The following is a 57,671-nucleotide window of genomic DNA, read 5'->3' on the forward strand; positions in this document are numbered from 1 at the left end:
CAGCCCGACCATCGCCGCGCTGGCGACCATTCTGATTATTTTTTCCACCAGCCTGTTACTGGCGCTCGAGTGGCTGCGTGGGCGAAATGCAGCGCGGGCAGTCAAGGTCTGAGTATCTGCTGATGACAGATTTTATTTGAAACGCATCACAATTAACATTTTCCTGACGCTAATCTAAGATTGCTCCCATTCCCTATGCATCAGCATATCTTCATACTCGTAGCCCTCGATAAGAAGATGCGCTCGACGCGGGGAATCAATGAAACACCAGCTAATGGTGCTTGTGTGCGCGCTAGCCTTAACGGCCTGCGCGGACCACGGCGCGCGTGACCGGCTTGGCGTTCAAGACGCCACCTTATTGCATAGCGGATTCGGCGTCACTCAGGACGAAGCCGCGGGCGCGGTCAACTCACAATGGATCAGCACCTATGCGCCGGTCGTAAGCAGCGGCACGGCGTTGGCACTACTGCAGACGCGGCTCGACCGTTTGCCGGGCGATAAGAACGGCTATTTTCAAGCCAAGGCACAATGCTGGATCAATGCCGCTCAACAGGCGCGGCAAGCCGACGATCACTGGGGCTTTGTCGAAGAAGCGATTGGCCAGGCAGCCATGATCACGATGAGCCTCGAGAACGGTGCACCGTTATCGGCTGTCAATCCCGCGCTGCGTACCGTGTCCACGGTGCGCCCCGATCTTTGGAAGATCGTCAATACCATCAAGTCGGATCCCGCTGTTGCGCAATGTCCGCAGGCGCTGCCGCCGCTTGCTTGTGCCGAAGTCGAGCTGATGCAAAGCGGGCATGACGCATGGCGACGCAGTTTCTCCAACGCCGAGAAACGCCTGCCTGAAGTGCAGGACAACTTGCGTCAGTCGGCGGAAACTGCGCTGCAATGCAAGCAGGCTGTACAAACGCCGACGTCCGCTCCGGCGCCCGCACGTGGTCCTGCCTCCGCCTCAGCTGCGAATTCGCCGCGGACGATCGCGTTAAAGACCGATTCTCTTTTCCGTTTCAACGGCGGTGACGCCGCCGCGATATTGCCCGCCGGCAAACGACAGTTGAACGACGTGGCAATGCGTTTGAAGAAGATTCCTGCCATGTGTGAGTTGAAGGTCACCGGCTACGCTGACCGCCTCGGCGACAAGTTTTACAACATCGGTTTGTCCATGCAGCGCGCGCTCACGGTCGAGCGGTACTTGCGAGCGCGCGGCGTGAGCTTGCCGATGAGCGCGCAAGGCAGAGGCAGCGAGAATCCGTTGGTGGACTGCCGGCAAACGAAGCGAGATGTGTTGATGCGATGCCTCGCGCCGAATCGACGCGTCGAGATTGAACTCGTCGCGGTGGCCCCGTAGTGTGCCCTCGGGTGGAAAGCTAGCAAGCGTGCCGCACAGATCGATGCGTCTTCGACCTTGACGCTGCCAACGATCAATGTCGCAAAGCGTGTATTCAGGAGGATTAAGAAAAGTGTCAACTATTCTGGTTATCGACGACCATCCTGCGTTTCGCATGGTCATCAAAATGCAGCTCGTGCAATTGCTTGGCGTTGAAGAGGTGATCGAGGCCGATAACGGCCAGAGCGCTGTCGAGATGGCCCGCATACACACGCCAGAGCTCGCCATATTGGATCTCGACATTCCGCGCATCAGCGGACTCGATGTGATTCCCCGACTCAAGCTCGTTCATCCGCCGATTCGCGTGATGGTGCTGTCGAGTCACGATCCGGCGACGTTCGCGCCGCGCGCGATGCGCTCGGGCGTGCATGGTTTCGTCGGCAAGTCGCAGGAAATGAAGGAGATCATGCGCGGGGTAGAGGCGGTGCTGGCAGGCTATACCGTGTTCCCGGTGACGACTAATGGCGGCGGTATGGCGTTCGCTGCTGGGGAGGGAGGTGAAGAAGCCAGGATCGGGCTGCTGTCGGATAAGGAGCTCGTGATTCTGCAGATGCTTTCGAAAGGCATGTCGAATAAGGCGATTGGGGATGCCTTGTTTATCAGCAATAAAACCGTCAGCAGCCACAAGACGCGCATCATGCACAAGCTCGGTGTCAAATCGCTCGTTGAGCTCATCGATCTGGCGAGGCGCTGCCGGATTGCCTCCGTGCAATGAAGGCCGCTGACGCGATGGACCACACCGTGTTTTCCGCCGACGCTCATTTGCTCTGGCAGAAAGCGCTGGATCTGGCGTGTGGTGACCATGCCACCGCCGGACGTTTGCTCGAGATGATTTCGCAGACCAATCGTACGACGCTCGACTCGTTGTGTGAAGGTTCCGAGGTAGCTTGCTGGGATAGCGTGGGTAGCGCGGCGCATCGGATCGCCGGATCGGCGCGCATGCTTGAATGCCACGACTTGATTGCGTTGCTGATACAACTGGAAACGGCTGCGCGTGCGCACGATATCGCAGCGGCGACGGCGGTTCTGCCGTGCGTGATCGATGCGATCGAGGAGCTCGACGTGTCGATTGCGAAGGCGCTGGGCAACGGTGACCAGATCGGACCCGCGAGCGCTTTATCGCAGACTTACGGTCAATCCGTGCCGCCGGAACCGACTAGAATAAAGCGTCCGCGACCGCCGTTCGACGCCGCTTGCACCGATGCCGTACGCGCCGAAGACGAGACATCCTGATACCACCGGTATCGAGCGATGACCTTCGGGACATAGTTCATCGTCTCCGCATATGGTGGTATCTGTCCACCGTACTTTTGCACGGCACCCTCACCGGCGTTATAGGCGGCCAGCGCGAGCGGAAGTCCGCCGAACTGGCGCATGAGTCCTTTCAGATAGCGTGCGCCCGCTTCGATGTTCTGGCGCGGATCGAACAGATCGGACGCGCCATGCCGCGCGCCCGTGCCGGGCATCAACTGCATGAGGCCTGTTGCGCCCTTAGGGGACACGGCTTGCGGATTGCCACCGGATTCCACATCGATGACCGCCATCAGGAGCGCACTGTCTACATCAGCAACATGGGCCGCTTCGTTGATGATTGGCGACAGAGCCATCACACGCGATGCGACCGCCGCGGACGTTTGCCGTACTCCGTCGTTGAATGCCGATCTGCCTGGCTGGATCACGACAGACTGTCTGCCGGCGTCGTCGGATGCAGCAAGGGACTCCGCTGACGCCGCGCGCGTGGGCTCCAGGGCGACGTCACTATCGCTTGTCATTCCACCAATCATCATGACAACGCCAGGCGAACGACGTTCGTGCGCGGTCGCGGCGTCGGCAGCCTGAGCGACGAGCGGCACGCATGCGCTTGCGGCAATCAGACCGCCAAGCAGCGCTCGCTTCGTCATGGCGCCTCGCAATGCAGACAGCCAATCATTAACGCGCTGCGCCATCAGTTGCCTGTCGGATTCGGCGAGTCGTTCAACGCTGACACCCTGAGCGGCGACTGCATGCGGACCATCGCCTCCGAATCGAGCGAGATCGGCCAACGGCCTGTCGCAATGCCGTCCACGAGCTTGGTTTTGCAGAGATAGTCACCATTTTGGGGATCACCGTACGGATCTGGATTTTTCCCGGCCGGCTCGCGACTCAAAATACCTCCCGTACCGATCGCGCCGATCACGTTAGCGGCGTAGTAGATCACTTTGTTCACTAGCGGCACGTACATGTTGTAGCAGTAGTGCACATGAATTTTCAGCAGGTTGGCGTCCTGGATGTTCATGTGCGACGTTGCATTGGGCGGCACGGAGGAGTCGCGATACATCAGCGAATCGTTGGGGATCTCCAGATAGGTCGCTGCCTGATCCGCGTAATAGCGGGGTTGCGCATAGTCCAGAATGGCGGCCGAGGTCGGATTGAGGACGATGATGCTGCTGAACGTGGCGGCATCGGCTTTTGCGCTCACAAGCGCTGCGGCGACGCCCTCAGCGTCTGCCTGATGCGCGTAAAGCGGCGCGAGCCCGCGTGCGAGACCGCTTCGCATCGATCGCATGGAGCCGTGGTTGACCGCGCCTTCACGCGCGGCTTCCAGAACGGCCACGTCCAACGTCGACTTCGCCTGATAGAGCAGCACGAACTGGAGAATGCCGAAACAGACGAACAGCAGCACCGGCGCGATGATGATGAACTCCGCCATCGACTGACCCGACTGTCGCGTCTTCCGCGGGAGGTCGATCAGTCTCGCGCGCCGTTTCCGGATCCGCCGCAATTTGCAATGTGAATAGTTCACGAGGTCGCCTCGAAAACAAGTGAGTCACCGACAGCCAGTCCATGCAAACGCGCCGCGCAGGCTGCCATCTCCAAGGTATGCGCCGCGCGCAGACTGAACACCATGCGCCGTCTGGGCACGTTGTGATGAATGGCAACGACGCGCTGGCGCCGGTCGAGAAACAGCACGTCGATGGCAAAGCGCATGCCGAACGTGTGAACCGATCCGCAACGCCGCAAAAGCAGCGCTTCCCCTGAGGCGAGCGAGTCGTGGCCCAGCAAACCACGCATGCGCTCCTGCGCGGTCTCCGTGATCGACACGTCGACGCCGATGTCGCATCCGCGAACGTGAAGGCATGCTGGCTTCACAGCAAACCTTCCTGCACGAATTTCATCGCGATCGGAAATCCCAGCACGATGAAAGTGATCGGAAAGATGAACACCAGCAGCGGGAACACCAGTTTCACCGGGGCTTCCATGGCTTGTTTCTCCGCGCGCTGAAAGCGTTCGGACCGCCGCTGTTCCGACTGAAATCGCAATGACTTCGCGAGCCCCGAACCCATCCGCTCGGCCTGCACAACGGTGCCGACCAGATTCGTTACTTCCTTGATGCGCAACCGGTCGTCCAAACGGTGCAACGCTTCCATGCGATTCAATCCGGACTTGAGGTCGCGCAGCACGTGCTCCAATTCCCAGCGCAACGGGCCTTCGGGTCCTTTTTCAACAGCCTTCTGAATCGCGCCATTGATGTTCAGGCCGGCTTCGACGGCGAGCGTCAGGAAGTCGAGGTAGATCGGCAGATGCTTGAGAATGCGCGCGACACGGCGGCGTCGCACATCGCGCGTCCAGATGCGTGGGTAGAAGTAACCGAGTACAGCGGCGCCAATCAGCCCCAGCAGTGAAAACATGCCGAGCAGCAGCATGAGCAGAAGCGCCACCAGCGAAGCCAGCGCTGATCCAATGATCGACAACGCGATGAACTGACGCGCATTCATCAGGAACGTGAGCGACGTCAGGCGCAATTGCAGATCGGTTTTCTCGACCAGCTTCGGGCTGAATCTGTCGCCGAAATGATGGACGACGAAATTGACGAGCGGCCACAGCAGCCGCAACGACTTCGGCAGCGGATCGAGGAAGACGCGATTCTCTTGCGGCACCGCGCCAGTCAGGCCGCTGATCGATTTATACCCGACGCCGAGAATGACGATCAGGCCGACGCTGATCGCAAAAGCAATGAATAGCAGCATAGTTCACACGTCGATGTTGGTGATTTTGGTGATCGAGAGATAGCCGAGAAACTCCATCACGCCGATCACGGCCAGTGTGGCCCAGCCGATCGGCTCGTTGAAAAGCGGCGCCATCGCCTTGGGTTCCATGAAGCGCAGCACCAGCATCAGAAAGAGCGGCAGACAGGTCATCACGATGCCCTGCATGCGGCCCTGCGATGTCAGCGCCCGGATCTTGCCTTCCATCTGCAGTTTCTCGCGCAGGGTCGCCGCGACGGACTCCAGCGCTTCAGCGAGGTTGCCGCCCACCTCACGCGCGATCGTGACGGCCGCGGTCATCATCAGAAAATCGGGGATCGGGATGCGCTTCTCGACGTTGCGCATGGCAATATCCAGGTCGATGCCGAGACGGATTTCCCGCATCAACAGATCGAATTCCTGCGAAATCGGCGGGGTCGTTTCGTGCACCACGGCTTCGAGGGCGATCGGGAAGCTCGCGCCGGCGCGCAGTGCGCCTGACATCATCATCAGCGCATCGGGTAGTTGTTTCTCGAGCGTTTCAATGCGTTTTTGACGCATCCGCTTGAAGTATTTTTTGGGCAGTATCATCGCGATCGGCACGGAGACGAGTGCGATGAGGACGCTGTGAGTCATTAGGAAAACGATGATCGGCAGGCCGATCATCACGACCATGCTCCACGCGGCGGCCCTTTGCCGACTCACGAAGACGAAAGCATCGGCGAGCGACGATTCGATTTCGCCGGCCATTTGTCGCGAGCCCGCTCTGAGCGTGGATGTGCCCATGCGCGAAAGCAGGAAAATCAGCACGAGGCTGCCGAGGAACATCGACGCGAGAATGATGGGAAGACTCATGATCGACCTCTCACTTGCCACGCGTGAAGATTTCGGTATTCACCGGAATACGCCGACGAATCAATTCTTGATAGAAGTCGGGGATATACGCAGTGGGTACGAACTTGCCCTGAATCTTGCCGTTCTCGCCGAAACCTTCTTCCTTGAAGACGAAAACATCTTGCAGCGTGATGACGCCCGACTCCATGCCGCTGACTTCGGTAACGTGCGTGACGCGGCGCGAGCCGCAGGAGAAACGCGACTGCTGCACGATGAGGTCGACCGCTGAGCAGATCTGTTCACGGATCGCCTGCACTGGCAAGTCGAGTCCGGCCATCAACGTCATGACTTCGAGACGCGCGATACAGTCGCGCGGCGTGTTGGCGTGAGCGGTGGTGAGCGAGCCGTCGTGACCGGTGTTCATGGCCTGCAACATGTCCAGCGCTTCGCCGCCCCGGCACTCGCCGATCACGATCCGATCGGGGCGCATCCGCAAGCAGTTCTTCACCAGATCGCGGATGTGAATCGCACCCTTTCCTTCCATGTTCGCGGGTCGCGCTTCGAGCGAGACGAGGTTAGGCTGCGACAGTTGCAGTTCCGCTGCGTCTTCCACGGTCACAATGCGCTCGTCGTCGGGAATGTAGCTCGACAACACGTTGAGCAAGGTGGTCTTGCCCGATCCCGTGCCGCCGGAAATGATGATGTTGGCGCCTTGCTCAACTGCGGTGTGCAGGAATTCGAGCATATCCGGCGACATGGAGCCGAACTTGAGCAGATCCTCGCCGGCCAGTTTGCGCTTGGAGAACTTTCGGATGGTGATGCTCGGGCCTTTCAGCGCGAGCGGCGGAATCACGGCATTCACTCGCGATCCATCAGCGAGGCGTGCATCGACCATCGGCGAGCTTTCGTCGATGCGGCGGCCGATCGGCGCGACGATACGTTCGATCGCGCCGAGCACCGCGCGGTCGTCGGTGAAGATCACTGGGGAACGCTTCAACTGTCCGTGCTGCTCGATGAAGATCTCGTTATGGCAGTTGACCATGATTTCGGATACGGTCGGGTCAGCGATCAGTTCTTCGAGCGGTCCCAGTCCGATGATTTCGTCGAACACGCTTTTCTTCAGCGTCTCGAGCGGAATGTCCGTGGCGCGGAAGCTGGGGTCGTGGTTCAGGATGTCGTCGAGCGCGGCGCTGACAGTCTTGTGCAACTCGTCCTCTTCCATGCGAGCTACATTCAGTCGCCGTAGGTCGAGCGCGGCAATCACTTTCATGTGAGCCTGCTTGCGCAGTTCGATGCCGAGTGGGCTGTTGATTGGCGCAACCGGCAATTGCGGGGCAGCCGTTTGTTTCGTGCGCGCCGGTTGTATTCGCAGAGGGGCTCCGCCCGGCGATTTGTTCTGAGCAGCCTGATCTTCGTGTGTCGTCGCGGGCGCTTGCTGGACGGCGAACGGCGACGCTTGTGCGGCGGTATGCCCAAGCGAGGAGTCCGCTGATGCCGATGTCGGAGAAGTCGCCGTGAAAGCGGGTTCGACATGAGCCCACGGATGAGCCTCAGCGGAATGTGCGGCTTGGGGCGCAACGTGCGAGTTTTGAGGCGCCGCGTTAGGCATCGGCGGCGCGTGATGCGCCGGCTGCGCCGCAGCAGCGGCGCGAACGATCTTGATCGTCGCCATGCCGATTTCGATCTGGTCAGCCTCAGTCAGCGGTCCGTAGCGCGTGATCGCTGAACCGTTGACGAGTGTCGCCGCAATCCCGCCCTGATCTTCGATGTAGTACGCGCTATGTTCTCTCACGATGCGCGCCTGCAGCTTGCCGATCAGCATCCCCTTGACGATGATGTCGCAGCTTGCGTCCTTGCCAATCGTGCAGCCACGTTCGACCTGAAGGGTGCGTATGGGCGTGTTACGCACATGGACTTGAAGATTGAGCATGGTGTTCCTCCGCTAGACGCGATCAGTTGGCCGGGTTGCCGAGCACGCCAACTTGCTCCGGCGGCAACTTGCCATCCGAAGCCGGGTGCGCCGAATCACGCGGGGTAGGTGGCACTGCCGGCGGTTGTTGCGCAGCGGTGAGCATGCGCAGCGCGTCCGCCACACCTGCCGGTGGTTGCGAGGAGAGGGGCTGAACGGGGGGCGTGGTTGCCGGGCGAGGTTGCTCAGGAGCGGGCGTCGGAACCGGCGTTGCTTGCGCTGCGGCCGATGCCTGCACGCGAGGCTGAACCGGAACCGGGACGGGAATCGGAGGGGGCGCTTGAGTCTGCGCGCTATCCGCAACCGGCGCAGGCGCCTGCTGCGGGATCGGCGCACTCAGCGGCGTGCTGCGAATGGGCGTGGGAAGCAGCGCGGGCGTGGATTCGATTGGCTGTCGCGGCGCTGTCCTACGCGTGGCCTTCTCCTGATCTGCGATGAGCGGTTCAGGATTGCCATACTCCTTATGGAAGCCTTGGTCCATTCGATCGGCGCGTGCGAGCAAATCGGTATTCGGCGCCAGTTCCGGATCGGAAATGACCGGCGTCACAAAAATGATCAGATCGCTTTTCTTGGCGCGAAAGGCGTCCGATCGAAATAGTTGGCCGATGATGGGGATCTGGCTGAGAAACGGTATGCCATTGGAATCGTTGGCTGCGTCCGCGCTGACCAGGCCGGAAATGGCGAGCGTTTCGCCGGCGCGCATCGAAATGTCTGAACTTGTGTTGCGGGTCAGGAAGCCCGGCATGCCGGCAAACGTCACAGTGGGGTCGATCTGGCTGATCTCGGTGGTCAGATGCGCGGAGATGATGTTGTTCGCGTCGACGACGGGCACGATGCTGAGCTTGATGCCGTAGTCTTTGTACTCGACGTTCGTGGTGCCGAGCGCGCCCGATTGTGGAATCGGCACTTGGCCGCCCGCCAGGAAGCTCGCGGTACCGCCGCTCTTCGTATTCAGTTCCGGCGCTGCGAGCACGTACGCATCACCATTGTCGACGGCGAAATTGATTTGCGAGGTGATGTTCGTGGCGATGCCCGCGAGAAAGTAGCTCGTGCCCGCGGTGACCGCCTTGGCGGCGCCCGTTGCGACGCTGGCAGCGCCGCCGATCTGCGGGCCTTTGAAGGCGCTGTCCCACGAAATGCCGAGACTTCTCTGCGCATTGCGTGTGACTTCCATGATCTGAACCTTGAAATGGACCGTCTTTCTGAGTGCTTCCCCTTCGTCGACCGTAGTGGTGTCGATCACGTTCTTCATGTCTTGCGTGGCCGATTTGATGATCGCCACCATGTCGCGATGTACGACGCCGGATAAGACGATGTTCGAACCGATCCCGTCGATGCGCAGCCCCGATACCGACTTCAACACCTCCCGCAGTTGTTCCAGCGATGCGCTGACCTCGGCTTTGGCGATGCGCACGGTGCTTTGCAGCGCGATGCCCTTTTCATTCCACACGACGAGAGACGTGATGCCGTCCTGTTCGCCGAGCAACATCAGGCTACCGTCCACCACATTCGCTGTGAGCAGTTTCCCGTTGCCGATAGCGATACGCTTGATCGTGCCTGGAATGTGCAGGATACGCACTTCGCCACGGAACATTTCGAGAACACGCACGCCTGCTGATGCACTATCCGATGCCGGTAAGTGTGCGGTTTGAGCGAACGCGACCGGCGCGGCCTCGCAAAGCAACATGCCGATGAGGACCGACCGCAGAACCCCGCGGCGCAACGGTGCCGCATTGTGTTTGACTTTCATGGTGTGAAACCTGTGCTCAGTGCTTTAGTTCTGCTTCGACGCGCTGGGCGTAACGGCCTTCTGCAGTTGTTGGGCGATCGCGTTGGCCTGCTCGTAGAGACTCGGCTGGCGCTGCGGCGAGGCGGGCGTGGGTTGAGCCGCTGCAGGCGGCGCGGTGTCGGCGCCCGGCGCTTCTTGCGAAGAACCCGACTGCGTGCCTTGGGGCGTAATCACGCTGGTGCTGTTCGTTCCACCGCCAGCAATTACTTCGACGACCTGAGGCGCCGGCCCGTTGCCAAGGGTTGTTGTTCGGTGCGACGGGTCCATGAACACGTCGCTTTCCTGGACTAGCGACGGGCCGTCCTTACCTTTGTCGTCCGAGTTGCGCAGGATGAGGCGCAAACCGCCAATCTTTTGTGCAAGGGCGATACGTCCGACGTCGTCGACCGGTACTTCCAGAGTGATGGTGGTGTAGCCCGTGCCTTCCTGGCGGCTCATGGCGCTGCTATTGGCGTTTGCCTGATCCCACTGGGCGGCCTCGCCGGCGTCACGCGGGCGCATGTCCTGCCCGGTCGCCAGAACCAGTATGTCCGGCATGATTAGTTGCGCGACTTTCTTGTCGTCGGAAGCGTGATCTTCGTGGAATACCTTGCCGAGCCAATACACGTCGACGCGGTTGCCCGGGCGGAGCATCAAGGCTGTCGAGTTGACCGTGTCGATTTCCACCGTGACGGCGCGTTTGCCGGCCGGCAGGATGTCCGAAAAATCGCGGCCGCTCAGGGCATCGATGTCGCTAGCACGCAGGGGCAAACCGCGGCGTACCGGCTTGACGAGGCGTGACTGGCGATATTTTTCGAAGTTCTCCACGCGGATCATGTCGTCGTAGACCAGATCGGCTTGGATCGGGCGCGAGACGAAGTCGCTGCTCGACAGCGGCGTGCCGACCGGGACGTCCTGTGCGGGCACGACGACCTCCACGTCGGCACGCCCGTGGTTCGCCGCAATGTCGGCCTTGAGTTTTTTCTCGCGGTCGCTGAGATATTTGTAGAGGAGGAACGTCAGCCCGCCTGCGACCAATACGGCGAGGAACAGGAGTACCCAGGAGTTCGCGAGAAGCGAACGGAGATTAATTTTTTTAAGCATGACCAATCGACCGTTGCGGGTCAGGGAAGCGAGAGGGTGAAGCTGTAGGCGCTAAAAAACGATTTGAAACTGGAGACGAGGGCTGTGAAGGGCGCCACGGTGTCACCTGCCGCCATTAGCAGAACCCCAATAAGCGCGGTCGTGACGACGAGGTACTCCGCATAGGCTTGGCCACACTGCCGGCTGCGCCGCGCCGCGAAGAAAGTGAAACGTCCCGGTTGTTGCATTTCAACGGTTCCTCGTTGCATTGATGACCGCGACGGTTCTTCCATCGTTGTCTGAAAAACTCACGTCCACACTGTCTCTACCGTGTTGCATCGCGAATGCCGTGCCTTGGGCGGTTGGTTTGCCTGCGGATTGGTAGTCCGGTTGACGGCCCACACTCATCCATCCCTGCGCGACAAGACTGTTGCGATATCGCTGCGCATTCCAGCGCGCGTCGCCGGACATGCCGAGCAGCCAGGTGCGTCCGGTTTGGCCCGGATCGTGGCTCTCGACATCTGAGAGAACCTTGCTGCCTTCCGGCAGCGGCACTGCGGAATCAGGAATGCGGTGGCCAACTTCACTGTTGCCAAGCCGGATGACGCTCATCAGCCCGCGTGTCCGGGCACGCTCCGGTTGTGGCGGGATGTTGAGCACGTAGAGGCACTGGTCGTCGAGTGCGCTAAGCATCAGTCCGGAAGAGTCGGTACGTCCTTTTGCCGGTACGTCTTCGTTGGTCCAGAAGTCGCGGAATGCCTTTGACACATCGCCTGTCGTTCCCGCGAACTCCATGCCGACCACCGAGGTGGGCACGCCATTCACGATCATGTCGCGACCGAAGGCCTGGACGCTTTGCGGTGGAACCGGCGTTTTGTTGCATGCGGTGCCGGCCACGGCGGACCCGGTGATCAACACGCAAATGAGGCAGCCGCCGCGCACGAACTCGTAAGCAGATTTCATTGGTTCAAGCGAGTTGGCGGCACGACGTCTTGCCGAATACGGCCGAATTCAAGCGTCGAAATTTCAGGCGCGTATTTTTGCAAGCTCCTATATCCGGTCGATGGCACCAACGTGGCGTTGGCAGCCGGCACCGCCTGGCTGAACAGGGCTTTGTTGCTATCGGAGCCGTCCGGCACCCAGCTGTCGGTCGTCAGCACGTTGGTATCCGAGAAGGTCAATCCGCTGAATGCAGGCAGTTGATCGTCTTTCGGCCAGAGTCGCTTGAGCACATCATTGTTCTGGGCGACAGAAATGCTGAGCGTGCCGGACCGCAGTGAGCGCGTCGGCAAATTCAGATGGGCGAGATACTGATTGCCGGTGGCGGTCGGCACGGCCCACTGGGCGAGCGCCGAACTGGTCTGGCCGCTGGCGAGATCGGCCGCGACGCCCGTGCCGACCGCAACGTCGCCCGCCGACGCGAGCAAGGGATTGCCACCATAGTCGTTCCACATTGCCGGCTGGGATGCGGATAGTTGATTCTGCGTGCGGTCTGCGCTGGTGACCGGCGAACCGTCGCCTGCCAGGATGCGTTGCATCACTTCGCCTTTGAGTTCGGTGTCCAGTTTGCTTGTGCCTAACGCAGCACTGCCGTATGCGCTGGACCAGCCTTCCGTGGTCGTTGGATCACTGACGAGGTTCTTCGTGGCATCGCCATCCGTCCACACGGTGCGTTCCCATGCGAGGTAGCGCGAGCCCATCAACGTACGGTTACGGATGTCGTTGAACTTGCCGAGCATGACGATGGCGAGGAGCAGCACGCTCATGACCATGGTCATGGAAATGAGAAATTCCACCATCGCCTGGCCGGTTTGCCGGACGTTTGCCGTGTCGATTCGTTTCATTGCTTTTGTACCTGCGATGCTGCCGAGATCTGGCTTGCTTGAGCCGCTTCGCGTTCGCCGTCGCTGACCGGTGCGAGCCTGGGTTGCCAGTACGGGCTGAACAGGCTTGGGTATTCGGTGGCGTGGTCCTCGCGTGCCCACTGGTTGGCGTTGACCAGGCCGCCAAGGATCGATCCGCTGAAGGTCGTTTCATCAGGGCGCACGAAATAAGCGTTGGCGCTCGATAGCGCGCGCATTGCGCCGCCGGCTGCGTTGTCGTTGACTTGCATGCGTCCACCGCCTTTGAGGCCCACGGTCTTCACAAGCGTGTTGGCATTGCGGGTGACTTCGATAGTGATGCGCGGCGCTTCGCTGGCGAGTTGCACGCCACTGACTTCCTGATAGGGGAGCAGTCCACCGTTAGCGGGATCGAGCGAGGCGCCGGGGCCGAGCGAAAACTGTTGCGCCATCGCTTCCGGCACTTGCCATCCCGGTGTGGGACTGCCCGTATAGCCGAAGTTGAAGTATCCACCGTAGCCTTCCCAGTCTTGCCATGCGGCGAAGGGGGGATGGCTCATAAAACTGTTGATGTTTCCGTTTGCACTACCGCCGGACCCGGCAATGCCACCAAATGTTCCGAGACAACTTACCCGTACTTGCGCGGTACTGGCGTCGATAGACTGCCAGCCGGACTTGTCATTGCGTAACTGGGTGCCACCAGCGTGTGTGACGTTTACGGTAAACGAGCTGTTCGCGCCACATATGCCGTTGGCTGTGTCGTTCATCTGCTGGAAGTTGGGCGCGACGCTGCGGCTGGAGTCGCGATTCTTGACGAATCCGTCGAGTGTGCTTTGGGCCGTGACCACATCGGCAAAGTCGTCAGTCCCGGTCGTGCCTGCGGGAATGACGGTAGCCGTGTAGGAGTTCCATGTAGCGAGTTGCGCGGCATTGCGCGGACTGATGAAGTATCCGCTGGTGACGCGCGTGTCGGCTTGATTGAGCTGCGCGATGGCGTCGGCTGTGTCGGGGACGGCGGTGAACACCGCTACATGGTAGTTCGCCTGCGCAACGCTCAGTGCGCGATTGAGCGAACCGATGCTTCTGGTCACGGTAGGCAGCAGTGTGTCCAGCGCGGCGCGTACCGGCCCAATGTCGGCTTTGCCGATCTTTTTGGGTGTACTCCATTGAGCCGGATGATCCGCCAGACCGTTGATCGTATTGTCGAGATCCGACGGCGAGTAAGTCGCGTCGAGTTCGTCGATCCAGGATTTCAGTGCGACCACCTGCGCGGCGGTGACCTGATTGGCGACCATCGCCCGGTTCGTATAAGCCGAGAAGTTGTAGTCGCGCGCCTGCAGCACTGCGGCGCTGTATGCGGCGGCGTCGGCAGTGTTCTGAAGTTTGATTTTGGCGCTCGTCATCTGGAACGAGTTGAACGCCACATACAGGCCGATGCAGCCGGCCAGCAGAAAGATCAGTGCAGGGACCAGCGCCTGCCCGCTAGCGCCGGCGACCCTGGCCCTGCCCTTGCGGGCAGAGGGTTTCATCATGGATATCGCTAATCTGAAGAGATTAGTTGCCCGTGTTGTTGCTGTCGTTATACGTGCCCATGTTCTTCGTGTGGTTGGCGTTGCTCGTCGCCGTGTTCGCGTTCGACTGTGCCGTCGAGATGTTGGCCGCCGCATCTTTGCCGGACATTTCTATGGCAAGGCCAGACGTTTGGTTGCGCAGCGTTTGACCGAACAGCGAATACACGCCGATTGCCGAGACAGCGATCAGGGCGACGATGATGATGTATTCCGTCATGCCTTGGCCGAGCTGCTTATTTTTTCGGCGAATTTGTGTAAGTTTCATGATGTCTTTAGCAAAAGAATTGATGTGAAAGGAGGCGGGCTAGACACGGCTGTGTAAGTTTCGTCGTCGTGGACGGAAAGCAAATGAGAAAACTCCCTGTTCAAAACGCATCGGCAACAGTGTCGGAGGCGAAGTATAGGAATGCAGAGGTCTTACAAGGCGTCGAAATTTCCCAATTTCCGGGGCGTAATTACCCATGCTGCATGCGCATGAGACCTGGAGTGGTTTATCCAGGCATCATGAAAACTGACGTATTGATATACCTATTGGCTGAAGTCGAGCGCGCAACCGACAACAGTCATAGCTCATACCGCGGCATTTCGGCGATCGCCCTGTTCGTCCCGCTTTCGCCCCGACGCACTCATTCGAACGGCTGTGACTTCTCCAGCGTCTATACGGAAAATTCCCACGTGCTTTTCCCGTTTCCTGATTTTTAGGGATAAGGCTGCCGGTTAGATTTGCGTTGCGTGAAAAACTTTGGATCGAGCTTTCAAGGTGCCGGCCTTTTTTTTGCGGGAAGCGTGTGCGCACGATTTTCTCAAATCTAACAGCAAGCGGGGCTTGCCCTCTATTTAGGGAATTTATGAATAAGTCGTATATCAGCGTGTGGAACGACGCATCCGGAACGTGGGTGGCTGCGCCCGAGACTGCCAGGACACATAGCAGTGCGGGAACTGCTTCGTCATCCTGCACGGTTTCGTTCGACGCGATTTATCGGCCAGCAACCCCGCTGAAGGCCATGTTCATGCCGATTGCCATGGCAATCGGCGCGACGATGTTGCCGGGTATGGCAGTTGCCCAGTCGGCTACCGTAGGGTACGGCGGTCTTGAGTTATGCACTGGGACAATTGGATCGGCAGGGTCTTCGCTGGGGCCGTATTCGAGTTCCGCTGGCGCGTTGAACTGCAACGGTGCAGATGGTAGCGGCGGTATGTCGTTTTCGTTGAACAACGCGGCAACCGCCAGCGGCGCCGAGGGCTACAACACCGGCAACATAACGGCCCGAATCGCTGGCTATCAAGATGGCCACATCGAGATCCAGGGCATGGGTGGCATCGACATGCTCAACGGCGTCAACATGACCGGTAATAAGATTACCAGCCTGGCAGCAGGCGACTGGTCGTTGACAAGTACGGACGCGGTGAACGGTTCGCAGCTGTATCAGTACACTCGCTATTTCCAGGCGAACTCCCCTTCGAGCGATCCGTCTACGAGTGCCTTGGCAAAGGGGGCTAACTCGGTCGCTTCCGGGCCTTCCTCGATAGCGATTGGTGACAATGCAAGTGCGTACGGTGCGAATGCTGTTGCTCTGGCGCCCCGGTCGGTAGCGCTGGGCGCGGGCTCGGTTGCCAGCCGCAGCGACTCTGTGTCGGTCGGCTATCTGTCGGCGGATGGCACGTCGCAATACACGCGGCAGATCACCAACGTGACAGCAGGCGCTGCGGGCACCGACGCCGTCAACGTCAACCAACTGAACGCCGCGATCGCAGGCGCCAGCGGCGGGGGCAGCGGCAGTGTTGCCGCCAACGCTGTGACGTACGACAGCTCTGCTTCCACGCTGATTACGCTCAAGGGTTCGACCGGTACGAAGATCACGAATCTGACGGGCGGCGATATCTCGTCGGACTGGAGTACGGATGCCGTGAACGGTTCGCAGTTGTACCAGACGAACCGGAACGTAACGAACGTCGCCAATAACGTCGCGAACATATCAGGCAACCTTGCCAATGTGACGAATATCGTCAACAACATCGTCAACAACGGTATCGCGGGCTCGCCCCTCGTGGTGACGTACGATTCGTCGGCGCGCGACACCGTGACGCTCGGCGGCGTGAGCAGCATGAAACAGGTCAAGCTGACCAACGTGGCCGCCGGCGATATCTCGTCGGCCGCTAGCACTGACGCGGTCAACGGTGGGCAGCTGTACACGACTAACCAGAATTTGGATAGTCTGGCAAACCAGGTCGGCGACGTTGTTGTGAACATGTACAGCCGCGGCGTCAAGTATTTCCACGCCAATTCGACGCTCGCCGACTCCTCGGCGATCGGTACGGATTCGGTGGCGATCGGTGGCATGGCCATTGCAAATGGAAACAACTCGGTGGCTCTGGGTTCGAACTCGGTGGCAAGCCGTGCGAATGCAGTGTCGGTGGGTGCAGTCGGTTCGGAACGCCAGATCATCAACGTGGCGGTAGGTACGTCGAATACTGATGCGGTCAACCTGGGCCAGATGAATACGGCTATCGCAAATGCCTCCATCGGCGGCGGTGGTTCACCCGACGCGGTGATCTACGACTCGTCGGCACATAACAAGTTGACGCTGGGTGGGACAACCTCGACGGTGCCGGTTGGTCTAACGAACGTGGCCGCAGGTCAAATCACGTCGAACAGTAAGGACGCGGTTAACGGCTCGCAGTTGGACAGCACTGCAAGCAGCGTGGCGAACGCATTGGGCGGCGGTTCCAGTGTGAGCGCGAGCGGCGCCGTCACGAACCCGACTTACGTGCTGCAAGGAAGTACGTACAACGATGTTGGCTCGGCCCTCGGCGGGATGAACACAGCGATCAACGGGCTGAACAACGACGTGGCCAATACGTCGAAGTACATCAAGGTAGTTTCGGCCTCTTCCGCAGCAATCGCAACGGGTGGCGAAGCAGTCGCCGTCGGCGGAGGAGCGTACTCGAGCGGAGCCAATTCCGTAGCGATCGGTTCGGGTTCGCGCTCGATGTTCGCCAATTCGGTGGCGCTCGGCTCAAACTCGCGCGTGATCGCAGCGAATACCGTTTCTGTCGGCGATGTCGGTTCGGAGCGTCGCATCACGAACGTGGCCAACGGTGTCTCGGGGACTGACGTCGCAACGTTCGCTCAGTTGAACGCGCTGCAGACCTCGGTTGCGCAACAGCTTGCGGCACAATCGGGCGGCGCGAAATCAATGCTGATGGGTGCGTCGCTGCTGGGCGCAACGCCGGTTACCTCCTATATTTCGGTGAGTTCGAACGTTACGGCGGGCACTCAAACGAGCACCGACAATGCGCAGGACGCAATGGCGATAGGTCCGACGGCGATGGCGCTGGGTCAAGGTTCTCTGGCCGTCGGTGCAGGCTCGGGTACGGCTTTGGCAGGTTCGACCGCAGTCGGTTCAGGTGCTGCGGCTCTGGCATTGAACACGACAGTGATTGGCGCCGGCGCGAACACCAGTAGCATTGCTACCAACGCTGTTGCAATCGGCTACAACGCGGCCGCGCAAGGCGCGAATGCTTTGTCGCTTGGTACCTCCGCTGTGTCGAATGCCTCGAACTCCGTTGCGTTGGGCGGCAACGCAGTCGTAACAACGGCAGCCGCGAACTCGATGGCTTTCGGTGCCGGTGCAACTGTTAGCCAGTCCAACTCCGTGGCGTTGGGCGCCAATTCGGTGGCGGATCGCGCGAACACCATTTCGGTCGGCAGCAGCACGGCACAACGCCAGGTTGTCAACATGGCGGCCGGTACACAAGGTACTGACGCGGTAAACGTTACCCAATTGACCGGTGTGACTAACCTGATCGGCGGCGGCGCCGGCGTGAACGCTGACGGCACGATCAGGAGGCCGTCCTTTGCAGTCTCCGGTCAGACATACACGGACGTCGGTTCGGCCATCGCGGCTGTGGCATCCGTTGGTTCGGCGAACTCGGTGCAATACGACTCGTCGTCTCACACGAAGGTGACACTGGGCGGCACGGGCACGACCGTGCCGGTCACGCTGACGAACGTGGCAAACGGCGTGGCGAGCAGCGACGCAGTGAACGTGGCGCAGTTGCAGGCAATGGGCGGCACGATCAACAGCAGCGGTGTGGTGACGAACGCATTCGTGGCGTATGACGACACGACGAAGAACACGATCACGCTGCAGGGCACGAGCGGTTCGACGAAGATCACGGGTCTGACGGCGGGTACGCTGTCGGCGACGAGTCTTGACGCGGTCAACGGCACGCAGTTGTACCAGACGAACGCGAGCGTCGCGAACGTGGCAGGCAACGTGACGAACGTGACCAACACGGTTAACAACATCGTCAACGGTGGCGGCATCAAGTATTTCCACACGAATTCGTCGCTGGCCGACTCGTCGGCAACCGGCACGAACGCGGTGGCGATTGGCGGTGCGGCGAGCGCATCGGCAAACAACTCGGTGGCACTGGGTTCGAACTCGGTGGCTAATCGCGTGAACGCGGTATCGGTGGGTGCGGTCGGTTCGGAGCGCCAGATCATCAACGTGGCCAATGCTACAAACGGCACCGATGCGGTGAACCTGGCGCAACTGCAGGCGATGGGCGCAAACGTCACGAGTGGCGTGGTGACGAACGCGTTCGTGGCGTATGACGACACGACCAAGGGTAAGGTGAGCTTGGGTGGCACAGGCGCGACGAAGGCGGTGACGCTGACGAACGTGGCAAACGGCGTGGCGAACAGCGACGCAGTGAACGTGGCGCAGCTGCAGGCAATGGGCGGCACGATCAACAGCAGCGGTGTGGTGACGAACGCATTCGTGGCGTATGACGACACGACGAAGAACACGATCACGCTGCAGGGCACGAGCGGTTCGACGAAGATCACGGGTCTGACGGCGGGTACGCTGTCGGCGACGAGTCTTGACGCGGTCAACGGCACGCAGTTGTACCAGACGAACGCGAGCGTCGCGAACGTGGCAGGCAACGTGACGAACGTGACCAACACGGTTAACAACATCGTCAACGGTGGCGGCATCAAGTATTTCCACACGAATTCGTCGCTGGCCGACTCGTCGGCAACCGGCACGAACGCGGTGGCGATTGGCGGTGCGGCGAGCGCATCGGCAAACAACTCGGTGGCACTGGGTTCGAACTCGGTGGCTAATCGCGTGAACGCGGTATCGGTGGGTGCGGTCGGTTCGGAGCGCCAGATCATCAACGTGGCCAATGCTACAAACGGCACCGATGCGGTGAACCTGGCGCAGCTGCAGGCGATGGGCGCAAACGTCACGAGCGGCGTGATCACGAACAGCTTCGTGGCGTATGACGACACGACGAAGAACACAATCTCGCTGAAGGGCACGAGCGGTTCGACAAAGATCACGGCGTTGGCGGCGGGTACGCTGTCGGCCGCAAGCCTTGACGCGATCAACGGTTCGCAACTGTACCGTACTGCAACTAGCGTGGCGAACGCACTGGGCGGTGGCTCCAGTGTGGGGCTGAATGGCGCGATTTCTGCACCGAGCTATCAGCTCAGCAACGGAACGTACGCGGACGTCGGTTCGGCTCTTACTGGACTCGACAGTGAAATCACTTCGATCAATAACAACATCGCTGACACCACGAAGTACATCAAGGTGGTGTCCTCATCGAGCGCGGCGATCGCGACCGGAGGCGAAACAGTGGCGATCGGCGGTGGGGCGTATGCAAGTGGATTGAGATCGCTGGCTATTGGCTCGGGCGCGCGTTCACAGTTCGCCGATTCGGTGGCGCTTGGGTCGAACTCGCGGGTGACCGCGGCGAATACCATTTCCGTTGGGGATGTGGGCTCAGAGCGTCGCATCATGTACGTGGCTAACGGTGTCTCGACATCTGACGCCGCAACGTTTGGTCAATTGACCGCGCTGCAGACCTCGGTTGCGCAACAGCTTGCGGCGCAGTCAAGCGGCGTGAAGTCGATGCTGCTGGGCGCTCCGCTGGGCGCGACGCCGGTCGACAACTACATCGCCATCAGTACCAACATCACGCCGGGCCTCCCTGCGACGTCGACCGACAACGCACAGAACGCCATGGCCATTGGCCCCGGTGCAATGGCGCAGGGCGTGGGTTCGGTGGTCATCGGTGCCGGCTCAGGCACATTCCGTGACGGTTCCACCGTAGTCGGTTCGAGCGCGGTTGCTTCGGCGATTAATGCGACAGTGATCGGCGAAGGCGCGACAACCAATACCTTCGCCGATAACTCGGTGGCAATTGGTTACATGGCTGCGGCCCAAGGCGCCGATGCATTGGCGCTGGGCTCTAACAGCGTGACGAACGCTGCTAACTCCGTTGGACTGGGTGCTAACGCGGTTGTGACGACTGCGGGTACGAACTCCATGGCTCTCGGCTCGGGTTCTACAGTTAGCGCAGCGAATGCGGTGGCGATTGGTGCCAGTTCGATGGCTAATCGTGGCAACACGGTCTCCGTCGGCGCGCAGGGCTCGGAGCGTCAGATCGTCAACGTTGCTGCGGGTACGGAGAACACGGACGCGGTGAACGTGGCGCAGATGAATGCTGCGATCAACGCTGTTGCGGGTGGTGGCGCACCTAACGCGGTTGTCTATGACACTTCGGCGCACACTGCGCTTACGCTAAACAAGGGCGGCGCGGCGGTCGCGCTGACCAACGTTGCGTCGGGGCAGATCGCGGCGGGCAGCAAGGACGCAGTCAATGGTTCGCAGCTGTATAACGTGGCAAGCAGCGCGGCAGCCGCACTGGGTGGTGGCTCGACGGTGGGTTCCGATGGCAAGATTTCCACGCCGAGCTATAAGTTGAATGGCAACACGTACTCCGACGTGGGTGCAGCGCTGATTGCAGCTGCATCGAGCAGCGGCGGCGGTTCGCCTAACGCGGTTGTCTACGACACGTCGACCCACGACAAGCTGACGCTGGGCTTCGCGGGTACGCCGGTCACGGTGTCGAACGTGGCAGACGGTGTGGCCGATCACGACGCGGTGAACGTCGAGCAGTTGAAGGCGATGGGCGCTACGATCGGCACCAGCGGGGTCGTGACGAACAGCTTTGTTGCGTATGACAACGTGAACAAGGGGACGGTCACGTTTGGCGGCGTTGGCTCGACTACGCCGGTGATCTTGGCGAACGTGGGCGATGGCGCGATCGCATCGACCAGCAAGCAGGCGATCAACGGCTCGCAACTGTACGGCGCGATGAGCAGCACGGCGGCCGCGTTGGGTGGTGGCTCGACAGTGAGCTCTAGCGGTCAGATTTCGAAGCCCACGTACACCGTTGGCAGCAACTCTTACAGCGGCGTCGACTCGGCGATTGGCGCTCTCAACGCGGCGATCATTACCGGCGGCAACCCGGACGGCGTGATTTACGACACGCCGGCGCACGACAAGCTGACCTTGGGCGGTGTGGGTTCCACCACGCCGGTGACGGTTGCAAACGTCGCCGCAGCGACGAGCGACGATCAGGCAGTGAACCTCAAGCAATTGAAGGAAGCTGGTTTGAATGTCGACACGTCAGGCAACGTGACCAACACGTTCATCGCCTATGACGACGCAACCAAGAGTAGGGTGACGTTTGGCGGTGTCGGCTCGACGACTCCGGTTCTGTTGAAAAACGTGGCGGCCGGTATGGCTGACACCGACGCTGCCAACGTCGGTCAGATGCATTCGTATGTCGACCAACAGATCAGCATCGGCGGTGGTGGCACGGCGAATGGCGTCGCCTACGACGACTCGACGAAGAGCAAGGTGACGTTGGGCGGCGTGGGTTCCACGACGCCGGTGAAGTTGACGAACGTGGCGGCTGGTACCGGCGCAACGGACGCGGTCAACTACGGGCAGTTCTCGGCCCTCGAAAACGTAGTGGCCAACCTTCAACCGGGCGGTTCGGGTAGCTCGACCTACGTCAACATCAACACGCCGGCTTCGGGCGGCATCGCTGCAGTCGCCTCCGGTACGGACTCAATCGCGATCGGCAACGGTGCTTCAGCATCCGGCCAGTCCGCGATTGCAATCGGCAAGAACACGGTGACGACGGGCGACAACTCGGTCGCAATGGGTGAAGGCGCTTCGGCTCCGAACACCAACGCGGTCGCGTTGGGTGCGAACTCGACGACGGATCGCGACAACTCGGTATCGGTGGGTTCCGCCGGTGCGGAGCGTCAGATCACCAATGTCGCAGCCGGTACGCAGGGCACCGATGCGGTCAACCTGAATCAGTTGAACAGTGCCATGGGCAATATGAGCAACTCGATCAACAACGTTGACCGTAGCGCGGCGAAGGGTATCGCTTCGGCATCGGCGCTGAACATCGTCACGCCGTATCTGCCGGGTCGTACCACGTTGAACGCCGGTGTTGCCAACTATCGTGGCTATCAGGCTGTCGGTTTGGGCGTGTCCCGCTGGAACGAGAAGGGCACGATCAACTACAACCTTGGCGTGTCCACCTCGGGCGGCAATAGCACCATCGTTCGCGCTGGTATCGGCATCGTCCTCGGCAACTAAACAACGGCCGCAAGGCTTTGATTAGAAGCTCGGAACGTTAGCCGTCTGGGTCGCACGGGAAGTTTCCGTGCGACCCTCTTTCCATGAGACACAGACATGAAGTATTCGTTAATTGCCATCGCGCTAGCCGCGATGCTCGCAGGATGTTCGTCGTCCGCGACGCGCGATCGACTGCAGATTCAGGACCCCACGGTTCTGCAGACCGGCTTCAGCGCGACCCAGAGCCAGCCCGCCGGCGCGGTGACGCCGCAGTGGATCGGGACGTATGGCGGCGTCAAGAACAGTGCGATGCTGAGCGCCGTGCAGAGCCGTCTGAATGCACTGGGTGAGCGTAAGAGCAACTATTTCGGTGACAAGGCACAGTGCTGGCTGAATGCCGCTCGCGACGAGCGTTCCGGCCACGACGGTTGGGGCTTCGTCGAGGAAGCGCTGGTCCAGGCCAACAACCTGACCACGGCACTGGAAACCGGCCAGGGCCTTTCCACAGACAATCCGGAACTGCGGACCGCATCGGTGCTTCGGCCGGATCTATGGAAGCAGGTTCTCACCGCGAAAGGGTCGCCACTGTTCCCGCAGTGTCAGGAAGCGCAGCGTCTGACGGCATGCTCTGAAGTCGAGTTGATTCACGCCGGTCACGAGGCGTGGACACGCGACTTCGACGAGAGCACGCGTCTGGTCGATGGTGTCGAAAAAGGTCTGCCTGGCATTGCGGCCGCGCTAGAAGCCTGCACGCCGCCGCCCGCTGCAAAGGTCGACTCGATTCCACAGAAAGTGACGTTGCAAGTTGACGCAACTTTCCGGTTCAATCGAAGCGACCTGGCCGGCATGCTGCCAGCCGGTAAGGCCAAGCTCGATGAACTGATTCGCAACCTCAAGCAGGTTGACGACGTGACGAGCATCAGCATCGAAGGCTATACGGACCGCCTCGGTAGCGACAGCTACAACCGTCAACTGTCGGCCAAGCGCGCTGAGACTGTAAAGCGCTACCTGCAGGGCGGCGGTGTTAGCGCGCCGATCTCGGCACGCGGTCGCGGCAAGGAAGATCCGGTGGTGCAGTGTGAAGACCGCGGCCACGAGGCATTGATCGCCTGTCTGGCGCCGAACCGTCGCGTCGAACTGGACTTTGTGCGGACCAGTACGCGGACATCGGCTGTGCCGCAGGATGAGCGGACGCAAAACCAACCCGTCATGCAGGATCAGCAGGCGCATTGAGGAACAAGGAGTGGCCTGGCTGTCACGGCCGGTCATTCCTCTTATCGCTAGTGCTCGCAATGGCTATCTCGAGCGCGAACGATGTTCGTGCTCTTCTTTCACCGCGGTTCTCGCTTACGTTCGCCCTCAGCCGAATCCGGCCTGGCAACACCGCCGCTCCCCGGAGTTCGCATCCGTGAGAGCTGAGCTATTCCACGTCAACAACACATGCTCTTCCTGCTCTCGACGGGGACTTCCGCAAGCAATGGACCTGCGCTTGCAATAGCGTCTCACGCGTAGGGGAATCCAGTTGGCCGCATAAGATAATTCCCCTAGATATTGCGGAAATATCTCTGTGTTGTCTCGAAGAAATCTTTCAGCAACATTGCTAGTATTGAATTGAATTTAATGTTGGGCAATGTCGATTCGGTTTTGCGCCCGTTAATTAATATCAGAAAATGGAGCGGCTGATGAAGAGAATCGTGATTATTGACGACCACCCAATAATTCGGGGGACGATAGCCAGCGTGTTACGTGCTGACAGGGAACTGGAGCTGGTCGGAGAATCTGGCGACGGCGAAGATGGTCTGGCAATGGTACTCGCGCAAAGCCCGGACCTCGTCATTCTCGACCTTGACTTGCCACGACTAGACGGACTAACCATGATCCGCCGCATTCGAGCGAGCAACATAAAAATATGTATTCTTGTTCTTTCTGCCAAGCCGGAACATATTATGGCCGGTTATGCACGCAATGCCGGCGCGAATGGCTATGTCGGCAAAGGCCGGGAAATCAGTGAACTGGTGACAGCACTAAAAACGGTTCTATTCGGCTACGATTGCTTCCCCGCTGATAACGGCGACGTTGTGCCCGCGAGCGGATTGAGCGCCTTGTCGGCGCGCGAGGTGGAGGTGTTGCAACATCTCGCACGGGGCGTGAGCAATCGCGACATTGCGGGGCGCTTGTCGCTCAGCGACAAAACCGTCAGCACATACAAAAGCCGTATCCAGGAGAAACTCGGCCTTTCGTCGTTAGCAGGTCTCATCGAGTTCGCGACTTTGCACCGTTTGGTCGAGTAGGTTTGTGGGCTATGAATACTGCCAGTCTGTCTCGTTCCTCTGCGTCCACATGGAGCCAAACGCTTAAAGATCTGCTGGATGCCGCGCCTGTAGAATCTCGCGCGTTTGTCCTCGAAGAGAGCGCGACGAACCTGCGCGAGCTCATCGATGGTGTTTTCGCATTGCTCATCTCGTTTGCATCTCGTCGCGATTTGCACCTGCGTGCGAACGTCGACCACACTGTCGCCGAAACGATTCGCGCCGACGGTGTCCGGTTAGGCCAAGTCCTTTTCCATTTGCTCAACCGAACGGTCCAACTCAGCGCGCAGGGAGAGATTTCGCTCGTCGTGTGGGCGCAGTCGTTGAATTCGGGCTCGCAACGTATCTTTATCAGCGTGGTCGGCGGTGCGGATAAGCATGCTGCCGTCGCGCCGTCGCAGCCTTCGGCTCCAGTCGCTGGTGACTCACAGGTAGCCAAGCGACTCGCCGACGCCGACGCATGTTTGCCACTCTGCACACTACTGGCGCAGTGCATGCACGGCGAGCTTTCCATCGCGACCAGTTCGGAGAAGGGCCCTCGCGCGACCTTCAACGCGCTGTTCGCCGTCGAACAACAGGAGCCATCCGCGGGAACGTCTAGCGGCAATGCACAAGCGCCTTTTCTTCCCAACGCCACGCAGCCGCGGGACGTTTCCGCAAGCGCCTCGTTTGAGCCCTTTGAAAGCCGTTATCTGGATGCTCTATCCGAAGAGGGAGTCGATCTTCACGCGTTTCTCAACAACTGGCGTGAAGCAATGAATGACGACCTCGAGCGTCTCAACGCCTTGCATCGTGAAGGTGACTTCGATCATTTCCATAGCGTGCTGCATCGGTTGAGCGGAGCAGTGGGCCTCGTCGGTGCGCGCAGTTTGATGGAGGCGTTGCGGCGTGCGAGTACGTCGCCCCTGGAACACAACACCGGCTCAATCGACGCGCTAACGGCGCGCGCCAGAACCCTGGTCACGCAACTCGACGCAACGTCGCGCGAATACCGGAGCACCTCACAATGAATCGACCGCTTGCCTTGATCGAAGGCGACCTGGCGCTTCCAATTCCGCGGCCGTTCGATGTCTTGCCACCGCCTTTCGGTTCACGGCGTCGGCAGGCCCAGACCATGGCGCAGCGCGAACCGCAACCCGCGCCACTCACCGCTGCACAACAGGCAATCCAGGATGCGGTACAACACCCGTCGCCGCCAGCACGTCGTGGACCGTTACCACCCGGCGTGAAGTTTCTTTTTTTCTACAAACTGCCGGCGCAACGCGATCATTCTCATCGGTTTGCGGAGCAATTGGCCGAAGCCAGGTACTACCTGAACATGGGGCAAGTGCGCCCGAGGTCGACCCGTTCGGATCATATGCTGGGAGCGGCGATCTTCGCGGGCTGCAGCATTGCACTGGCCTGGCTGCTGGCCACCTGTACGACGCACGATGCCGACAGGACGACAGCCACGACTACGGCTGCGGCTAAGTCGATAACGCAGCCGGTTGCATCGGCAGACGGAAGTACGATGGCGCTTGATCCACGCGAGCGTGCCAAACCGGCACAACCGCCGGTCGAATTCACCCGCGCGATCGCGCGAAGCATACCCTTGGCCGCTAGTTCGCCGAAGGCGACGAGTCCCATCGCTGTTCCTACGCCAAACACAGCGAAGGCGAGCGAGGTTTCTCGCGAGCCACCGAAGCCGCAGCATGTCGAAAGCCTTGTGCCGCGTCCAACCGCCCGAGTGTCTATGCATCAGGACACTGCAAGCCAAGCCGCAAAGCCTCGCCATCGGGTCCCAGTCACACACCTCAGCAAACTGCAAGCGGACGAACGCCCGGCACCAAGCCACACGGCCAAGCCATCCGGACCCGGACAACCGTCCACGTCGCAACAACCCGATTGGACCGCGCGCCCTACGTCCGCAACCGACACAGCGGAGCGCGCCGCATTGCTCGATTGGGCGGCCCAGCAACGGCGCGCGAACATCACGACGCGGGCTCGCATCCCGGTGCCGAAAGATACCGACTGGAGCGCCCACCTAACGCAGCGTCGGATCACCGACGACCCTGAAGCCTTCGGCACAAGCGGCGCCGGCAAATAGCGCCCAAAAAGTAAGCAGCCAAAAAAAAAGCCCGACCACCGGTCGGGCTTCAAAGTCAGCTGCGTCCTCCACAGGACGCAGCCCCTGCAAAACAGCTCGCAGCTACTGCACAGGTAAGCGAATACCTTAAGCAGCCAGCAGCGAACGCAGCACGAACGGCAGAATCCCGCCGTGCTTGTAGTAGTCGACTTCGATCGGCGTGTCGATACGCAGCAGCACCTGCACGCGTTTTTCCTTGCCGTCCTTGCCGCGAATCACCAGCGTCACTTCCTGTTGCGGCTTGAAGTCCGCGCCGAGGCCTTCGATGTCGTACGTTTCTTCGCCGGTGATGCCGAGCGATTGCACGCTATCCGAGCCCTTGAACTGCAGCGGCAGAACGCCCATGCCGACCAGGTTCGAACGGTGAATCCGCTCGAAGCTGCGCGCGACCACAACCTTCACACCCAGCAGTTGCGTGCCCTTCGCAGCCCAGTCACGCGACGAGCCCGTGCCGTACTCTTCGCCCGCGAACACGACGGTCGGTGTGCCGGCGTCGATGTACTTCATCGCTGCGTCGTAGATCGACATATTTTCGCCGCTCGGCTGATGAATCGTCAGGCCGCCTTCCACGCGCGAGCCGTCTGCCTTCGTCGGGATCATCAGGTTCTTGATCCGGACGTTCGCGAACGTGCCGCGCATCATCACGTCATGGTTACCGCGGCGCGAGCCGTAGCTGTTGAAGTCGGCCTTCTGCACGCCGTTTTCCTTCAGCCACTTGCCTGCCGGCGAGTCTTCCTTGATCGAGCCAGCCGGGCTGATGTGGTCGGTCGTGACCGAGTCACCGAAAATGCCCAGTGCGCGCGCGTCCTTCACCGCTGCGATGCTGTCGGCCGGCGTCATCGAGAAGTCCTTGCCGAAGAACGGCGGCTCGGCGATGTAGGTCGACTTCGGCCAGTCGTAGACTTGACCTTCCTCGCCTTCGATCTTGCTCCACAGGTCGCCCTTCTTGGTCAGCGACGCGTAGTTTTTGCGGAACGCTTCCGCGTCCAGCGCGAACTTGAGCAGGTCGTTGACTTCATCGCTGGTCGGCCAAATGTCGCCCAGGTAGATGTCCTTGCCGCCCTTGCCCTTGCCGACCGGTTCGGTCATCAGGTCGCGCGTGATGTTGCCGGCGATCGCGTAGGCGACGACCAGCGGCGGCGAGGCCAGGAAGTTGGCGCGGATGTTCGGGTGAATACGCGCTTCGAAGTTACGATTGCCCGACAGAACCGCTGCCGCGACGATGTCGTTCTTCGTGATCGCTTCGTTCAGTTCCGGCGTCAGATCGCCCGCGTTACCGATACAGGTCGTGCAACCGTAAGCGGCCAGCGTGAAGCCGAGCTTGTCGAGGTACTTCAGCAGGTCGGTCTTCGTCAGGTATTCGGTGACGATACGCGATCCCGGCGCCAGCGACGTCTTGATGTGCGGAGCGACCGTCAGGCCGGCTTCGACAGCCTTCTTCGCCAGCAGGCCGGCGGCCAGCAGCACGCTCGGGTTCGAGGTGTTCGTGCACGACGTGATCGCGGCGATCAGGATGTCGCCGTTCTTCACGTCGACGCCATTGCTCGTCGTGTATTGCGCGTCGAGGTCTTCGGCCTTCTTCGCAAAGCCGTTTTCCGCAACCGGCTTGGAGAACAGGTCGCTGAACGTCGACTTCACATTGCCGATTTCGATACGGTCTTGCGGGCGCTTCGGGCCTGCCAGCGACGGTGCGACCGTGCCCAGATCCAGCGTCACGACCTTGGTGTAGTCGATGTCGCCTTCCTTCGGCACGCCGAACAGGTTCTGCGCCTTGAAGTACTTCTCGAAGGCCGAGATTTCCGCGTCCGTGCGGCCCGTGCCCTTGAAGTAGTCGATGGTTTTCTCGTCGACCGGGAAGAAGCCCATGGTCGCGCCGTATTCCGGCGCCATGTTGCCGATCGTCGCGCGATCCGGCAGCGACAGCGAGCGCGTGCCTTCGCCGAAGAACTCGACGAACTTGCCGACAACCTTTTCCTTGCGCAGCAGTTCGGTGACAGTCAGCACCAGGTCGGTTGCCGTCACGCCTTCGCGCAGCTTGCCCTTCAGGTTCACGCCGACCACGTCCGGCGTCAGGAAGTACACAGGCTGGCCGAGCATGCCGGCTTCCGCCTCGATACCGCCCACGCCCCAGCCCACCACGCCGATGCCGTTGATCATGGTGGTGTGGCTATCGGTGCCGACCAGCGAATCCGGGTAGTACACCGTGTCCGCGCCTTCAGCCTTCTTGTGCACGCCGCGTGCGAGGTATTCCAGGTTCACCTGGTGAACGATACCGACGCCCGGCGGCACGACCTTGAACGTGTCGAATGCCTGCATGCCCCACTTCATGAACTGGTAGCGCTCGTTGTTGCGCTGGAATTCCAGTTTCATGTTCAGGTCGAGCGCGTTCTTTTCGCGGAAGTGATCGATCTGCACCGAGTGATCGACGACCAGATCGACCGGGACCAGCGGTTCGATCGACTTCGGATCCTTGCCCATTTGTTTCGCGACGCCGCGCATTGCCGCGATGTCGGCGAGCAGCGGCACGCCGGTAAAGTCTTGCAGCACGACGCGCGACACCACGAACGGGATCTCGTCGACGCGCGCGGCGGTCGGCTTCCAGTTCGCGAGTTGCTCGATGTGTTCTTCGGCGATTTTCTTGCCGTCGTAGTTACGCAGCACCGATTCCAGCACGATTCGGATCGAAACCGGCAGGCGGTCGATCTTGATGTTCAGTGCCTTGCCGAGTTGCGGCAGGGAGTAGAACTTGCCTTTGCCGGAACCGCTGTCGAATTCCTTGAGCGTTTTGTGGAGGTTGTGGGCCATGGTGTTTTCCTTGGTTTGATCGCGGAACTACAGTACTTAACTAGATGACGTACAGATCGACGTATTCATTGACCGGCATGGCTTCGAGCCTTGCCTGATCCAGCGACACGTCGAGAATCGCCAGTTGTTGCTTGACCGGAAAGCGGCGCGCGAGGTTGGTCTTGAACTTCTCGACCAGCAACGGAATCCCGTCTTCGCGACGACGCTTATGACCGATCGGGTATTCGACTACGACTTCGTCGAATGTCGATCCGTCGTTGAATTCGATCGTCAGTGCATTGGCGATCGAACGCTTCTCCGGATCGTGGTAATCCTTCGTGAACTGCGCGTCTTCGACGCATTCCATCTTCGCGCGCAGCACATCGAGCCGCGCGTCCTGCGCGATCGAATCTTCATAGTCCGCGGCCGTCAGCCGGCCGTGGATCAGCGGAACGGCGATCATGTACTGAATGCAGTGATCGCGGTCGGCCGGATTGTTCAGCGGTCCTTTTTTATCGATGATGCGAATCGCGGCTTCGTGCGTGCGGATCGTGATCTTGCTGATGTCTTCCACGCGTTTGCCTTCAGCCGCGAGTTGCGCGTGCAATTTCATCGCGGCTTCCACTGCGGTTTGCGCATGGAATTCTGCCGGAAAAGAAATCTTGAAGAGCACGTTTTCCATCACGTACGAACCGTACGGACGCTGGAACCGGAACGCGTTGCCCTTGAAGAGCACGTCGTAAAAGCCCCACGTCTTCGCCGTCAGCACCGACGGATAGCCCATTTCGCCGGTCTTCGCGATCAGTGCGAGACGCACGGCGCGCGAGGTCGCATCGCCCGCGGCCCATGACTTGCGCGAGCCGGTATTCGGCGCGTGGCGGTACGTGCGCAGCGCATGCCCATCGACAAACGCCTGCGACACCGCGTTGATCAGTTCGTCGCGAGTGAGGCCGATCAACTGGCCGACCACCGCGGTCGACGCCAGTTTCACCAGCAATACATGATCGAGCCCGACCTTGTTGAAGGAGTTTTCGAGCGCGATACAGCCTTGAATTTCGTGCGCCTTGATCATGGCGATCAACACGTCTTTCATCGCCAGCGGCGCTTTGCCCGCTGCGATGGCGCTGCGCGAGAGCCAATCGGCCGTCGCCAGAATTCCGCCGAGGTTATCCGACGGATGCCCCCATTCGGCGGCAAGCCAGGTGTCGTTGAAGTCGAGCCAGCGGATCATGGCGCCGATGTTGAAGGCGGCCTGAACCGGGTCCAACTGGAACGACGTGCCCGGCACCTTCGCGCCGTTGGGGACGATCGTGCCCGGCACGATCGGTCCCATCAGCTTGGTGCAGGCCGGGTAGGTGAGCGCCTCGAGTCCGCAGCCGAGCGTATCGATCAGGCAGTGACGCGCGGTTTCCAGCGCGAGCCTGCTATCGATCTGATAATCCAGAACGTAGTCGACGATATCGGCCAGGACTGGGTCCGGGTCGGGTCGCACGTTGGAAATCGGAGCGGACATCGGAGAGCTTTCCTGATGACGATGATTAGTTGCTGGTCTTGTCGATCGCGTTCGATTGCGTCGGAGCCGGTGCGCCTTGCTGCATCGCTGCCGTCTTGCACTCGTCGGCCAGGCGCGAGCTGTCCTTGTCCGAGAACAACATCGCCTTCGTCGGGATCACGACCAGGTCCATACCCGTTGCGGCATCGTGGAAGCGGTCTGCCCCCGTGGTCGTCGCTTCGCGCGGCAGATTGTAATTTTTGTTAGCCCAGTGAACCGTGACGATCTGGTCACGCTTCATGTCGCCCTTCAGTTCGAAAGCCTGGCCTTCGTTGCACGACCACTTTTCCGCGCCTTCCGGTACCGGATCGACCTTCGCTTCCTTGGCCGGGTTCGGTTTGCGCTTGATCAGGCGCTTCGGCTGCGGCTTTTTCGGCGCAGCGCTGGCAGCCGGCTTCGTGGTGGTCGCCGTTTGCGCGGCGGCGTCAGTCGCGACGGACAGCATCGTCGTGGACAGGGCGCCAATCACGGCGGCGATCATCAGCTTTTTCATGGAGAAAACCTTTCTATCTAGTTTCAGTTAAACATTCCGCGGGCTACCGGTCCTGGCGACCGCGTGGTTGAACTGCACGCGCTTTGAAAGCGCACAGCGACCGCTATTTTCTCCTATTTAGCGGCAGGTACTTCAAATTCTCAGGTCCGGTGTAATTCGCGCTCGGACGGATGATCTTGTTGTCGACGCGCTGCTCGATGATGTGCGCGCTCCAGCCGGCCGTGCGCGAGATCACGAAGAGCGGCGTGAACATCGCCGTGGGCACACCCATCATGTGATAAGAGACCGCGCTGAACCAGTCCAGATTCGGGAACATCTTCTTTGCGTCCCACATCACCGACTCCAGCCGCTCGGCGATATTGAACAGCTTGCTGTTGCCCGCTTCCTTCGAGAGCTTCTTCGCGATTTCCTTGATGACCTTGTTGCGCGGGTCGGAGATCGTGTACACCGGGTGGCCGAAACCGATCACCACTTCCTTGTTCTCGACGCGACGGCGGATGTCCGCTTCGGCTTCGTCCGGCGTCTGGTAGCGCGACTGGATCTCGAATGCGACTTCGTTGGCGCCACCGTGCTTCGGCCCGCGCAGCGCACCGATCGCGCCGGTGATGGCCGAATAGATGTCCGATCCCGTGCCCGCGATCACGCGACCCGCAAAGGTCGACGCGTTGAACTCGTGCTCGGCGTACAGGTTCAGCGACACGTGCATCGCGTCGACCCACGCCTTCGACGGCTCCACGCCGTGCAGCAGATGCAGGAAGTGGCCGCCGATCGAATCGTCGTCGGTTTCCACTTCGATGCGCTTGCCGTTGTGCGAATAGTGGTACCAGTAGAGCAGCATCGAGCCGAGCGAGGCCATCAGCTTGTCGGCGATGTCGCGCGCGCCCGGCAGGTTGTGGTCGTCCTTCTCGGGCAGCACGGTGCCGAGCACCGACACGCCGGTGCGCATCACGTCCATCGGATGGGCGGCGGCCGGAATCCATTCGAGCGCGGCCTTGACGTTGGCGGGCAGGCCGCGCAGCGCTTTCAGCTTCGTCTTGTAGGCGGTCAGTTCGGCCTGGGTCGGCAGCTTTTCGTGCACGAGCAGGTACGCGATCTCTTCGAATTCGCAGGCGCTGGCGATATCGAGAATGTCGTAGCCGCGGTAGTGCAGGTCGTTGCCGGTCTTGCCGACCGTGCAGAGGGCCGTGTTGCCGGCCGTCACGCCCGACAGGGCGACGGATTTCTTCGGTTTGAAGCCGCTTTGGGGTTCGTTGCCGCCTTGTGCACCGGCGGTTTGCGTCGTCTCGCTCATCTCCCGCAATCTCCTTTGTGCCTGCTCGATGCTTCTGATTGACCCATGCGTTCGACGCTCGCCGTCTGCAGCGCCACATGATGCGGTGCTTCGATTGCCTGGCGGCGTGCGCATTTGCCGCTCACCGCAGCCGCGCTGATTGCCGCAGCGACTTTCATGCTCATGATCCTGCTTGCACGTCAGTGCCCACTTTCGTGAAAAGCGGCGCGGCGTCTTGCGGGACGGCGCGACCGGTGGCTTGCGCGCGGCGCAGTACCGACCAGTAGTAGCGATAGCTGGCGCGGTCGTGCAGCGTGTCGTGATGGCGCGTCGGGCCCCATTGTGCGGACTGCGCGGCCAGCAGGATGTCGGTGGCCGTGGCGATCTCTTCGTCGCGCGGCGCGAATGCGGCGACGATCGCCTCGATCTGCGCCGGATGGATGCTCCACATGCGTGTGTAGCCGAATTCGTTACGGGCGCGCGCGGCGTCGTTGGCGACCACGCTCATGTCACGCACTTCCGTGCTGACGTTGTGCGACGGCACTTTGCCGTACGCGTGGCAGGCCGCCGAGATTTCCAGCTTCGCGCGCCGCACCAGCGGATGATCGAACTGGCCGGGCGAGCGCATGGCGGTATCGGGAATCGCGCCGTCGTGCGCGGAGACGAAGTCCATCAAGCCGAAGCTCAGCGCTTCCACGCCGGGCAGCGCGGCCAGATCGAACACACGCGTCAGCGCGCCGTGCGTTTCGACCAGCAACTGCACCGGCACCGGTTGCACAATGCCGAGTTCGCGCCGCGTCGCCTCGATGAACGCGACCATTTCGGCGGCATCGGGGACGTTGCGGATTTTCGGCAGGGTGATGTAAGCAGGCGCTCGCTTCGCGGCACGCAGAATGAGACGGACGTCGTCGCGCCATTGCGCGTGATCGAAGTCGTGAATCCGCACGCCGACGCGGCCGAAGCGGTCGTGCTCGCTGCCAAGCAACGAGGCGACCAGTTCGGCGTGCTGCGCTTCGCGGCCGACCTGCGCGCCGTCTTCGCAATCGAGCGTGATGTCGAACACGGGACCCAACTGCTGCTGCAATGCCAACGATTTCAGCATCAGCTTTTCGCTGCCGGCGTAGTGATCGCAGGCAGGCAGCACAGCGGGCGGCACTTCGCCGTCAAACAGCACTTCGGCGGGTGTGAGGGCGCGCATCTTCGGCGTCAGGGGCGTGGGTAGTGTTTGGAGAAATCTGATTCGGGCGCGCTCTGCCGGACCGTCACGGCAACTGAGCAAAACGCGCTCGAATCAGATGCGAATAGCAGCATTCGCACGTAAAAAACGGAACCCGCTGCGGTGGCGCCTGTGAGCGCCCCCGGACATTTCGCATCGTGCCAGGCTGCCTGAAAGGCGGCCTGGCGTTGTCTCACGAGTTCCGGTTCGTTTGCATCAGCCGCTTAGCCGAGCAGGTGTTGAACGCCTTCGCGCTCTTCCAGCAACTCGTTCAGCGTGCCGTCCATCTTTTCGCGCGAGAACGCGTCGATTTCCAGACCTTCAACGCGCTTGTACTCGCCGTTTTCGCACGTGACCGGCACACCGTAGATGATGTCTTCCGGAATGCCGTACGAACCGTCCGACGGGATACCCATGGTGACCCACTTGCCGTTTGTGCCGAGCACCCAGTCACGCACGTGGTCGATTGCAGCGTTGGCCGCCGACGCTGCCGACGACAGGCCACGCGCTTCGATGATCGCCGCGCCGCGCTTGCCGACGGTCGGGATGAACGTGTTGCGGTTCCATTCTTCGTCGTTGATCAGCTTGGTCAGGTCTTGACCTTCTGCCGTTGCAACGCGGAAGTCCGGGTACATGGTCGGCGAGTGGTTGCCCCACACAGCCAGCTTTTCGATCGACGCGACCGGCTTGCCCGACTTGGCGGCCAGTTGCGACAGCGCGCGGTTGTGGTCCAGGCGCAGCATGGCGGTGAAGTTCTTCTTCGGCAGATCCGGCGCCGACTTCATGGCGATGTAAGCGTTCGTGTTGGCCGGGTTGCCGACCACCAGCACCTTCACGTCGCGGCTCGCGACCTTGTTCAGCGCCTTGCCCTGAACCGTGAAGATTTCGGCGTTGGCCGACAGCAGGTCCTTACGCTCCATGCCTTTCGAACGCGGACGCGCGCCGACCAGCAGGGCCACGTCTGCATCCTTGAATGCAACTTCCGGATCGTCGGTGATCACGACGCCCGACAGCAGCGGGAATGCGCAATCATCCAGTTCCATCACGACGCCTTTGACGGCGCCTTGCGCTTGCGGCAGGTCGAGCAATTGCAGGACCACCGGCTGATCCTTGCCGAGCAGGTCGCCATTGGCGATGCGGAACAGCAGGGAGTAAGCGATTTGACCTGCGGCGCCGGTGACGGCAACGCGCTTTGCGGGCTTAGCCATTGAGAAATCTCCAGGACGATGCGTTAGACGCTAGGGAAAACGCCATTCTATATGCGCGTTCAGCGAAGCGTTGTGAAACACGGCGGAATTCACTGTCGCGGACTGCCTCGCCAATTGCCGAGGCCGAGCGGCGCGTTGCGGCAAGACCGCCATGCCGGAAATCTGCACTACAGCACGGGAGCGGAATATGAAGCGCCGGGTAGCCGCTGCACGGTGCGGGCTCCTGCAAACAGCGCGTTTCGGCAAGCGTCTGACCAACGAATGGCGGCGAAATCGAAACCTGAACTGCGTGGGAACAGCATGGTGCACAGTGGCTGCCGGTGCGTCGCGGCGCTGCATCAAAACAGCCGCCGAAAAACCCGCAAACCCTTGCTCGACAAGGAGTGTAGGAGTCGTCAGACACAAAGTCAACATTATCTTATGTCTTATATAAGACATATCTATTGCGGGGAAAACCCTAGACGCGGCCTAGCCCTTTATGATGAAATGCGCGGATGAATTCGAACCCGGCGAACACCACGAATCCGAGCGGCCAAGGGGTCGCGGGCGAGGGTGTACCCACTGCGCCTCCGGCCACGTCGCCCACTTTCAGCCCCTTGTACCAGCAGATCAAGGGGTTGATCACGCAGAGCCTCGAAAGCGGCGAGTGGAAGCCAGGCGAGATCATTCCTAGTGAAGTCGAATTGGCGGCCAGATACAAGGTCAGTCAGGGGACGGTGCGCAAAGCGATCGACGAACTTGCCGCCGACAACCTGCTGGTGCGCCGCCAGGGCAAGGGCACGTTTGTTGCAACGCACAACGAAGACCGCGCCCAGTTTCGGTTCCTCAGATTGCTGGCCGATGACGGCGCGGAACACCCGCACGTCAGCCGCCTGCTTGAATGCCGGCGCTTGCGCGCTTCGGCGGACATCGCCCGGCAACTCGATCTGAAACCGGCCGATCCGGTCGTCTTGATCAAGCGCTTGCTGCAGTTCGACGGCGAAGTCACCGTACTCGATGAAATCTGGTTGCCCGGCGCCGTGTTCCGTGGCCTGACGCTCGAGCGGCTGTCGGAGTATAAAGGTCCCCTCTACGCGATGTTCGAGACGGAATTCGGCACCCGCATGATCCGCGCAACGGAGAAGATTCGCGCGGTGGCGGCTGAGCCTTCCGTCGCCGATCTGCTGCATGTGCCGGCGGGTTTTCCGCTGCTATCGGTCGAGCGCGTGTCCTATACCTATGGAGACCGGCCGGTCGAAGTGCGCCGTGGTTGGTATGTCACAACCGGGTACTACTATCAGAACGATCTAAGCTGAATCGGGCTGAATGAGGGCGCTGCGTCCCACACGTGCGCCTGTTTGAAAGCGCCTTTATCGCGCGCGCTGTAACGGACCTGTCGTGGTTTTCGCTGCAGCGCGATATAAAAAGGCGCTAAAATTGCGGATTAGTGTGACTACATAGTAGGGGTCTAGCATGGCTGAAGCCGTAAAAAAACCGAGGCCGGAATTCCGGAACATCGGTATCGGGCAGATATTGACGGCATACCGTCTCCCGCTAGCGGGGCGAGTATCGATCTTGCACCGCTTGAGCGGTGGTCTGCTTTTTGTTTTTCTTCCGTTCCTGCTGTACCTCTTCGATCAGAGTCTGACATCGGAACTTAGTTTCGAAGTCTTCAAAGGTTTCCTCTCCAACATCATCGTCAAGCTCATCACGCTCGTTCTGGCGTGGGCCTTCCTGTTTCACTTCTGCGCCGGCATCCGTCACCTCGTGATGGACACGAACCACAACGCGGTCACGAAGGAAAAAGGCAAATCGACTTCCATCGTCGTTCTCGTCGTGTCGTCGCTGCTCACCATCGCATTCGCGGCAAAACTGTTCGGAGCATTCTAAAAAATGTCAGCTAATAACCGAATCGGTTCGAAGCGTCTCGTTGTCGGCGCTCACTACGGTCTGCGCGACTGGCTGGCGCAGCGCATTACCGCCGCCGTCATGGCGATCTACACGGTGATCCTGCTCGCGTGGTTCTTCGGCGCGCGCGATTTCTCGTACGACGGCTGGGCGTCGATCTTCGCCACGCAGTGGATGAAGCTCGCCACGTTCGTCACGCTGCTCTCGCTGTTCTATCACGCGTGGGTGGGTATCCGCGACATCTGGATGGACTATGTGAAGCCCGTTGGCATCCGCCTGTTGCTTCAAGCGCTGACGATCGTCTGGCTGCTCGCGTGTGCGGGCTACGCTGCGCAGATTCTCTGGAGAGTGTAAAAGAATGGCTGCAATCAAGAATTCTCTGCCGCGTCGCAAGTTTGACGTGGTTATCGTCGGCGCAGGCGGCTCGGGGATGCGCGCTTCGCTGCAACTCGCGCGCGCCGGTCTGTCGGTCTGCGTGCTGTCCAAGGTGTTCCCGACGCGTTCGCACACGGTCGCTGCTCAAGGCGGCATCGGCGCATCGCTCGGCAACATGAGCGAAGACAACTGGCACTACCACTTCTACGACACGATCAAGGGTTCCGACTGGCTCGGCGACCAGGACGCGATCGAGTTCATGTGCCGCGAAGCACCGAACGCCGTCTACGAACTCGAACACATGGGCATGCCGTTCGACCGCAACGCTGACGGCACGATTTACCAACGCCCGTTCGGTGGCCACACGGCGAACTATGGCGAAAAGCCGGTGCAACGCGCTTGCGCGGCCGCTGACCGTACCGGTCACGCGCTGCTGCACACGCTGTATCAGCAGAACGTCGCTGCGAAAACGCAATTCTTCGTCGAATGGATGGCGCTGGATCTGATCCGCGACGCCGACGGCGACGTGCTCGGCGTGACCGCGCTGGAAATGGAAACGGGCGACGTCTACATCCTCGAAGGCAAGACCACACTGTTCGCCACGGGCGGGGCGGGCCGGATCTTCGCGGCATCGACCAACGCGTTCATCAACACCGGCGACGGCCTGGGCATGGCGGCGCGTTCGGGTATTGCGCTGCAAGACATGGAATTCTGGCAATTCCACCCGACCGGCGTGGCCGGCGCGGGCGTGCTGATTACCGAAGGCGTGCGCGGTGAAGGCGGCATTCTGCGTAACTCGAACGGCGAGCGTTTCATGGAACGCTACGCGCCTACCCTGAAGGATCTGGCGCCGCGTGACTTCGTGTCGCGTTCGATGGACCAGGAAATCAAGGAAGGCCGCGGCGTGGGTCCGAACAAGGATCACGTGCTGCTCGACCTGTCGCACATCGGCGCCGAGACGATCATGAAGCGTCTGCCGTCGATCCGCGAAATCGCGCTGAAGTTCGCGAACGTCGATTGCATCAAGGAGCCGATCCCGGTCGTGCCGACCATCCACTATCAGATGGGCGGTATCCCGACGAACATCCATGGTCAGGTGGTGGGCACATCGAAGGGTCACGAAGAGCCGGTCAACGGCTTCTACGCAGTGGGCGAATGCTCGTGCGTGTCGGTGCACGGTGCGAACCGTCTCGGCACGAACTCGCTGCTCGACCTGGTGGTGTTCGGCCGCGCGGCCGGCAACCACATCGTCAAGCACGTGAAGGAAATCAAGGAGCACAAGCCGCTTCCGGCAGACGCCGCCGATTTCTCGCTGGCACGTCTGGCCAAGCTGGAGAAGTCCTCGTCGGGCGAATACTCGCAAGACGTTGCGGCTGAGATCCGTTCCACGATGCAGGCCCACGCTGGCGTGTTCCGCACGTCGGAGTTGCTGGCCAAGGGTGTCGAGCGTATTCGGGAAGTGGCTAACCGCGTCGACAACATCTACCTGAAGGACAAGTCGAAGGTGTTCAACACGGCCCGCATCGAAGCGCTGGAAGTGGAGAACCTGATTGAAGTGGCCCGCGCCACGATGGTTTCCGCCGAAGCGCGTAAGGAAAGCCGTGGCGCGCACGCGCAGAACGACTTCGAACATCGCGACGACGAAAACTGGCTGCGCCATACGCTGTGGTTCAGCGAAGGCGATCGCCTCGACTACAAGCCGGTTCACATGCAACCGCTGACGGTCGAATCGGTTCCGCCGAAAGCGCGGACCTTCTAAGGCACAAGTCAAAGGAATTCAGAAATGGCAAAGCGTACATTTGAAATTTACCGCTACGACCCGGACAAGGACGCAGCGCCGCGCATGCAAACGTACGAGATCGAGATCGACTCGCACGAACGCATGCTGCTCGACGCGCTCATCAAGCTGAAGGCTGTCGACGAAACACTGTCGTTCCGCCGCTCGTGCCGTGAAGGCGTGTGCGGTTCGGACGCAATGAACATCAACGGCAAGAACGGTCTGGCGTGCCTCACGAACCTGAACGACCTGCCGCAAAAGATCGTGCTGCGTCCGCTGCCGGGCCTGCCCGTCGTGCGCGACCTGATCTGCGATTTCACGCAGTTCTTCAACCAGTATCACTCGATCAAGCCGTACCTGATCAACGATACGCCGCCGCCGGAAAAGGAACGTCTGCAGTCGCCGGAAGAACGCGACGAGCTCGACGGCCTGTACGAATGTATTCTGTGCGCCAGCTGCTCGACTTCGTGCCCGAGCTTCTGGTGGAATCCGGACAAGTTCGTCGGCCCGGCAGGCCTGTTGCAAGCCTATCGCTTCATCGCGGATAGCCGCGACGAAGCGACGGGCGAACGCCTCGACAACCTGGAAGATCCGTACCGTCTGTTCCGTTGCCATACCATCATGAATTGCGTCGACGTTTGCCCGAAGGGCCTGAACCCGACCAAGGCAATTGGCAAGATCAAGGAATTGATGGTTCGCCGCGCGGTCTGAGATGGAATCAACATCGCATCAGTCCGACCCTCTCCGCCGCGCGCGCCTTCGCTGGCGCGCGCGGCGGGGCCTGCTGGAAAACGATCTGATCTTTGAACGTTTTTTCGGCCGATATGAGCATGACCTCAGCGATGCTGACGTGGGCGCACTTACACGGCTGCTCGAGCTGAGCGATAACGACCTGATGGACTTGCTGCTCGTGCGCAAGGAACCGGAAGGCGACCTTGCCGACCCGGATGTGATCCGGGTGCTGGAGCTGCTGCGTAATGCCTGACCGGCATGACCGGCTTGAGCGCTGCTTGTCCGCGCTTGTCCGTTGTCCCAGGCGTGCAATTATCGAAACCCTGTTTCCATACTTCGATTGAGGATGTGCTATGACCCCGTCAGATGTTAAAGCCACGCTATCGTTCAGCGACAATTCGCCGAGCGTTGAAATGCCGATTTACAAGGGCACTCTCGGCCCGGACGTGATCGACATCCGCAAACTGTACGGCCAGACCGGCAAGTTCACGTACGACCCGGGCTTCATGTCGACGGCGGCTTGCAATTCGGCGATCACGTACATCGACGGCGACAAGGGCGAGCTGCTGTATCGCGGCTACCCGATCGACAACCTCGCGCAAAACGCCGACTTCCTCGAAACCTGCTATTTGCTGCTGAAGGGCGAACTGCCGAACGCACAGCAAAATGCTGAATTCGTGAAGACGGTCACGAACCACACGATGGTGCATGAGCAAATGCACTTCTTCTTCCGTGGTTTCCGTCGCGACGCGCACCCGATGGCGATTCTGGTCGCCGCAGTCGGCGCGCTGTCGGCGTTCTATCACGACTCGCTCGACATCAACAATCCGCGTCACCGTGAAGTGTCGGCCATTCGCATGATTGCGAAGCTGCCGACGCTGGTGGCGATGGCGTACAAGTACAGCATCGGCCAGCCGTTTGCGTACCCGAAGAACGACCTGTCGTACAGCGCGAACTTCATGCACATGATGTTCTCGAACCCGTGCGAAGAGTACAAGGTCAACGACGTGCTGGTGCGCGCGCTCGACCGTATCCTGATCCTGCATGCGGACCACGAGCAGAATGCGTCGACCTCGACCGTGCGTCTCGCCGGTTCGTCGGGCGCGAATCCGTTCGCGTGTATCGCAGCGGGTATCGCGTGTCTGTGGGGCCCGGCGCACGGCGGTGCGAACGAAGCCGCACTGAACATGCTGGAAGAAATCGGCTCGGTCGACAACATTCCTGAGTTCATCAAGCAGGTGAAGGACAAGAACTCGGGCGTGAAGCTGATGGGCTTCGGTCACCGCGTCTACAAGAACTACGATCCGCGTGCGAAGCTGATGCGCGAAACCTGCCACGAAGTGCTGGAAGAGCTGGGCCTGCACGACGACCCGCTGTTCAAGCTGGCCATGGCACTGGAAAAGATCGCACTGGAAGACGAATACTTCGTGTCGCGCAAACTGTACCCGAACGTCGACTTCTACTCGGGCATCGTGCAGCGCGCGCTGGGCATCCCGACCTCGATGTTCACGTGTATCTTCGCGATGGCACGTACGGTCGGCTGGATCGCGCAGTGGAACGAAATGATCGCCGATCCGGAACAGAAGATTGGCCGTCCGCGTCAGCTGTTCATCGGCGACACGCAACGTGAAGCCAAGCCGATCGCGCAACGTTGATCAGGTTTGAGTCCGCTTAATTTGTAGTGGCTGCGTGCGCTGCGAGTCAGGACGGAGTCTGCTGATAAAGACGCCCCGACGGGTTTTCCGTCGGGGCGTTTTGTTTTCAGCTTCTTGTCCCGCGCACTGAGCATGCATTTGCGCGGCAGTGCAGCAGGCGGGGGACGGGTGCGCTCTTGCCGGGTAACGCCAATACAGGTATCGACACTACCACCCAACTCCCTGTTTTTTATCGGTTTTCTCCCTGGTTGAGCGGCCCAGGCGGGGCGCTGCGTGGCATAATCGACCGACACGGTCAGCCCGCAGTCAATACTACCCCGCATACCATGGCACAGACTCTCTACGACAAATTGTGGAACACACACGTGGTCCACACGGAAGAAGACGGTACGACGATTCTCTACATCGACCGTCACCTGCTGCACGAAGTCACCAGCCCTCAGGCGTTCGAAGGTCTGAAGCTGGCTGAGCGTCCGGTGTGGCGCATCAGCGCGAACCTGGCGGTCTCGGACCACAACGTCCCGACCACGGACCGCAGCCACGGCATCGCCGATCCGGTTTCCAAGCTGCAAGTCGACACGCTCGATTCGAACTGCGACGCCTACGGCATCACGCAGTTCAAGATGAACGATCTGCGTCAGGGCATCGTGCACATCATCGGGCCGGAGCAGGGCGCTACGCTGCCGGGCATGACGATCGTCTGCGGCGACTCGCACACGTCCACGCACGGCGCGTTCGGCGCGCTGGCGCATGGCATCGGCACGTCGGAAGTCGAACACGTGCTGGCCACGCAAACGCTCTTGCAGAAGAAGAGCAAGAACATGCTGGTCCGAGTCGAAGGGCAACTGCCGCGCGGTTGCACCGCGAAAGACATCGTGCTCGCCATCATCGGCAAGATCGGCACGGCAGGCGGCACCGGCTACGCGATCGAATTCGGCGGTTCGACGATTCGCGCGCTCTCCATGGAAGGCCGCATGACGGTTTGCAACATGGCGATCGAAGCAGGCGCGCGAGCCGGCATGGTCGCGGTCGACGATACTACGGTCGAATACCTGAAGGGCCGCCCGTTCTCGCCGGAAGGCGTGGAGTGGGATCACGCGGTCGAATACTGGAAGCAATTCAAGTCGGACGAAGGCGCACAGTTCGATCGCGTGGTCGAACTGAACGCAGCGGAGATCGTGCCGCAAGTCACGTGGGGCACGTCGCCGGAAATGGTCACGGCTGTGGACGGCCGCGTGCCGGATCCGGACCGCGAGAAAGACCCGGTCAAGCGCGACGCCATGGAGCGCGCGCTGAAATACATGGCGCTCGAACCGAACGCGCCGATCGAGTCGATCAAGCCGGATAAAATCTTCATCGGGTCGTGCACCAACGCGCGCATTGAAGACATTCGCGCCGCGGCTTACGTCGTGAAGAAGCTGGGCCGCCGCGTGGCGCCGAACATCCGTCTGGCCATGGTAGTGCCGGGTTCGGGTCTCGTGAAGGCACAGGCGGAACGTGAAGGCCTCGACAAGGTCTTTACCGATGCCGGTTTCGAATGGCGTGAACCGGGTTGCTCGATGTGTCTCGCCATGAACGCCGACCGGCTGGATCCGGGCGAACGTTGCGCGTCCACGTCGAATCGTAATTTCGAAGGTCGTCAGGGCGCCGGTGGCCGTACCCACCTCGTGAGCCCCGCGATGGCTGCGGCTGCGGCCATCGAAGGGCATTTCGTCGATATTCGCAAGCTTGGATAAACACGCATGATGAAGAACATGAGTCGCACCACTCTATTGCGCCGCTTCGCGCTCGGTTCCCTGGCTGGGCTGTTGCTTGGTCTGGCCGGTTGCAACACGGTGCACGGATTCGGCGAGGACATGTCGCACCTCGGCAATTCGATCAGCAATCACGCTGATAAATAAGCGGTTTTTGATTTTTGCCGGCCATGCGCCGAGCGGCTTTCCGGCCGCCGCGCGCATCGCCCGGTCTTGAAACAGGCGCAAGCGTCATGGATAAATTCATCGTACACACCGGCGTCGTAGCGCCGCTCGATCGCGAGAACGTCGACACGGACGCGATCATTCCGAAGCAATTCCTGAAGTCGATCAAGCGCACGGGTTTCGGTCCGAACGCGTTCGACGAATGGCGCTACCTCGACCACGGCGAGCCGGGTCAGGACAATTCGAAGCGTCCGCTGAATCCGGATTTCGTGTTGAACCAGCCGCGCTATCAGGGCGCTTCGGTGCTGCTGGCGCGCAAGAATTTCGGTTGCGGCAGCTCGCGCGAGCACGCACCCTGGGCGTTGGAGCAATACGGCTTTCGCGCGCTGATCGCGCCGAGTTTCGCCGACATTTTCTATAACAACTGCTTCAAGAACGGCGTGTTGCCGATCGTGCTGACCGAACAGCAAGTGGATCACCTGTTCAACGAGACGTATGCGTTCAACGGTTTCAAGCTGACAGTCGATCTCGAGGCGCAAGTCGTGCGCACGTCGGACGGCGGCACCGAATATCCGTTCGAAGTCGCTGCGTTCCGCAAGTACTGCCTGCTGAACGGCTTCGACGACATCGGCCTCACGCTGCGTCACGCGGACAAGATTCGCCAGTTCGAAGCAGAGCGCATTACGAAGCAGCCTTGGCTGAATCACCGCATCGTCGGTTAAGCGCGTAGGGTCTCTGAGGCTCGCTCGTTGATTCAAGCTCGCAAGAAAACGCCGGGGCGCCCCAAGTTTTCTTGCCCCCCGCGGGGGGCCTGACGCGAAGCGACAGGTCTGGGGGCACTCTCACTCTCGAAGCAAACATCAAGGAATTCGCATGAAGATCGCAGTCTTGCCGGGCGACGGCATCGGTCCCGAAATCGTCAAGGAAGCTGTCAAGGTCCTGAACGTACTCGGCGAAAAGTTCGAACTCGAAGAAGCGCCGGTTGGCGGCGCGGGCTACGAAGCGAAGGGCCACCCGCTGCCCGACTCGACGCTGGCGCTGGCGAAAGAAGCCGACGCGATCCTGTTCGGCGCCGTCGGCGACTGGAAATACGACTCGCTCGAACGCGCGCTGCGCCCGGAGCAGGCCATTCTGGGTCTGCGCAAGCACCTGCAACTGTTCGCGAACTTCCGTCCGGCGATCTGCTATCCGCAACTCACCGGCGCGTCGTCGTTGAAGGAAGAGATCGTCTCGGGCCTCGACATCCTGATCGTGCGTGAACTGAACGGCGACATCTATTTCGGCGCGCCGCGCGGCGTGCGTTCGTCGCCGGACGGGCTGTTCGAAGGCGCGAAGGAAGGCTTCGACACGATGCGTTACTCGGAGCCCGAAGTGCGCCGCATTGCGCACGTCGCGTTTCAGGCGGCGCAAAAGCGTCAGAAGAAGCTGACGAGCGTGGACAAGGCCAATGTGCTCGAAACCTCGCAGTTCTGGCGCGACGTGATGATCGACGTGTCGAAGGAATATGCGGACGTCGAGTTGTCGCACATGTATGTCGATAACGCCGCGATGCAACTGGTTAAGGCGCCGAAGGCGTTCGACGTGGTCGTCACCGGCAATATGTTCGGTGACATTCTCTCCGACGAAGCGGCCATGCTGACGGGTTCGATCGGCATGCTGCCGTCCGCCTCGCTCGACAAGAACAACAAGGGCTTGTACGAGCCGTCGCATGGTTCGGCACCGGACATCGCCGGCAAGGGCGTCGCGAATCCGCTCGCCACGATTCTGTCGGCGGCCATGATGCTGCGCTATTCGCTGAACAAGGCGGAGCAGGCGGATCGTATCGAAAACGCCGTGAGAAAGGTGCTCGAACAAGGCTATCGCACCGGCGACATTCTCACGCCGGGTTGCAAGCAGGTCGGCACCGTCGCGATGGGCGACGCGGTCGTTGCCGCGCTGTAAAAGCAGGCAAATAAGAGGCAAGTAAAGCGGTAGTCAGGTCGATAAACGGCCTTTAAAACGCGAATTGGCCTCGAAAGAGGCCGATTCGCGCAATACGGACGGCAGCGGCGGACATTGACGTCGCCGGATTCCGGTTTTCGTGTATATTGTAGCGATGGCGCACACAGCTCAAATCTCCTCGATTTCGACACTGCACGGCAAAACGGCCCGTGTGGTTGAGCTCGCCATTACCGCCAAAGCTTCCATTAAAACGATTACCCCGAAAACGATCACGAAGCGCTGATCGTCCGTCGTGCCCGCTCATCTTCCCCGCGCGGTCACTGCGGGCAAAGATGCGGGGAAGTTTCCATTCGAAGGGTATGAAGTCATGAACGTAGGTCTCGTAGGTTGGCGCGGCATGGTCGGCAGCGTCCTGATGCAACGCATGCAGCAGGAACGCGATTTCGATCTTATCGAACCGGTGTTTTTCAGCACCAGCAACGCGGGCGGCAACGCGCCGTCGTTCGCCAAAAACGAGACCAAGCTCAAAGATGCGACAAGCATCGACGACCTGAAGAAGTGCGAAGCGATCATCTCGTGCCAGGGCGGCGACTACACGAACGAAGTGTTCCCGAAGCTGCGCGCCGCGGGCTGGAACGGCTACTGGATCGACGCGGCTTCGTCGCTGCGCATGAAGGACGACGCGGTCATCATTCTCGATCCGGTCAACCTCGACGTGATCAAGAACGCGCTGGTCAAGGGCCAGAAGAACTTCATCGGCGGCAATTGCACCGTTAGCCTGATGCTGATGGCGCTCGGCGGCCTGTTCCGCGAAAACCTCGTCGACTGGATGACGGCTATGACGTATCAGGCCGCTTCGGGCGCGGGCGCGCAAAACATGCGCGAACTGCTGCAGCAAATGGGCACGCTGTACGGTGCGGCGAAGGAAGACCTGGCGGATCCGTCGTCGGCGATTCTCGACATCGACCGCCGCGTGCTGAGCGCGATGAACAGCGACCGTATGCCGACCGACAACTTCGGCGTGCCGCTCGCCGGGTCGCTGATTCCGTGGATCGACAAGGATCTCGGCAACGGCATGTCGAAGGAAGAGTGGAAGGGCGGCGCGGAAACCAACAAGATTCTCGGCAAGCCCGCCATGGGCACGCCGGGTTCAATTCCGGTCGACGGCCTGTGCGTGCGCATCGGCGCAATGCGCTGCCACTCGCAGGCACTGACCATCAAGCTGAACAAGGACGTGCCGCTCGACGAAGTGAACAGCATCCTCGCGTCGGGCAACGACTGGGTCAAGGTCGTGCCGAACGAGCGTGAAGCGTCGATGCGCGATCTGTCCCCGGCGGTCGTGACGGGTACGCTGACGGTGCCGGTCGGCCGCGTGCGCAAACTGGCGATGGGCGGCGAATACCTGTCGGCTTTCACGGTCGGCGATCAGTTGTTGTGGGGCGCGGCGGAACCGCTGCGTCGCATGCTTCGCATTGTGCTCGACAAGTAAAGTAAACTACGCGCTCACGACGCGTAGAAAACTCAAGAAGCGTCGCGCTTGCGCGGCGCTTTTTTCATTGTGTGCTCCGATTATCTTGTCTCTTTCCAACCGCAAAAAAGGGCTGCGCGCTGACGCGCCAGGAGTCCCGATGAACCTTCGACTCTCATCCCTTCGGGCTATGTTCATTCATCGAGGTGCGGGCCGATTGGCCGCTGCCGCGGCTGCGGCTCTCGCGCTGGCGGGTGCCGGCATGGGCAGCGCGCTCGCCGCGCCAGGCGATGCCGCGAGCGCGCCGGACGCCGCCTCCGTTTCGTACGCGAACGGCGGTCAAGTGACGGTACGGCCCGGGCAGTCGCTGAACGACGTGGCGATTGCCGTCACGCAGTCGCACGACAAAGCGACGCTCGCGCGCGCCTCGCGCGCATTGTTCGATGCGAACCCGAATGCCTTCATGAGCCACGACCCGAGCCGGTTGCGGCTGGGCGCGGTGCTGACGGTGCCCGTGTTGGATGCGTCGGGCGCGCTGGCTGCGTCGGCGGCGGGTGTTGCGACGGCGGCTTCCGCGGCTGCGCCTGCTTCCACGTCGAATGCAGCGCCGGCGACCGACGCGGCGAGTGCTGCAGCGCAGGTCAACGCGGCGGCGGCAAGCGCTGCGGCTCGCGCGGCGACGCCGGCCGCGCCTGCTGTTTCGGCGACGGCCAGTGCGGCCACTGAGGCAAGCTCGGCGACGCCGGGTGGCACGGTTTCATCGGCGCCGGTCGCGGGATCGCAGGCGGCGGCACTGCCGGCCAGCGGCACCCATGAGTGGACCGGTTCGATTCAGCCCTCGGCTAGCGAGGCCGCTGAAGGCGCATCCGCGGCTGGTGCGGGAACGACTCCGGCGACGACCGCCGCGCAGCCGGCGTCGCAACCGCGCGCGCAGGTGTCGAGCTTGCAGCAATTGCTCGCGCTGAAGAATCGCGTGCTGATGGAGTTGCAGAAGCATGGCATCGGCGGGACGCCGCCTGCTACGGGCACCGCGTCGAACAATGTCGCGCAGCCGGCAGCTGGCGCGTCCTCAGTGGCGGCTGTGCCGAGTCATGGCGCTACGCCGGTGGCATCGACGTCGAATGATGCCGGCATGTCGCAGACGGAGTTGAGCGTGGCGGCGGCGGTCGGCGCGGCGCTGGTCGCGCTGCTGGCGGCGTTGCGTATGGGCCGGCGCAAGCGCGAACGTGCGGCGGCGGAAGCTGCGTCGGCGGATGGCGATGCGGCGGTGTCCACGCGCGCAACGGGTCCGCAGGACATCGTTTCGACGCGCGAGCACGTTCCGGTGCGCGAAGCGTCGGACGCCGGCGATGATGCGGCCGTGGGAAATGCGGCGGCGCTGGCGGCTGCGGAACGTGAAGCTGCCGAAGGTGACGCGGCGGCGCGTGAAATGGCGGAGCGTGTGGCGGCGGAGCGCGACGCGGAGATTCGTCAGGTGGCTGCGCGGGAGGCGGCGGAGAAAGCGGCGGCGGAACGTGTGGCTGAAGAACGGGCTGCGGCAGAGCGTGCTGCGGCGGAACGCGCGGCGGCGGAGCAAGCAGAGGCAGAGCGCGCAGCGGCGGAACGCATGGCAGCGGAGCGAGCAGAGGCCGAGCGCGCAGCGGCGGAACGCACGGCAGCGGAGCAAGCAGCGGCAGAGCGCGCAGCGGCGGAACGCACGGCAGCGGAGCAAGCAGCGGCAGAGCGCGCAGCAACGGAACGCGCAATCGCAGAACGTGTAGCGGAACAACATCCCGCAGGCCACGCAACCTTCCCCTTACCCGACCACATCTCGCAAGAGCGCGACGCAACACCCGCGTCCGTCGAACCCGCGCAATTGGATTCGAACACCGCTCCATCCGCTCAGAGTGGCTTCACTCCCGAACCTCTCCCGGCTCCGCACCACGACGATTTCGATAGCGCGACCACGGCCGCGAGCCTTGCCGCCGCTGCGGAACTCGGCGCCGAGGCGTTGCCGCTGGCGCCGCTCGAACCCGTCGACGAAGCCTTCCTGCACGAGGAACCTGCCCATCGTCTGCAATGGGACGACGTGCCGGCTGTGCCGCAGGAACCTTCCGTCGAGCCGCACACGATTTCGGCGTTCGGCCAGCCGTACAGCGACGCACCGGTGCCGACCGCGCCGCTGGCGGGTGAGACGCAGCAAGCGCACACCGAACCGTCGTATGAACCGCACCAATCGGCCCAAACGGCACCATCCAATGCCGCACCGAAGCTCGAGCCTGAAGAACCGCTAGCGCAACCCCAGTCCGCGCCCGCAGCCGTGCCGGCCGAATTCCCGCGCGACGCCGTCGATGCGTTCGGCAGCCTCGACATGCCGTTGCCCCCGCGCGTCGAGTCGTCCGCAGACGCCCTGCAAGCGCCCGCCTCACTGTCGACCCAGCCGGTGGCATCGCCGGAAATCACGGCGAAACATGTCGCACCGTTGCCCCACCCGGACGACGACGCGCCGCATATCGCCGACGAAATCACCGCCGGCACCGCAGGCCACGCGGCGGTCGCGGGCCTGGGTGCGGGTTTAGGTACGGGCTTCGGCGCGTCCGGCTTCGGCGCGTTGAAGCTCGATTTCGACCTCGAGTTGCCGCCGAGCCCGGCCCAGCCGCTGCCGGCGTTCACGCAGAACGATCTCGGCCGCATCGCTCGCAACAAGCTCGAACTGGCGGCCGAGTACATCGAACTCGGCGATCTGTCCGGCGCGCGCGCGCTCATCAACGAAGTGATCGAGACGAACGATCCGGGTACGCGCACCGAGGCCCGCGCGTTGCTCTCGACGCTCGCCCCGTTGTCGTGAAGCGTATTGCTCTGGGCGTCCAGTACGACGGTTCGGCATTCTGCGGTTGGCAGTCGCAACCGCACCGCAACACCGTTCAGGACGAGCTCGAACGGGCGCTGCGCGAGTTCGCGCAGACGCCGGTGCAAACCGTCGTCGCGGGCCGCACGGATACAGGGGTGCATGGTCTCGGCCAGGTCGTGCACTTCGACACAGAACTCGATCGCGCCGACGTGTCCTGGGTTCGTGGCACCAATTCGTTCCTGCCGAAGACCATCTCGATCCAGTGGGCCAAGCCGATGCCCGACGAGTTCCACGCGCGTTTCTCGGCGTTCGAGCGGACCTATTACTATGTGCTGTACGTTCATCCGGTGCGCTCGCCGATGCTGGCGACGCGGGCCGGTTGGGTGCATACAGCGCTCGACGTCGGCGCGATGCGGGCGGCCGCGGCTCATCTGATCGGCGAGCACGATTTTTCGGCGTTCCGTTCGTCGCAATGTCAGGCGAAAACGCCGGTCAAGCATCTGTATCAGATCGACGTACGGGAGCAGGGCGACTTCGTCCATTTCCGTTTTCGGGCGAACGCCTTCCTGCATCATATGGTGCGTAACCTGATGGGCTGTCTCGTCTACATCGGCCGTGGCCGTCGCCCGGTCGAATGGATGGCCGAGGTGCTCGCGAGCCGTGATCGCGATTTCGCCGCGCCGACCTTCATGCCCGACGGCTTGTATCTGGCGCAGGTGGGCTATCCTGAGCAATTCGCCGTGCCCGCGCCGCAGACAGGCAGCGTGCCGTGGAGTACCGTATGGACCGAGCAAGCCCAAACATGAAAGCAACCGAAACCCTCGCGAACGAATCCCACGCCGGCGCGCAGCAGCAGGCGGCGCCGCATCGCACGCGCATCAAGCTGTGCGGCCTGTCCAAGCCGGAAGACGTGTCCCATGCCATCGACCTCGGCGCCGACGCGATCGGCCTCGTGTTCTACCCGCCGAGCCCGCGCTCGGTCAGCGTCGCGCAGGCGGTCGAACTGGTGCACGACGTGCCGCCGTTCCTGTCGGTGGTCGGCTTGTTCGTCAACGCCACGCCGGACTGGATCCGCGAGGTCGCGAGCAACGTCGGCCTCACGCTGTTGCAGTTTCACGGCGACGAGACGCCGGAACAGTGCGAATCGCTTGCCGGCGTTGCGGGTTTGCCTTGGTTGCGCGCGTTGCGCGTTGCGGCGGATACTCAGCCCGCCGATTTGGTAAAATCGGCTCTTAGCTATTCAGCAGCCAGCGGCCTTCTGTTCGACACCCATGTCGAAGGATACGGCGGCGGCGGGAAGGTCTTCGATTGGTCACTTATTCCAGCAGAGCTCGCGCGTCGGGCCGTTTTGAGTGGTGGGTTGAACGCGCAAAACGTCAGTGATGCGATCCATCGCGTGCGCCCGTACGCGGTCGATGTCTCGAGCGGCATCGAAACGCCGGGCGCCAAGGGCGTGAAAGATCACGCCCGGATGGCGGCGTTCGTACGCGCGGTACGCGCAGCGGACGCCGAATGATTCCGGCGCGGCGGTTGTCTCGCACGAGAGCCGCGCGCCACACTGAGAAGAGTGATCACCATGTATAACTTGCCTGACGAAAGAGGCCATTTCGGCCAATTTGGCGGCGTGTTCGTCGCTGAAACGCTGGTTCACGCGCTCGACGAGCTGCGTGCCGCATACGAAAAATATAAGCAAGACCCGGAATTCGTCGCCGAATACGAGCGCGAACTGAAGTATTTTGTCGGCCGTCCGTCGCCGATTTATCATGCACAGCGCTGGAGCGAAATGCTCGGCGGCGCGCAGATTTTTCTCAAGCGTGAAGACCTGAATCACACCGGTGCGCACAAGGTCAACAACGTGATCGGGCAGGCGCTGCTTGCCAAGCGCATGGGCAAACCGCGCGTGATCGCGGAAACCGGCGCCGGCCAGCACGGCGTGGCCACGGCCACGATCGCCGCGCGGTTCGGCATGGAGTGCGTGGTCTACATGGGCGCGGAAGACGTGCGCCGCCAGGCCGCCAACGTGTATCGCATGAAACTGCTCGGCGCGACCGTCATACCCGTCGAGTCGGGCTCGCGGACCTTGAAGGACGCGTTGAACGAAGCCATGCGCGACTGGGTCACCAACGTCGAAAACACGTTCTACATCATCGGCACGGTCGCGGGGCCGCATCCGTACCCGATGATGGTGCGCGACTTCCAGCGTGTGATCGGCGACGAGTGCAAGGTGCAAATGCCTGAACTGGTCGGCCGTCAGCCGGATGCGGTGATTGCGTGCGTTGGTGGCGGTTCGAATGCGATGGGCATCTTTTACCCATACATTGACGATACTTCGGTGAAATTGATCGGCGTCGAGGCTGCCGGAGACGGCATTGAATCCGGCCGCCACGCAGCGTCGCTGATTGGCGGAAGTCCCGGCGTGCTGCACGGCAACCGCACGTATCTGCTTCAGGATGAAAACGGCCAGATCATCGAGACCCATTCGGTGTCGGCAGGCCTGGATTATCCGGGTGTCGGTCCTGAGCACGCGTGGCTAAAAGAGAGCAAACGCGCGGAATATGTCGGCATCACCGACGAAGAAGCGCTCAAGGCGTTCCACGATTGCTGCCGCATCGAAGGCATTATTCCGGCACTGGAATCCAGTCATGCGCTGGCCTATGCCGCGAAACTCGCGCCGACGTTGCCGAAGGACAAGTACCTTCTGGTCAATCTGTCGGGCCGCGGCGACAAGGACATGCATACGGTCGCTGAGCGATCGGGCATTCAGTTCTGAGCGCCGCGACGATGCGTGACGAGTTCGACGAGCCGCAGCCGGCGACTGTAACCACGGAAACCACGCCGGCCGCCAATGTAACGGCGGCCGAGGCGCGTGCATCGCTGTTGCCGCAGGTGCCTGCCGGCATACGGCTGTTGAACCGCGATTTTCTGATCGATGTAGCGAACATTCCCGACGAATCGATCGACCTGATCGTATGCGATCCGCCTTACGGGCTCGGCAAGGACTATGGCAACGACTCCGACATGCGCACGGGTGAGGATTTTCTCGCCTGGACGCGTGGCTGGCTCGAACTGGCTATTCCCAAGCTGAAACCGTCAGGTTCGCTCTACATTTTCTGCACCTGGCAGTACGCGCCGGAAATCTTCAGCTTCCTGAAGACAAAACTCACGATGATCAACGAAATCATCTGGGACCGGCGTGTGCCGAGCATGGGCGGAACCGTGCGCCGATTTACCTCGGTGCACGATAACATCGGCTTTTTTGCGGTGTCGAAGGATTACTTCTTCGATCTCGATCCCGTCCGCATCCCGTACGATGCCGCCACGAAGAAGGCGCGTTCGCGTAAATTGTTCGAGGGCAGTAAGTGGCTCGAGGTTGGCTATAATCCAAAGGATGTCTGGTCGGTGTCGCGACTGCATCGGCAGCATGCCGAGCGCGTCGCGCACCCCACCCAGAAGCCTCTGGAAATTGTCGAGCGGATGGTGCTGGCAAGTTGTCCGAAGGGCGGTCGCGTGCTCGACCCTTTCATGGGCAGCGGCACCACCGCAGTCGCTTGCGCCCGTCAGCAGCGCGAATTCGTCGGCTATGAGATCAACGAAAGTTACTGCGCGATCGCGCGCGAACGCGTCAGCGCGGCTGCCGCTCCGCCCATAGCGCGTCGGGTCAAAGCCAAAACTCAACGGCAGACCGAAGTGCAGTGAGCGACGTGCAATGAGCACGCTGCGCAGTAACCCAAATCCGAGAATATTCCATGTCCCGTATCAAGAACACGTTTGCTGCGCTGTCCGCGCAAGGTAAGAAAGGCCTGATTCCGTTCATGACGGCCGGCGATCCGGACCCCGCGCGCACGGTCGAATTCATGCATGCGCTCGCCGCCGGCGGCGCCGATGTGATCGAACTCGGCGTGCCGTTTTCCGACCCGATGGCCGACGGCCCGGTGATCCAGCAATCGTCGGAACGCGCGTTGGCGCATGGCGTGTCTCTGCGCCACGTAATCGCCGACGTCAAGCGCTTCCGCGAAACCAACGACACCACGCCCGTCGTGCTGATGGGCTACGCCAATCCGATCGAACGCATGGGTACCGAGGCCTTTGCAAAGGCGGCGAAGGAAGCCGGGGTGGATGGCGTGCTGGTTGTCGACTATCCGCCGGAAGAGTGCGTTAATTTCGCCGAACAGATGCGATCTGCCGGCATCGATCCGATTTTTCTGCTCGCGCCCACGTCGACCGACGAGCGCATTGCGGAAGTCGGCAAAATTGCCAGCGGCTACGTCTATTATGTGTCGTTGAAAGGCGTGACCGGAGCGGCAAATCTGGACGTTTCCAGCATCGCGAGTAAAATCCCGGCCATCAAGTCGCGCGTCCCCCTGCCGGTGGGCGTCGGTTTCGGTATCCGCGACGCGCAAACCGCGCGTGCAGTGGCCGAAGTATCCGATGCCGTCGTGATCGGCAGCCGTATCGTGCAATTGCTCGAACAGGCGGCGCCCGAAGCCGCTGCCGAGACGCTTACGCGTTTCGTCGCCGAAGTGCGCGAGGCCCTGGATAGCGTCGCGACTGCCCGATAACAGTTATTTTTGTCTTCTGTAGTGTGAGCGGCGGGCTTGTCCCGCCGTTTGCGCGATGGTAGACCCGAGAAGGATTCAATATGAGCTGGCTCGACAAACTGCTGCCGCCGAAAATCAAACAAACCGACCCGAAGAACCGCAAGGGGATTCCGGAAGGCCTGTGGATCAAGTGCCCGTCGTGCGAAGCCGTGCTGTATCGCAACGACGTCGAGGCCAATCTGCATGTTTGCCCGAAGTGCGACCATCACATGCGCATTGGCGCGCGTGAGCGGCTCGACGGCCTGCTCGATCCGGAAGGGCGCTACGAAATAGGCCAGGAAATCGTCCCGGTCGACGCGCTCAAGTTCAAAGACAGCCGCAAGTACCCGGATCGCCTGAAAGAGGCGATGGACGACACCGACGAAACCGACGCGATGGTCGTCATGGGCGGCGCGATCCACACGCTGCCGGTGGTGGTGGCCTGCTTCGAGTTCTCGTTCATGGGCGGCTCGATGGGTTCGGTGGTCGGCGAGCGCTTCGCGCGCGGCGCGCAGAACGCGCTTGAACAGAAAGTGCCGTTCATCTGCTTCACCGCTTCGGGCGGCGCGCGGATGCAGGAAAGTCTGCTGTCGCTGATGCAGATGGCCAAGACCACGGCCATGCTCACCAAGCTCGCCGAAGCCAAACTGCCGTTCATCTCCGTGCTGACCGATCCGACCATGGGCGGCGTATCGGCCAGTTTCGCGTTTCTCGGCGACGTGGTGATCGCGGAGCCAAAGGCGCTGATCGGCTTTGCCGGCCCGCGCGTGATCGAACAAACCGTGCGCGAGAAGCTGCCGGAAGGCTTCCAGCGCGCCGAGTTCCTGCTGACGAAGGGCGCGATCGACATGATCGTCGACCGTCGCAAGCTGCGTGAAGAACTCGCGCAATTGATGGCGCTGTTGAGCCATCAACCGGCTGACGCCGTCGCGTAAGCAGACACTACGGTGAACCGTCGTCGCGCTTTATCAAGCGCGGCGGCCATCAGAAAAGCAGCAAAAATAGCGCGCCGCGTGAGTGATCAAGCGGCGCGCTGTCATTTCCGGGATAATCACGGTCTCGCAACGCAGCGCCGGTTGCTGACGGCGGCCAGCGCGGGCGGGTGCGGTTTTCGCGCATAAAGTGCCCGCCGGATCAGGCTCTGGCCGCAGCCGCAGCCGCAGCCGCAGCCGCAGCCGACCGCTTCGCGCCGCGTCCATTCGCAACACTGCCTAATCGATTCACTCGCGATTCACCCGATGACCACATTCCCCACCCTCGACGCGTGGCTCACGCACCTTGAATCCGCGCATCCGGTCGGCATCGACATGGGACTGGCCCGCATCAGCCAGGTGCGCGACGCGATGCAGTTGTCGTTCGCGTGTCCGGTCATCACGGTCGGCGGCACGAACGGCAAGGGTTCCACGTGCGCGATCCTCGAATCCATTCTGCTGCGCGCCGGGTTCACGGTCGGCTGTCACACGTCGCCACATCTCCTGTCGTTCAACGAGCGCGCGCGGGTGAACGGCGAAATGGCGAGCGACGCGAATCTGCTGCCGCACTTCGAAGCCGTCGAAGCCGCGCGTCTGAGCCTCGCCGAACCGGTCACGCTGACCTACTTCGAATTCACGACGCTCGCGATCATGAGCCTGTTCGCTTCGCGCGGACTGGACGCGGTGATTTTCGAAGTCGGCCTCGGTGGCCGCCTGGACGCGGTCAATATCCTCGATACAGATTGCGCGATCATCACCAGTATCGATATCGATCACACGGAGTATCTCGGCGACACGCGCGAGAAAATCGCCTTCGAAAAGGCCGGCATTTTCCGTCCGGGCAAGCCGGCGATCTGCGCGGACCCGGTCCCGCCGCAATCGCTGATCGACTACGCGGAGAAAATCGGCGCTGAATTGTGGCTGTTCGGCCGCGATTTCCGCTACGAGGGCCAAGCTGGCAGCGAGCGCCAGCAATGGAGCTACGTCGGCCCGACCCTGCGGCGTTCGGCGCTGGCCTATCCGGCACTGCGCGGCGCGAACCAGTTGATCAACACGTCGGCGGCGCTCGCCGGTCTTGAGGCGCTGCGTGACCGCTTGCCGGTGTCGGCGCAGGACATCCGCCTCGGCCTCGCCAACGTGGAACTGCCGGGCCGCTTCCAGGTGCTGCCGGGCAAGCCGGCAGTCGTGCTGGATGTCGGCCACAATCCGCATGCGGCCGCGGTGCTGTCGCAAAACCTCGGCAACATGGGCTTCTTCCCGTATACCTACGCGGTGTTCGGCGCGATGCGCGACAAGGACATTGCCGGCGTGCTGACGCACCTGAAAGGCGAAATCGATCACTGGTGCGTGACCGATTTGCCGACGCCGCGGGCGGCGTCCGCGCAGGAACTCGAAGCGGCCTTGCGCGAGCAGGGCGTGGGCGAGGGCGCCGACAGCAGCGTGACGCGCTACGCCACACCGGCAGAGGCTTTCCAAGACGCGCTAAAACGAGCGTCAGAGAATGATAGAATCGTGATTTTCGGCAGTTTCTATACGGTAGCAGGCGTGATGGCCTACCGTAAATCGCAGCAACACTGAACGGGCGCCAGGCTCGAACCAAGCGATTCATGGGAATTTTCTCGTTCGGCAAGAAAGACGACGCGCCCACCCGGCGCGGCGCAAA

Annotated in this window: 50 protein-coding genes (2 of these 50 running past the window's edge); 30 read left to right on the top strand and 20 right to left on the bottom strand. The window is 61.3% G+C overall.

Annotated features, from left to right (window positions below):
* The 4 genes from P0D80_RS15170 to P0D80_RS15185 all read left to right on the top strand — a co-directional run.
* A protein-coding gene (locus P0D80_RS15170; protein ID WP_132383585.1) for an ABC transporter permease crosses the window boundary here: on the top strand, nt 1–112 show its 3' portion. Its footprint begins 728 nt before the window's first position; only the last 112 of its 840 coding nucleotides appear in the window; the start codon falls outside the window, past its left edge; its stop codon occupies nt 110–112.
* 147 nt (nt 113–259) lie between these two features.
* Nucleotides 260–1,351, top strand: a complete 1,092-nt coding sequence (locus tag P0D80_RS15175; protein WP_408284936.1) for an OmpA family protein — start codon at nt 260–262, stop codon at nt 1,349–1,351.
* 112 nt (nt 1,352–1,463) lie between these two features.
* Nucleotides 1,464–2,105 (top strand): LuxR C-terminal-related transcriptional regulator, encoded by a 642-nt coding sequence (locus tag P0D80_RS15180; RefSeq protein ID WP_408284941.1) that lies wholly within the window; start codon nt 1,464–1,466, stop codon nt 2,103–2,105.
* Nucleotides 2,102–2,623: an Hpt domain-containing protein gene (locus P0D80_RS15185; protein WP_408284944.1), complete on the top strand. Its 522-nt coding sequence runs from the start codon at nt 2,102–2,104 to the stop codon at nt 2,621–2,623. Before P0D80_RS15180 ends, P0D80_RS15185 begins: the two co-directional genes overlap by 4 nt.
* Here P0D80_RS15185 and P0D80_RS15190 read toward each other — a convergent pair.
* The 13 genes from P0D80_RS15190 to P0D80_RS15250 form a co-directional block, all read right to left on the bottom strand.
* On the bottom strand, nt 2,524–3,291 hold the full coding sequence (locus tag P0D80_RS15190) for a lytic transglycosylase domain-containing protein (RefSeq protein ID WP_408284947.1): 768 nt from the start codon (nt 3,289–3,291) through the stop codon (nt 2,524–2,526). The two genes, P0D80_RS15185 and P0D80_RS15190, sit on opposite strands and share 100 nt — an antisense overlap.
* A 44-nt stretch (nt 3,292–3,335) precedes the next feature.
* On the bottom strand, nt 3,336–4,079 hold the full coding sequence (locus P0D80_RS15195; RefSeq protein WP_408284950.1) for a TadE family protein: 744 nt from the start codon (nt 4,077–4,079) through the stop codon (nt 3,336–3,338).
* 89 nt (nt 4,080–4,168) lie between these two features.
* The gene (locus P0D80_RS15200) at nt 4,169–4,519 is read right to left on the bottom strand and encodes a DUF192 domain-containing protein (RefSeq protein ID WP_408284952.1); all 351 of its coding nucleotides are present in this window, start codon (nt 4,517–4,519) and stop codon (nt 4,169–4,171) included.
* Nucleotides 4,516–5,397 carry a type II secretion system F family protein gene (locus P0D80_RS15205; protein ID WP_408284953.1) on the bottom strand — a complete coding sequence of 294 codons (882 nt, stop codon included), beginning with the start codon at nt 5,395–5,397 and terminating at the stop codon, nt 4,516–4,518. Before P0D80_RS15205 ends, P0D80_RS15200 begins: the two co-directional genes overlap by 4 nt.
* A 3-nt stretch (nt 5,398–5,400) precedes the next feature.
* Nucleotides 5,401–6,249, bottom strand: coding sequence for a type II secretion system F family protein (locus P0D80_RS15210; RefSeq protein WP_408284955.1), 849 nt, complete (start codon nt 6,247–6,249; stop codon nt 5,401–5,403).
* A gap of 10 nt (nt 6,250–6,259) precedes the next feature.
* Complete coding sequence (locus P0D80_RS15215) at nt 6,260–8,158, bottom strand: TadA family conjugal transfer-associated ATPase (protein WP_408284958.1); 1,899 nt, start codon at nt 8,156–8,158, stop codon at nt 6,260–6,262.
* Between the two features lie 22 nt (nt 8,159–8,180).
* Nucleotides 8,181–9,947 (bottom strand): type II and III secretion system protein family protein, encoded by a 1,767-nt coding sequence (locus P0D80_RS15220; protein ID WP_408284960.1) that lies wholly within the window; start codon nt 9,945–9,947, stop codon nt 8,181–8,183.
* 24 nt (nt 9,948–9,971) lie between these two features.
* Nucleotides 9,972–11,069 (bottom strand): Flp pilus assembly protein CpaB, encoded by a 1,098-nt coding sequence (gene cpaB, locus P0D80_RS15225; protein ID WP_408285064.1) that lies wholly within the window; start codon nt 11,067–11,069, stop codon nt 9,972–9,974.
* A gap of 20 nt (nt 11,070–11,089) precedes the next feature.
* Nucleotides 11,090–11,296, bottom strand: coding sequence for a hypothetical protein (locus P0D80_RS15230; RefSeq protein WP_408284963.1), 207 nt, complete (start codon nt 11,294–11,296; stop codon nt 11,090–11,092).
* Nucleotide 11,297: 1 nt separating this feature from the next.
* The gene (locus P0D80_RS15235) at nt 11,298–11,945 is read right to left on the bottom strand and encodes a hypothetical protein (RefSeq protein WP_408284965.1); all 648 of its coding nucleotides are present in this window, start codon (nt 11,943–11,945) and stop codon (nt 11,298–11,300) included.
* Nucleotides 11,946–12,007: 62 nt separating this feature from the next.
* Nucleotides 12,008–12,892, bottom strand: a complete 885-nt coding sequence (locus tag P0D80_RS15240) for a hypothetical protein (RefSeq protein ID WP_408284968.1) — start codon at nt 12,890–12,892, stop codon at nt 12,008–12,010.
* Nucleotides 12,889–14,418, bottom strand: a complete 1,530-nt coding sequence (locus tag P0D80_RS15245; protein WP_408285067.1) for a pilus assembly protein TadG-related protein — start codon at nt 14,416–14,418, stop codon at nt 12,889–12,891. Before P0D80_RS15245 ends, P0D80_RS15240 begins: the two co-directional genes overlap by 4 nt.
* A gap of 25 nt (nt 14,419–14,443) precedes the next feature.
* Complete coding sequence (locus P0D80_RS15250) at nt 14,444–14,725, bottom strand: Flp family type IVb pilin (RefSeq protein ID WP_408284969.1); 282 nt, start codon at nt 14,723–14,725, stop codon at nt 14,444–14,446.
* 83 nt (nt 14,726–14,808) lie between these two features.
* On the opposite strand from P0D80_RS15250, the gene P0D80_RS15255 reads away from it, so the two are divergent.
* From P0D80_RS15255 to P0D80_RS15275, 5 genes are all read left to right on the top strand, one after another.
* Complete coding sequence (locus P0D80_RS15255; RefSeq protein ID WP_408284971.1) at nt 14,809–15,162, top strand: hypothetical protein; 354 nt, start codon at nt 14,809–14,811, stop codon at nt 15,160–15,162.
* Nucleotides 15,163–15,308: 146 nt separating this feature from the next.
* Nucleotides 15,309–22,940, top strand: coding sequence for a YadA-like family protein (locus P0D80_RS15260; RefSeq protein WP_408284973.1), 7,632 nt, complete (start codon nt 15,309–15,311; stop codon nt 22,938–22,940).
* Between the two features lie 96 nt (nt 22,941–23,036).
* A complete protein-coding gene (locus P0D80_RS15265) occupies nt 23,037–24,152 on the top strand; it encodes an OmpA family protein (protein WP_408284976.1) in 1,116 nt (371 codons plus the stop codon).
* Between the two features lie 449 nt (nt 24,153–24,601).
* The gene (locus P0D80_RS15270) at nt 24,602–25,210 is read left to right on the top strand and encodes a response regulator (protein WP_408284978.1); all 609 of its coding nucleotides are present in this window, start codon (nt 24,602–24,604) and stop codon (nt 25,208–25,210) included.
* A 275-nt stretch (nt 25,211–25,485) separates the two neighbouring features.
* The gene (locus P0D80_RS15275; protein WP_408284979.1) at nt 25,486–26,238 is read left to right on the top strand and encodes an Hpt domain-containing protein; all 753 of its coding nucleotides are present in this window, start codon (nt 25,486–25,488) and stop codon (nt 26,236–26,238) included.
* Between the two features lie 343 nt (nt 26,239–26,581).
* Here P0D80_RS15275 and P0D80_RS15280 read toward each other — a convergent pair whose 3' ends face one another.
* The 7 genes from P0D80_RS15280 to P0D80_RS15310 all read right to left on the bottom strand — a co-directional run bounded on the left by P0D80_RS15280 (nt 26,582) and on the right by P0D80_RS15310 (nt 35,876).
* Nucleotides 26,582–26,854, bottom strand: coding sequence for a hypothetical protein (locus tag P0D80_RS15280; RefSeq protein WP_408284981.1), 273 nt, complete (start codon nt 26,852–26,854; stop codon nt 26,582–26,584).
* Nucleotides 26,855–27,440: 586 nt separating this feature from the next.
* Nucleotides 27,441–30,158 (bottom strand): aconitate hydratase AcnA, encoded by a 2,718-nt coding sequence (acnA, locus tag P0D80_RS15285; RefSeq protein WP_132383595.1) that lies wholly within the window; start codon nt 30,156–30,158, stop codon nt 27,441–27,443.
* A 40-nt stretch (nt 30,159–30,198) separates the two neighbouring features.
* On the bottom strand, nt 30,199–31,650 hold the full coding sequence (locus P0D80_RS15290) for a bifunctional 2-methylcitrate dehydratase/aconitate hydratase (RefSeq protein ID WP_408284984.1): 1,452 nt from the start codon (nt 31,648–31,650) through the stop codon (nt 30,199–30,201).
* A 25-nt stretch (nt 31,651–31,675) separates the two neighbouring features.
* On the bottom strand, nt 31,676–32,182 hold the full coding sequence (locus P0D80_RS15295; protein ID WP_132383599.1) for a hypothetical protein: 507 nt from the start codon (nt 32,180–32,182) through the stop codon (nt 31,676–31,678).
* A gap of 103 nt (nt 32,183–32,285) precedes the next feature.
* Complete coding sequence (gene prpC, locus P0D80_RS15300) at nt 32,286–33,473, bottom strand: bifunctional 2-methylcitrate synthase/citrate synthase (RefSeq protein WP_408177680.1); 1,188 nt, start codon at nt 33,471–33,473, stop codon at nt 32,286–32,288.
* 160 nt (nt 33,474–33,633) lie between these two features.
* Nucleotides 33,634–34,650 (bottom strand): HpcH/HpaI aldolase/citrate lyase family protein, encoded by a 1,017-nt coding sequence (locus P0D80_RS15305; protein WP_408284986.1) that lies wholly within the window; start codon nt 34,648–34,650, stop codon nt 33,634–33,636.
* A gap of 242 nt (nt 34,651–34,892) precedes the next feature.
* Complete coding sequence (locus P0D80_RS15310) at nt 34,893–35,876, bottom strand: malate dehydrogenase (RefSeq protein ID WP_132383605.1); 984 nt, start codon at nt 35,874–35,876, stop codon at nt 34,893–34,895.
* A gap of 494 nt (nt 35,877–36,370) precedes the next feature.
* Here P0D80_RS15310 and P0D80_RS15315 point away from each other — a divergent pair, with 494 nt between their 5' ends.
* The 21 genes from P0D80_RS15315 to P0D80_RS15415 all read left to right on the top strand — a co-directional run.
* On the top strand, nt 36,371–37,171 hold the full coding sequence (locus P0D80_RS15315) for a GntR family transcriptional regulator (protein WP_132383607.1): 801 nt from the start codon (nt 36,371–36,373) through the stop codon (nt 37,169–37,171).
* A gap of 157 nt (nt 37,172–37,328) precedes the next feature.
* A complete protein-coding gene (sdhC, locus tag P0D80_RS15320) occupies nt 37,329–37,745 on the top strand; it encodes a succinate dehydrogenase, cytochrome b556 subunit (RefSeq protein ID WP_132383609.1) in 417 nt (138 codons plus the stop codon).
* A 3-nt stretch (nt 37,746–37,748) separates the two neighbouring features.
* The gene (sdhD, locus tag P0D80_RS15325) at nt 37,749–38,117 is read left to right on the top strand and encodes a succinate dehydrogenase, hydrophobic membrane anchor protein (RefSeq protein WP_132383610.1); all 369 of its coding nucleotides are present in this window, start codon (nt 37,749–37,751) and stop codon (nt 38,115–38,117) included.
* A 4-nt stretch (nt 38,118–38,121) separates the two neighbouring features.
* Nucleotides 38,122–39,897, top strand: a complete 1,776-nt coding sequence (gene sdhA, locus P0D80_RS15330; RefSeq protein ID WP_408177683.1) for a succinate dehydrogenase flavoprotein subunit — start codon at nt 38,122–38,124, stop codon at nt 39,895–39,897.
* A gap of 24 nt (nt 39,898–39,921) precedes the next feature.
* On the top strand, nt 39,922–40,626 hold the full coding sequence (locus P0D80_RS15335) for a succinate dehydrogenase iron-sulfur subunit (protein ID WP_408177684.1): 705 nt from the start codon (nt 39,922–39,924) through the stop codon (nt 40,624–40,626).
* Nucleotide 40,627: 1 nt separating this feature from the next.
* Nucleotides 40,628–40,900 (top strand): FAD assembly factor SdhE, encoded by a 273-nt coding sequence (locus P0D80_RS15340; RefSeq protein WP_132383615.1) that lies wholly within the window; start codon nt 40,628–40,630, stop codon nt 40,898–40,900.
* 100 nt (nt 40,901–41,000) lie between these two features.
* Nucleotides 41,001–42,302: a citrate synthase gene (gltA, locus tag P0D80_RS15345; RefSeq protein ID WP_132383616.1), complete on the top strand. Its 1,302-nt coding sequence runs from the start codon at nt 41,001–41,003 to the stop codon at nt 42,300–42,302.
* Nucleotides 42,303–42,628: 326 nt separating this feature from the next.
* Nucleotides 42,629–44,038, top strand: coding sequence for a 3-isopropylmalate dehydratase large subunit (gene leuC, locus P0D80_RS15350; RefSeq protein WP_132383618.1), 1,410 nt, complete (start codon nt 42,629–42,631; stop codon nt 44,036–44,038).
* Between the two features lie 6 nt (nt 44,039–44,044).
* Nucleotides 44,045–44,203, top strand: coding sequence for an entericidin A/B family lipoprotein (locus P0D80_RS15355; RefSeq protein WP_408181688.1), 159 nt, complete (start codon nt 44,045–44,047; stop codon nt 44,201–44,203).
* An 86-nt stretch (nt 44,204–44,289) separates the two neighbouring features.
* Nucleotides 44,290–44,943 (top strand): 3-isopropylmalate dehydratase small subunit, encoded by a 654-nt coding sequence (gene leuD / locus P0D80_RS15360; RefSeq protein ID WP_132383622.1) that lies wholly within the window; start codon nt 44,290–44,292, stop codon nt 44,941–44,943.
* Between the two features lie 151 nt (nt 44,944–45,094).
* A complete protein-coding gene (gene leuB, locus P0D80_RS15365; protein WP_408284993.1) occupies nt 45,095–46,162 on the top strand; it encodes a 3-isopropylmalate dehydrogenase in 1,068 nt (355 codons plus the stop codon).
* 367 nt (nt 46,163–46,529) lie between these two features.
* A complete protein-coding gene (gene asd / locus P0D80_RS15370; protein ID WP_408284995.1) occupies nt 46,530–47,651 on the top strand; it encodes an aspartate-semialdehyde dehydrogenase in 1,122 nt (373 codons plus the stop codon).
* 139 nt (nt 47,652–47,790) lie between these two features.
* Nucleotides 47,791–50,457, top strand: a complete 2,667-nt coding sequence (locus P0D80_RS15375; RefSeq protein ID WP_408284997.1) for a FimV C-terminal domain-containing protein — start codon at nt 47,791–47,793, stop codon at nt 50,455–50,457.
* Nucleotides 50,454–51,266 (top strand): tRNA pseudouridine(38-40) synthase TruA, encoded by an 813-nt coding sequence (gene truA, locus P0D80_RS15380; RefSeq protein ID WP_132383628.1) that lies wholly within the window; start codon nt 50,454–50,456, stop codon nt 51,264–51,266. Before P0D80_RS15375 ends, truA begins: the two co-directional genes overlap by 4 nt.
* Nucleotides 51,263–51,976, top strand: coding sequence for a phosphoribosylanthranilate isomerase (locus P0D80_RS15385; RefSeq protein ID WP_408181683.1), 714 nt, complete (start codon nt 51,263–51,265; stop codon nt 51,974–51,976). The genes truA and P0D80_RS15385 overlap by 4 nt, the downstream gene beginning before the upstream one ends.
* A gap of 60 nt (nt 51,977–52,036) precedes the next feature.
* The gene (trpB, locus tag P0D80_RS15390; protein WP_408181682.1) at nt 52,037–53,230 is read left to right on the top strand and encodes a tryptophan synthase subunit beta; all 1,194 of its coding nucleotides are present in this window, start codon (nt 52,037–52,039) and stop codon (nt 53,228–53,230) included.
* Nucleotides 53,231–53,241: 11 nt separating this feature from the next.
* On the top strand, nt 53,242–54,156 hold the full coding sequence (locus P0D80_RS15395; protein WP_408285002.1) for a DNA-methyltransferase: 915 nt from the start codon (nt 53,242–53,244) through the stop codon (nt 54,154–54,156).
* Between the two features lie 50 nt (nt 54,157–54,206).
* Entirely contained in the window at nt 54,207–55,019 is an 813-nt protein-coding gene (gene trpA, locus P0D80_RS15400; protein ID WP_132383636.1) for a tryptophan synthase subunit alpha, read from the top strand.
* A gap of 80 nt (nt 55,020–55,099) precedes the next feature.
* Nucleotides 55,100–55,972: an acetyl-CoA carboxylase, carboxyltransferase subunit beta gene (accD, locus tag P0D80_RS15405; protein WP_012428630.1), complete on the top strand. Its 873-nt coding sequence runs from the start codon at nt 55,100–55,102 to the stop codon at nt 55,970–55,972.
* A 303-nt stretch (nt 55,973–56,275) separates the two neighbouring features.
* Entirely contained in the window at nt 56,276–57,586 is a 1,311-nt protein-coding gene (folC, locus tag P0D80_RS15410; RefSeq protein ID WP_408285005.1) for a bifunctional tetrahydrofolate synthase/dihydrofolate synthase, read from the top strand.
* Nucleotides 57,587–57,615: 29 nt separating this feature from the next.
* Nucleotides 57,616–57,671 carry the 5' end (the start) of an SPOR domain-containing protein gene (locus P0D80_RS15415; RefSeq protein ID WP_408285008.1) on the top strand. 868 nt of this gene lie beyond the right edge of the window, so only the first 56 of its 924 coding nucleotides appear in the window; the start codon lies at nt 57,616–57,618; the stop codon falls past the right edge of the window.

This window comes from Paraburkholderia sp. RL17-373-BIF-A, assembly GCF_046030175.1.
Classification (GTDB): Bacteria; Pseudomonadota; Gammaproteobacteria; order Burkholderiales; family Burkholderiaceae; genus Paraburkholderia.

Excerpts from the sequence above, each read along its gene's own strand:
- P0D80_RS15175 (WP_408284936.1), top strand. The coding sequence starts at position 260 with ATGAAACACCAGCTAATGGTGCTTGTGTGCGCGCTAGCCTTAACGGCC.
- P0D80_RS15185 (WP_408284944.1), top strand. The coding sequence starts at position 2,102 with ATGAAGGCCGCTGACGCGATGGACCACACCGTGTTTTCCGCCGACGCT.
- P0D80_RS15190 (WP_408284947.1), bottom strand. The coding sequence starts at position 3,291 with ATGACGAAGCGAGCGCTGCTTGGCGGTCTGATTGCCGCAAGCGCATGC.
- P0D80_RS15195 (WP_408284950.1), bottom strand. The coding sequence starts at position 4,079 with ATGGCGGAGTTCATCATCATCGCGCCGGTGCTGCTGTTCGTCTGTTTC.
- P0D80_RS15205 (WP_408284953.1), bottom strand. The coding sequence starts at position 5,397 with ATGCTGCTATTCATTGCTTTTGCGATCAGCGTCGGCCTGATCGTCATT.
- P0D80_RS15210 (WP_408284955.1), bottom strand. The coding sequence starts at position 6,249 with ATGAGTCTTCCCATCATTCTCGCGTCGATGTTCCTCGGCAGCCTCGTG.
- P0D80_RS15215 (WP_408284958.1), bottom strand. The coding sequence starts at position 8,158 with ATGCTCAATCTTCAAGTCCATGTGCGTAACACGCCCATACGCACCCTT.
- P0D80_RS15220 (WP_408284960.1), bottom strand. The coding sequence starts at position 9,947 with ATGAAAGTCAAACACAATGCGGCACCGTTGCGCCGCGGGGTTCTGCGG.
- cpaB (WP_408285064.1), bottom strand. The coding sequence starts at position 11,069 with ATGCTTAAAAAAATTAATCTCCGTTCGCTTCTCGCGAACTCCTGGGTA.
- P0D80_RS15230 (WP_408284963.1), bottom strand. The coding sequence starts at position 11,296 with ATGCAACAACCGGGACGTTTCACTTTCTTCGCGGCGCGGCGCAGCCGG.
- P0D80_RS15240 (WP_408284968.1), bottom strand. The coding sequence starts at position 12,892 with ATGAAACGAATCGACACGGCAAACGTCCGGCAAACCGGCCAGGCGATG.
- P0D80_RS15245 (WP_408285067.1), bottom strand. The coding sequence starts at position 14,418 with ATGAAACCCTCTGCCCGCAAGGGCAGGGCCAGGGTCGCCGGCGCTAGC.
- P0D80_RS15250 (WP_408284969.1), bottom strand. The coding sequence starts at position 14,725 with ATGAAACTTACACAAATTCGCCGAAAAAATAAGCAGCTCGGCCAAGGC.
- P0D80_RS15255 (WP_408284971.1), top strand. The coding sequence starts at position 14,809 with ATGAGAAAACTCCCTGTTCAAAACGCATCGGCAACAGTGTCGGAGGCG.
- P0D80_RS15260 (WP_408284973.1), top strand. The coding sequence starts at position 15,309 with ATGAATAAGTCGTATATCAGCGTGTGGAACGACGCATCCGGAACGTGG.
- P0D80_RS15265 (WP_408284976.1), top strand. The coding sequence starts at position 23,037 with ATGAAGTATTCGTTAATTGCCATCGCGCTAGCCGCGATGCTCGCAGGA.
- P0D80_RS15270 (WP_408284978.1), top strand. The coding sequence starts at position 24,602 with ATGAAGAGAATCGTGATTATTGACGACCACCCAATAATTCGGGGGACG.
- P0D80_RS15280 (WP_408284981.1), bottom strand. The coding sequence starts at position 26,854 with ATGGGACTCGTCGCCTTCGGCGAACTAGCGGCCAAGGGTATGCTTCGC.
- acnA (WP_132383595.1), bottom strand. The coding sequence starts at position 30,158 with ATGGCCCACAACCTCCACAAAACGCTCAAGGAATTCGACAGCGGTTCC.
- P0D80_RS15290 (WP_408284984.1), bottom strand. The coding sequence starts at position 31,650 with ATGTCCGCTCCGATTTCCAACGTGCGACCCGACCCGGACCCAGTCCTG.
- P0D80_RS15295 (WP_132383599.1), bottom strand. The coding sequence starts at position 32,182 with ATGAAAAAGCTGATGATCGCCGCCGTGATTGGCGCCCTGTCCACGACG.
- prpC (WP_408177680.1), bottom strand. The coding sequence starts at position 33,473 with ATGAGCGAGACGACGCAAACCGCCGGTGCACAAGGCGGCAACGAACCC.
- P0D80_RS15305 (WP_408284986.1), bottom strand. The coding sequence starts at position 34,650 with ATGCGCGCCCTCACACCCGCCGAAGTGCTGTTTGACGGCGAAGTGCCG.
- P0D80_RS15310 (WP_132383605.1), bottom strand. The coding sequence starts at position 35,876 with ATGGCTAAGCCCGCAAAGCGCGTTGCCGTCACCGGCGCCGCAGGTCAA.
- P0D80_RS15315 (WP_132383607.1), top strand. The coding sequence starts at position 36,371 with ATGAATTCGAACCCGGCGAACACCACGAATCCGAGCGGCCAAGGGGTC.
- sdhC (WP_132383609.1), top strand. The coding sequence starts at position 37,329 with ATGGCTGAAGCCGTAAAAAAACCGAGGCCGGAATTCCGGAACATCGGT.
- sdhD (WP_132383610.1), top strand. The coding sequence starts at position 37,749 with ATGTCAGCTAATAACCGAATCGGTTCGAAGCGTCTCGTTGTCGGCGCT.
- sdhA (WP_408177683.1), top strand. The coding sequence starts at position 38,122 with ATGGCTGCAATCAAGAATTCTCTGCCGCGTCGCAAGTTTGACGTGGTT.
- P0D80_RS15335 (WP_408177684.1), top strand. The coding sequence starts at position 39,922 with ATGGCAAAGCGTACATTTGAAATTTACCGCTACGACCCGGACAAGGAC.
- P0D80_RS15340 (WP_132383615.1), top strand. The coding sequence starts at position 40,628 with ATGGAATCAACATCGCATCAGTCCGACCCTCTCCGCCGCGCGCGCCTT.
- gltA (WP_132383616.1), top strand. The coding sequence starts at position 41,001 with ATGACCCCGTCAGATGTTAAAGCCACGCTATCGTTCAGCGACAATTCG.
- leuC (WP_132383618.1), top strand. The coding sequence starts at position 42,629 with ATGGCACAGACTCTCTACGACAAATTGTGGAACACACACGTGGTCCAC.
- P0D80_RS15355 (WP_408181688.1), top strand. The coding sequence starts at position 44,045 with ATGATGAAGAACATGAGTCGCACCACTCTATTGCGCCGCTTCGCGCTC.
- leuD (WP_132383622.1), top strand. The coding sequence starts at position 44,290 with ATGGATAAATTCATCGTACACACCGGCGTCGTAGCGCCGCTCGATCGC.
- leuB (WP_408284993.1), top strand. The coding sequence starts at position 45,095 with ATGAAGATCGCAGTCTTGCCGGGCGACGGCATCGGTCCCGAAATCGTC.
- asd (WP_408284995.1), top strand. The coding sequence starts at position 46,530 with ATGAACGTAGGTCTCGTAGGTTGGCGCGGCATGGTCGGCAGCGTCCTG.
- P0D80_RS15375 (WP_408284997.1), top strand. The coding sequence starts at position 47,791 with ATGAACCTTCGACTCTCATCCCTTCGGGCTATGTTCATTCATCGAGGT.
- P0D80_RS15385 (WP_408181683.1), top strand. The coding sequence starts at position 51,263 with ATGAAAGCAACCGAAACCCTCGCGAACGAATCCCACGCCGGCGCGCAG.
- trpB (WP_408181682.1), top strand. The coding sequence starts at position 52,037 with ATGTATAACTTGCCTGACGAAAGAGGCCATTTCGGCCAATTTGGCGGC.
- P0D80_RS15395 (WP_408285002.1), top strand. The coding sequence starts at position 53,242 with ATGCGTGACGAGTTCGACGAGCCGCAGCCGGCGACTGTAACCACGGAA.
- trpA (WP_132383636.1), top strand. The coding sequence starts at position 54,207 with ATGTCCCGTATCAAGAACACGTTTGCTGCGCTGTCCGCGCAAGGTAAG.
- accD (WP_012428630.1), top strand. The coding sequence starts at position 55,100 with ATGAGCTGGCTCGACAAACTGCTGCCGCCGAAAATCAAACAAACCGAC.
- folC (WP_408285005.1), top strand. The coding sequence starts at position 56,276 with ATGACCACATTCCCCACCCTCGACGCGTGGCTCACGCACCTTGAATCC.